Annotated in this window: 48 protein-coding genes and 2 tRNA genes; 34 read left to right on the top strand and 16 right to left on the bottom strand. The window is 67.1% G+C overall.

The features are described 5' to 3' along the window. Window positions 1-404: 404 nt before the first annotated feature. The 9 genes from ACLD02_RS11550 to ACLD02_RS11510 all read left to right on the top strand — a co-directional run bounded on the left by ACLD02_RS11550 (window position 405) and on the right by ACLD02_RS11510 (window position 11,437). The gene (locus ACLD02_RS11550) at window positions 405-1,376 is read left to right on the top strand and encodes a YbgA family protein (protein WP_410298763.1); all 972 of its coding nucleotides are present in this window, start codon (window positions 405-407) and stop codon (window positions 1,374-1,376) included. Next, entirely contained in the window at window positions 1,373-2,242 is an 870-nt protein-coding gene (locus tag ACLD02_RS11545) for a MerR family transcriptional regulator (RefSeq protein WP_203101950.1), read from the top strand. Before ACLD02_RS11550 ends, ACLD02_RS11545 begins: the two co-directional genes overlap by 4 nt. Beyond that, window positions 2,193-3,662 carry a cryptochrome/photolyase family protein gene (locus ACLD02_RS11540; RefSeq protein WP_410298762.1) on the top strand — a complete coding sequence of 490 codons (1,470 nt, stop codon included), beginning with the start codon at window positions 2,193-2,195 and terminating at the stop codon, window positions 3,660-3,662. The genes ACLD02_RS11545 and ACLD02_RS11540 overlap by 50 nt, the downstream gene beginning before the upstream one ends. Then, window positions 3,659-4,909, top strand: coding sequence for an NAD(P)/FAD-dependent oxidoreductase (locus ACLD02_RS11535; RefSeq protein ID WP_203101952.1), 1,251 nt, complete (start codon window positions 3,659-3,661; stop codon window positions 4,907-4,909). Before ACLD02_RS11540 ends, ACLD02_RS11535 begins: the two co-directional genes overlap by 4 nt. Further along, window positions 4,906-5,688, top strand: coding sequence for a DUF1365 domain-containing protein (locus ACLD02_RS11530; RefSeq protein ID WP_203101954.1), 783 nt, complete (start codon window positions 4,906-4,908; stop codon window positions 5,686-5,688). Before ACLD02_RS11535 ends, ACLD02_RS11530 begins: the two co-directional genes overlap by 4 nt. Then, complete coding sequence (locus ACLD02_RS11525) at window positions 5,675-6,913, top strand: class I SAM-dependent methyltransferase (protein ID WP_410298761.1); 1,239 nt, start codon at window positions 5,675-5,677, stop codon at window positions 6,911-6,913. Before ACLD02_RS11530 ends, ACLD02_RS11525 begins: the two co-directional genes overlap by 14 nt. A 108-nt stretch (window positions 6,914-7,021) precedes the next feature. Then, window positions 7,022-8,071 carry a quinolinate synthase NadA gene (nadA, locus tag ACLD02_RS11520; protein ID WP_203101958.1) on the top strand — a complete coding sequence of 350 codons (1,050 nt, stop codon included), beginning with the start codon at window positions 7,022-7,024 and terminating at the stop codon, window positions 8,069-8,071. 101 nt (window positions 8,072-8,172) lie between these two features. Then, window positions 8,173-9,144 carry a helix-turn-helix transcriptional regulator gene (locus ACLD02_RS11515; protein WP_203101960.1) on the top strand — a complete coding sequence of 324 codons (972 nt, stop codon included), beginning with the start codon at window positions 8,173-8,175 and terminating at the stop codon, window positions 9,142-9,144. Between the two features lie 121 nt (window positions 9,145-9,265). Then, a complete protein-coding gene (locus ACLD02_RS11510) occupies window positions 9,266-11,437 on the top strand; it encodes a TonB-dependent siderophore receptor (protein ID WP_410298760.1) in 2,172 nt (723 codons plus the stop codon). Window positions 11,438-11,468: 31 nt separating this feature from the next. Here ACLD02_RS11510 and ACLD02_RS11505 read toward each other — a convergent pair whose 3' ends face one another. Continuing rightward, complete coding sequence (locus ACLD02_RS11505; protein WP_410298759.1) at window positions 11,469-12,905, bottom strand: M48 family metalloprotease; 1,437 nt, start codon at window positions 12,903-12,905, stop codon at window positions 11,469-11,471. A 67-nt stretch (window positions 12,906-12,972) separates the two neighbouring features. On the opposite strand from ACLD02_RS11505, the gene ACLD02_RS11500 reads away from it, so the two are divergent. Together ACLD02_RS11500 and ACLD02_RS11495 are read left to right on the top strand one after the other, a co-directional pair. Continuing rightward, window positions 12,973-13,212: a sulfurtransferase TusA family protein gene (locus ACLD02_RS11500; RefSeq protein ID WP_203101964.1), complete on the top strand. Its 240-nt coding sequence runs from the start codon at window positions 12,973-12,975 to the stop codon at window positions 13,210-13,212. Then, complete coding sequence (locus ACLD02_RS11495) at window positions 13,212-14,291, top strand: AI-2E family transporter (protein WP_203101965.1); 1,080 nt, start codon at window positions 13,212-13,214, stop codon at window positions 14,289-14,291. Before ACLD02_RS11500 ends, ACLD02_RS11495 begins: the two co-directional genes overlap by 1 nt. A 100-nt stretch (window positions 14,292-14,391) precedes the next feature. Here ACLD02_RS11495 and bcp read toward each other — a convergent pair whose 3' ends face one another. Beyond that, on the bottom strand, window positions 14,392-14,856 hold the full coding sequence (bcp, locus tag ACLD02_RS11490) for a thioredoxin-dependent thiol peroxidase (protein WP_203101966.1): 465 nt from the start codon (window positions 14,854-14,856) through the stop codon (window positions 14,392-14,394). Between the two features lie 178 nt (window positions 14,857-15,034). Between bcp and dapA the strand changes: the two genes are divergently transcribed. The 5 genes from dapA (at window position 15,035) to ACLD02_RS11465 (ending at window position 19,385) form a co-directional block, all read left to right on the top strand. After that, window positions 15,035-15,916, top strand: a complete 882-nt coding sequence (dapA, locus tag ACLD02_RS11485) for a 4-hydroxy-tetrahydrodipicolinate synthase (RefSeq protein ID WP_203101967.1) — start codon at window positions 15,035-15,037, stop codon at window positions 15,914-15,916. Beyond that, window positions 15,916-16,533, top strand: a complete 618-nt coding sequence (bamC, locus tag ACLD02_RS11480; protein WP_203101968.1) for an outer membrane protein assembly factor BamC — start codon at window positions 15,916-15,918, stop codon at window positions 16,531-16,533. Before dapA ends, bamC begins: the two co-directional genes overlap by 1 nt. A 24-nt stretch (window positions 16,534-16,557) precedes the next feature. Further along, entirely contained in the window at window positions 16,558-17,331 is a 774-nt protein-coding gene (locus ACLD02_RS11475) for an MBL fold metallo-hydrolase (protein ID WP_410298758.1), read from the top strand. Window positions 17,332-17,393: 62 nt separating this feature from the next. After that, window positions 17,394-18,110 carry a phosphoribosylaminoimidazolesuccinocarboxamide synthase gene (purC, locus tag ACLD02_RS11470; RefSeq protein ID WP_203101975.1) on the top strand — a complete coding sequence of 239 codons (717 nt, stop codon included), beginning with the start codon at window positions 17,394-17,396 and terminating at the stop codon, window positions 18,108-18,110. Window positions 18,111-18,197: 87 nt separating this feature from the next. Next, on the top strand, window positions 18,198-19,385 hold the full coding sequence (locus tag ACLD02_RS11465) for a phosphoglycerate dehydrogenase (protein WP_203101977.1): 1,188 nt from the start codon (window positions 18,198-18,200) through the stop codon (window positions 19,383-19,385). A 283-nt stretch (window positions 19,386-19,668) separates the two neighbouring features. Here the strand turns inward: ACLD02_RS11465 and ACLD02_RS11460 are convergent, their stop codons facing one another. From ACLD02_RS11460 to ACLD02_RS11445, 4 genes are all read right to left on the bottom strand, one after another. Then, window positions 19,669-19,818 carry a DUF2474 domain-containing protein gene (locus ACLD02_RS11460; RefSeq protein WP_203101979.1) on the bottom strand — a complete coding sequence of 50 codons (150 nt, stop codon included), beginning with the start codon at window positions 19,816-19,818 and terminating at the stop codon, window positions 19,669-19,671. A gap of 15 nt (window positions 19,819-19,833) precedes the next feature. Then, window positions 19,834-20,844 (bottom strand): cytochrome d ubiquinol oxidase subunit II, encoded by a 1,011-nt coding sequence (gene cydB / locus ACLD02_RS11455; protein WP_410298757.1) that lies wholly within the window; start codon window positions 20,842-20,844, stop codon window positions 19,834-19,836. A 2-nt stretch (window positions 20,845-20,846) separates the two neighbouring features. Continuing rightward, entirely contained in the window at window positions 20,847-22,256 is a 1,410-nt protein-coding gene (locus ACLD02_RS11450; protein WP_410298756.1) for a cytochrome ubiquinol oxidase subunit I, read from the bottom strand. Window positions 22,257-22,375: 119 nt separating this feature from the next. Further along, entirely contained in the window at window positions 22,376-22,918 is a 543-nt protein-coding gene (locus tag ACLD02_RS11445) for a hypothetical protein (protein ID WP_203101993.1), read from the bottom strand. A 194-nt stretch (window positions 22,919-23,112) separates the two neighbouring features. On the opposite strand from ACLD02_RS11445, the gene ACLD02_RS11440 reads away from it, so the two are divergent. Continuing rightward, window positions 23,113-23,808, top strand: a complete 696-nt coding sequence (locus ACLD02_RS11440) for a GntR family transcriptional regulator (protein WP_203101995.1) — start codon at window positions 23,113-23,115, stop codon at window positions 23,806-23,808. A gap of 30 nt (window positions 23,809-23,838) precedes the next feature. Here ACLD02_RS11440 and ACLD02_RS11435 read toward each other — a convergent pair whose 3' ends face one another. Beyond that, window positions 23,839-25,119 (bottom strand): MgtC/SapB family protein, encoded by a 1,281-nt coding sequence (locus ACLD02_RS11435; protein ID WP_410298755.1) that lies wholly within the window; start codon window positions 25,117-25,119, stop codon window positions 23,839-23,841. Window positions 25,120-25,275: 156 nt separating this feature from the next. Between ACLD02_RS11435 and ACLD02_RS11430 the strand changes: the two genes are divergently transcribed. From ACLD02_RS11430 to ACLD02_RS11375, 12 genes are all read left to right on the top strand, one after another. Continuing rightward, window positions 25,276-25,352, top strand: a tRNA-Val gene (locus ACLD02_RS11430). 150 nt (window positions 25,353-25,502) lie between these two features. Then, complete coding sequence (infC, locus tag ACLD02_RS11425) at window positions 25,503-26,045, top strand: translation initiation factor IF-3 (RefSeq protein WP_338015181.1); 543 nt, start codon at window positions 25,503-25,505, stop codon at window positions 26,043-26,045. A gap of 53 nt (window positions 26,046-26,098) precedes the next feature. After that, window positions 26,099-26,293: a 50S ribosomal protein L35 gene (rpmI, locus tag ACLD02_RS11420; RefSeq protein ID WP_161384493.1), complete on the top strand. Its 195-nt coding sequence runs from the start codon at window positions 26,099-26,101 to the stop codon at window positions 26,291-26,293. Between the two features lie 26 nt (window positions 26,294-26,319). Continuing rightward, the gene (rplT, locus tag ACLD02_RS11415) at window positions 26,320-26,679 is read left to right on the top strand and encodes a 50S ribosomal protein L20 (RefSeq protein WP_203101999.1); all 360 of its coding nucleotides are present in this window, start codon (window positions 26,320-26,322) and stop codon (window positions 26,677-26,679) included. 125 nt (window positions 26,680-26,804) lie between these two features. After that, the gene (pheS, locus tag ACLD02_RS11410; RefSeq protein WP_274380666.1) at window positions 26,805-27,824 is read left to right on the top strand and encodes a phenylalanine--tRNA ligase subunit alpha; all 1,020 of its coding nucleotides are present in this window, start codon (window positions 26,805-26,807) and stop codon (window positions 27,822-27,824) included. A 35-nt stretch (window positions 27,825-27,859) separates the two neighbouring features. Then, complete coding sequence (pheT, locus tag ACLD02_RS11405; protein ID WP_203102003.1) at window positions 27,860-30,235, top strand: phenylalanine--tRNA ligase subunit beta; 2,376 nt, start codon at window positions 27,860-27,862, stop codon at window positions 30,233-30,235. Window positions 30,236-30,263: 28 nt separating this feature from the next. Beyond that, window positions 30,264-30,563, top strand: coding sequence for an integration host factor subunit alpha (gene ihfA, locus ACLD02_RS11400; protein WP_203102005.1), 300 nt, complete (start codon window positions 30,264-30,266; stop codon window positions 30,561-30,563). After that, a complete protein-coding gene (locus ACLD02_RS11395; RefSeq protein ID WP_203102007.1) occupies window positions 30,544-30,900 on the top strand; it encodes a MerR family transcriptional regulator in 357 nt (118 codons plus the stop codon). The genes ihfA and ACLD02_RS11395 overlap by 20 nt, the downstream gene beginning before the upstream one ends. A gap of 92 nt (window positions 30,901-30,992) precedes the next feature. Beyond that, a tRNA-Pro gene (locus ACLD02_RS11390) sits at window positions 30,993-31,069 on the top strand. Between the two features lie 384 nt (window positions 31,070-31,453). Further along, window positions 31,454-34,048 (top strand): YdbH domain-containing protein, encoded by a 2,595-nt coding sequence (locus ACLD02_RS11385; RefSeq protein WP_410298754.1) that lies wholly within the window; start codon window positions 31,454-31,456, stop codon window positions 34,046-34,048. Continuing rightward, complete coding sequence (locus ACLD02_RS11380; protein ID WP_203102013.1) at window positions 34,045-34,227, top strand: YnbE family lipoprotein; 183 nt, start codon at window positions 34,045-34,047, stop codon at window positions 34,225-34,227. The genes ACLD02_RS11385 and ACLD02_RS11380 overlap by 4 nt, the downstream gene beginning before the upstream one ends. A gap of 23 nt (window positions 34,228-34,250) precedes the next feature. Further along, window positions 34,251-34,574 carry a YdbL family protein gene (locus ACLD02_RS11375; RefSeq protein ID WP_410298753.1) on the top strand — a complete coding sequence of 108 codons (324 nt, stop codon included), beginning with the start codon at window positions 34,251-34,253 and terminating at the stop codon, window positions 34,572-34,574. 122 nt (window positions 34,575-34,696) lie between these two features. Here ACLD02_RS11375 and ACLD02_RS11370 read toward each other — a convergent pair whose 3' ends face one another. Then, window positions 34,697-36,625: a sigma-54-dependent Fis family transcriptional regulator gene (locus ACLD02_RS11370; protein WP_410298752.1), complete on the bottom strand. Its 1,929-nt coding sequence runs from the start codon at window positions 36,623-36,625 to the stop codon at window positions 34,697-34,699. A 311-nt stretch (window positions 36,626-36,936) separates the two neighbouring features. Between ACLD02_RS11370 and ACLD02_RS11365 the strand changes: the two genes are divergently transcribed. Together ACLD02_RS11365 and ACLD02_RS11360 are read left to right on the top strand one after the other, a co-directional pair. After that, window positions 36,937-38,730: a flavin-containing monooxygenase gene (locus tag ACLD02_RS11365; protein ID WP_410298751.1), complete on the top strand. Its 1,794-nt coding sequence runs from the start codon at window positions 36,937-36,939 to the stop codon at window positions 38,728-38,730. A gap of 90 nt (window positions 38,731-38,820) precedes the next feature. Continuing rightward, window positions 38,821-39,597 (top strand): SDR family NAD(P)-dependent oxidoreductase, encoded by a 777-nt coding sequence (locus ACLD02_RS11360; protein ID WP_203102029.1) that lies wholly within the window; start codon window positions 38,821-38,823, stop codon window positions 39,595-39,597. 72 nt (window positions 39,598-39,669) lie between these two features. On the opposite strand, the gene ACLD02_RS11355 is transcribed toward ACLD02_RS11360, so the two are convergent. The 5 genes from ACLD02_RS11355 to ACLD02_RS11335 form a co-directional block, all read right to left on the bottom strand. Next, on the bottom strand, window positions 39,670-40,749 hold the full coding sequence (locus tag ACLD02_RS11355; protein ID WP_410298750.1) for an OmpA family protein: 1,080 nt from the start codon (window positions 40,747-40,749) through the stop codon (window positions 39,670-39,672). Window positions 40,750-41,009: 260 nt separating this feature from the next. Beyond that, complete coding sequence (gene recD, locus ACLD02_RS11350; RefSeq protein WP_410298749.1) at window positions 41,010-42,929, bottom strand: exodeoxyribonuclease V subunit alpha; 1,920 nt, start codon at window positions 42,927-42,929, stop codon at window positions 41,010-41,012. Further along, window positions 42,919-46,530: an exodeoxyribonuclease V subunit beta gene (gene recB, locus ACLD02_RS11345; RefSeq protein ID WP_410298748.1), complete on the bottom strand. Its 3,612-nt coding sequence runs from the start codon at window positions 46,528-46,530 to the stop codon at window positions 42,919-42,921. The genes recD and recB overlap by 11 nt, the downstream gene beginning before the upstream one ends. Then, window positions 46,527-49,955, bottom strand: a complete 3,429-nt coding sequence (recC, locus tag ACLD02_RS11340) for an exodeoxyribonuclease V subunit gamma (RefSeq protein ID WP_410298747.1) — start codon at window positions 49,953-49,955, stop codon at window positions 46,527-46,529. The genes recB and recC overlap by 4 nt, the downstream gene beginning before the upstream one ends. A gap of 113 nt (window positions 49,956-50,068) precedes the next feature. Next, a complete protein-coding gene (locus ACLD02_RS11335; RefSeq protein ID WP_410298746.1) occupies window positions 50,069-50,752 on the bottom strand; it encodes a LysE family translocator in 684 nt (227 codons plus the stop codon). Between the two features lie 156 nt (window positions 50,753-50,908). On the opposite strand from ACLD02_RS11335, the gene ACLD02_RS11330 reads away from it, so the two are divergent. Next, window positions 50,909-52,318, top strand: a complete 1,410-nt coding sequence (locus ACLD02_RS11330) for a PLP-dependent aminotransferase family protein (protein ID WP_203102047.1) — start codon at window positions 50,909-50,911, stop codon at window positions 52,316-52,318. Window positions 52,319-52,334: 16 nt separating this feature from the next. Here the strand turns inward: ACLD02_RS11330 and ACLD02_RS11325 are convergent, their stop codons facing one another. After that, entirely contained in the window at window positions 52,335-53,690 is a 1,356-nt protein-coding gene (locus ACLD02_RS11325; protein WP_410298745.1) for a KamA family radical SAM protein, read from the bottom strand. Window positions 53,691-54,056: 366 nt separating this feature from the next. Between ACLD02_RS11325 and ACLD02_RS11320 the strand changes: the two genes are divergently transcribed. Together ACLD02_RS11320 and ACLD02_RS11315 are read left to right on the top strand one after the other, a co-directional pair. Beyond that, window positions 54,057-55,508, top strand: coding sequence for a phospholipase D-like domain-containing protein (locus ACLD02_RS11320; RefSeq protein WP_410298744.1), 1,452 nt, complete (start codon window positions 54,057-54,059; stop codon window positions 55,506-55,508). Window positions 55,509-55,537: 29 nt separating this feature from the next. Next, complete coding sequence (locus tag ACLD02_RS11315) at window positions 55,538-56,026, top strand: hypothetical protein (RefSeq protein WP_203102053.1); 489 nt, start codon at window positions 55,538-55,540, stop codon at window positions 56,024-56,026. Window positions 56,027-56,117: 91 nt separating this feature from the next. Here the strand turns inward: ACLD02_RS11315 and ACLD02_RS11310 are convergent, their stop codons facing one another. Together ACLD02_RS11310 and ACLD02_RS11305 are read right to left on the bottom strand one after the other, a co-directional pair. Continuing rightward, on the bottom strand, window positions 56,118-56,297 hold the full coding sequence (locus ACLD02_RS11310) for a PLDc N-terminal domain-containing protein (RefSeq protein ID WP_203102057.1): 180 nt from the start codon (window positions 56,295-56,297) through the stop codon (window positions 56,118-56,120). A 172-nt stretch (window positions 56,298-56,469) separates the two neighbouring features. After that, on the bottom strand, window positions 56,470-56,844 hold a 375-nt coding region (locus tag ACLD02_RS11305), incomplete at its 5' end, for a hypothetical protein (RefSeq protein ID WP_410298743.1).

Here is a 56,844-nt window from a genome sequence, read left to right as displayed (position 1 = left end):
ACACAGCTCCGCTTCGAGGTGGCGGCACCGTTCCGAGTGCGAACAACGATGAACCAGGGTGGGTTGAGGGGCGGCTTCGTAGAGCCGGTGGCGTCGCGCCCTGAGTCGCGCCCGGCTGGAGCGAGATTTCCCGCCAAAGCGCGATGAACAAAAAAAAGGCCACCTGGGGGGAGGTGGCCTTGGGGGTTCCTTCATTGCCTGAAGGAAGGGGGATTACGTCGCTTGACGCTCTGGGGGAAGCGTTGACCTTCCGTGGCCGGCGACGTGGGAATACTGTCTCACGATTCCCGGTGGCTGTGTGTAAAACAGCTTTAAATGTGCCCCCGCCCCAAGCTTCACAATCCGTTCATCGGTACGCCGGCAAACTTGTACAACATCAAACATTTGTACAGGTTGTGTAACCGATGACCGAGTCCTCCCCAACGCGCCCCGACGACCGCATCCCGGTGGGTATCAGCGCTTGCCTGCTGGGCCGGGAAGTGCGCCACGACGGCGGCCATAAGCATTCGCGTTACTGCACCGAGGTGCTGGCGCGTCACTTTCAGTTCCGCTCCCTGTGCCCGGAAATGGGCGCCGGCCTGGGCGCGCCCCGGCAGGCCATGCACCTGGTCGACACCGACCAGGGCATGCGGTTGCGCGCCACCCGGGGGGAACAGGACTTCACGGCTCCGATGCAGGGGTTCGTCGCCGACACCCTGGAAGGGCTGGCGGACCTGCGCGGCTACATCCTGATGGCCAAGTCGCCCAGTTGCGGCATGGAGCGAATCCGCGTTTACCGGGAGGATGGCGAGGTGGTCCGCCGCGACGCCAGTGGCCTGTTCGCCGCCGCCCTGATGGAGCGCTATCCGCTGCTGCCGGTGGAAGAAGAAGGCCGCCTCAATGATGACCGCCTGCGCGAGAACTTCGTCGAGCGGGTGTTCATCCACGACGACTGGTGCCGGCTGCGCGAGGCCGGCCTGACGCCGGGCGGGCTGATCGGCTTCCACAGCCGCCACAAGTTCCAGTTGCTGGCCCACTGCGAGGCCACCTACCGGCGTCTGGGGCCGATGCTGGCCGACCTGAAGCGTCGTCCCCTGGAGGAGATCGCCGACGATTACATCGCCGACTTCATGACGGCCATGGCCAAGCGCATCAGCCCTGGCGCCCACGTCAACACCATGCTGCATCTGGTCGGTTTTCTGCGCGACGGGCTGGAGGCGGCGGATCTGGCGCTGATCCATGAGCAAATCCAGGCCTACCAGCGTGGCGAGGTGCCCCTGGTGGTGCCCATGACCCTGCTGCGCGGCGCGCAAAGCAAGGTGGGCCAGCCCTATCTGGCGGAACAGCGCTACCTGACCCCCTATCCGGATGCGCTGGGTCTGAGGAACCGGGTATGAACCGCGGCACCTTGAGCATTCAGACCGTCAGCGAACGCTGTGGCATCAACCCGGTGACCCTGCGTGCCTGGGAGCGGCGCTATGGCCTGATCCGCCCGGCGCGTACCGAGCGCGGCCACCGCCGCTACAGCGAAGCGGACGTGGCCCGCATCCGGCGCATTCTCGCCTGGCTGGATCGTGGCCTGCCGATCGGTCAGGTGCGCGCGGTGCTGGATGGCCAGACACCGACGGCTCTGCCTGGAGACCCCTGGCGTGAAGCCGGTGACGAGGGTCTGGCCGCCCTGGCGGAACTGAATACCCGGCGGTTGGAGCAATGGTTTCAGCGGCTGACCGGTGATTACCCCCTGGAGGCGGTGATCGGCCAATGCTGCGATCCGCTGCGTGAACACCTGCGCGCGCGGCCGGACGGGGCCGCGTCGCGCACTCTGCTGGATACCTTTCTGCGCCAGAAACTGGCCGGTCGCCTGTTGGCCCGGGCACCTTCGCGCCGCGAGCGCGGCTGGTTACTGATGGCGGTGGGCGATCCGTTGCCGGCCCTGACCCGGGCGGTGTTGGCGGGCACGCCGGTGTGGTGTCTGGAAACAGCGCTGCCCTGGTCGGCGCTGGCGGCCTGGCTGGCCGGCGATCGGGTGATCGGCGTGGCCTGGGTCCTTGGCGAGCACCCGGGTCGTCGCCGCGCCGAGCAATTGTGGCCTTTAACGGCGGCGCCGGACCGGCCCGCCCTGTGCGCCGGACCGGCGCTCACCGAGAAGCTGATCACGCCGCCCTGGTTGCGACGCGTGGTCGGTGACCGGGCCGCGTTCGTGGCGGCCCTGGATGAACACCAGCAACGAGGAGAACGCGGTGCGACTGGTCTGGTTTCGTAACGATCTGCGCTGTCACGGACACACGCCGCTGACCCAGGCCCTGGCCGGCGGCGGCCCGGTGCGGGCGGTCCATGTGTTGTGCCCGGATCAGTGGGAGGTCCATGACGTGGCGCCGTTGCGCCGCTGGTACGTGCTGGAAAGCCTGATCGAGCTGGGCGAGGCACTGGCCGCCAAGGGCGTCGACCTGCACGTGCTGGACGGCGGCGACTTCGGCGGCGCCGTGGACGCCCTGGAGGCATTCGTCGCCGAGCACGGCATCACCGAGATTTTCTGCAACCGGGAATACCCGCTCAACGAAATGAATCGTGACCGGGCCGTGGCCCGGCGTCTGGAAGGGCAGGGCGTGCGCCTGCACGGCTTCGATGACGGCATGCTGGTGCCGCCACGTACCCTGAGCACCGGCAAGGGCACCCCCTACACGGTGTTCACCGCCTACAAAAAACGTTGGGATGCCTGGATCGAGGAATGGGACCCGGGGGCGGTACCGGCGCCGGCCTGGCCCGGTGGCGAGGGCCGTTTCCACGGCCGCGACCGGGTCGAGGCGCTGCGTGACGGTCTTGGGCTGGACAGCGCGCTGACCCGGCCGTGGCGTCCCGGGGAGTCCGCCGCCTACAAGCAGCTCTATGATTTCGTCGAGCACCAGCTGGGTGACTACAAGGCGTACCGGGACTTCCCCGCCGAACCGGCCACCAGCATTCTGTCCACGGCGCTGTCGGCGGGCACCCTGGCACCCATGGACGCATACCTGGCGGCCCGCCGGGCGATGGCGGATGCCGCCGTGCGCGAGGGCGCGGTCACCTGGATCGGTGAACTGGCCTGGCGCGACTTTTATCGCCAGATCATGCATCGTTTTCCTGAGTTGGCGAAGGGCGCGCCCTTCCGCCCGGAAACCCGGTTGCTGGAGTGGAACGACAACGACGAGCATTTCCAGGCCTGGTGCGAGGGCCGTACCGGTTACCCGCTGGTGGACGCGGCCATGCGCCAGCTGGTCACCACCGGCTGGATGCACAACCGGCTTCGCATGCTCACCGCCATGTTCCTCACCAAGCATCTGTTCATTGACTGGCGCAAGGGAGAGCGCTTCTTCATGCGGCATCTGATCGATGGCGACTTCGCCAGCAACAATGGCGGCTGGCAGTGGAGCGCCTCCACCGGCACCGACGCGGCGCCGTATTTCCGGGTGTTCAGCCCGCTGCGCCAGAGCCAGCGCTTCGATCCCCATGGCCGCTTTATCGCCCGTTACCTGCCGGAACTGGCGGAGCTGGATGACAAGACCATCCACGAACCCGGCAAGCAGCCGTTGCTATGCCCGGAGTACCCGGCGCCGATCGTCGCTCATCAGGGTGTCAAACAGCGCGTGGAAAAGGCCTTCCGCCAGGCCCGCGATGCCTGGGATCAGCAGCGGGAGGGCGACCAATGAGCCAGCGTATCGCCGTGGTCGGCGGCGGCATCAGCGGGCTGACCGCCGCCTGGTATCTGAGCCGCCACCATGAAGTGACGGTGTTCGAGGCGGAACCGGAGCTGGGCGGCCATACCTATACCCGGGATGTGTGCCGTGAGCACGGTGATTACGCCGTGGACATGGGCTTCATCGTGTTCAACGACCGCACCTACCCCCACTTCGAAGCACTGCTGGGGGAGCTGGGCATCGGTCGTCAGCCCACCGCCATGGGCTTCGCGGTGAGTGATGCCGCCAGCGGTCTGGAATACTGCGGCGACGGCCTGACCGGCTTTTTCGGCCAGCGCCGTAACTGGGCGAGCCGTCGCCACTGGCGCCTGCTTGCCGACATCCTGCGCTTCAACCGGGAAGCGCCGGCGCTGTTGGAACGGCGGGAGGGCGAGCAGCCCCTGGGCGATTACCTGCGTGCCCACGGTTATGGCGAGGCGTTCAAACGCCATTACATCCTGCCCATGGGGGGCGCCATCTGGTCCTGTTCCCTGGCGCGGATGGAGGCGTTTCCGGCCCGTTTTTTCGTGCGCTTCTTTATCAATCATGGCCTGCTGGCGCTGCGTAACCGCCCGCAGTGGTATGTGGTACCCGGCGGCTCGCGGAGCTATGTGCGAGCCCTGCGCGCGCGCTGCGCGGCACGCTTCGTCACCGCCACGGCGGTGACCTCGGTGCGGCGCCGGGACGACGGCGTCACCGTCAGCGCTGGCGGTGCCGACCAGGATTTCGACCAGGTGATCCTGGCCTGCCACAGTGATCAGGCCCTGGCGTTGCTGGCCGACCCGGACCGCCGCGAGCGCGATTGTCTGGCACGGCTGCCTTACCAGAGCAACGAGGTGGTGCTGCACACCGATACCCGCCTGCTGCCGCGCCATCGCCGGGTGTGGTCGAGCTGGAACGCCCTGCTCGGCGCCGGCCGGGACGATGAACCGGTGCAGGTTACCTACAACATGAACATCCTGCAGGGCCTGCGGGCGCCGGAAACCTTCTGCGTGACCCTGAACGCCGGCGAACGCATCGACCCGGCCCATGTTCTGCACCGGGTCCGTTTCGACCACCCTCTGTTCACCCTGGATGGTCTCGCCGCCCGCGACACCCTGCTTGCCGATAACGGCGCCCGCCGCACCTGGTTCTGTGGCGCCTGGTGCCGCAACGGCTTCCATGAGGATGGCGTGGCCTCGGCGCTGGACGTGGTCCAGGCCCTGGGAGTCCGGCCATGATCCCCGATTTCGCTCTCGCCCGGGGCCACGTCTGGCACCACCGTTATACACCGGTGGAGCACCGCTTCCGGGTGCCATTGTGGTTGGTCTGGAGCGACCTGGATGGGCCCGACCGGCTGCTCGCCCGGCACCCGCTGTGGGGACGCCGCTGGCGACCGGTGACCTTCCGCGACCGGGACTTCGTGGACACCTCCGAACGTCCGCTGGCCGACAAGGTGCGCGAGCGCGCCGCGGCCCAGGGCCTGGACTGGTCCGCCGGGCGCCTGTACATGCTCGGCCAGTGGCGCACCTTCGGCGTGCTGTTCAATCCCCTGGTGCTGTACTTCCATTTTCCGGAGGGCGCCGAGCGGCCGGATTCGGCCCTGGCGGAGGTGCGCAACACCCCCTGGCGGGAGCGTCATTTCTACCCCCTGCGGCTGCGCCAGGAGGGCGACGAGCAGGTCGTGGAACATGACAAGACCTTCCATGTGTCGCCGTTCCTGCCGCTGGCGCTGCGTTACCACTGGACCCTTCACGCCTTATTTCCCGAGCTGCGCCTAACGTTGCGGGACCGGGATGGCACGGAGACGGTATTCGCCGCCGGCCTCAAGCTGGCCATGGTCGAGCCCCGCGTGGCGGCCATGGGCGCGGTGATCGGGCGCTTCGGCGCCCAGGGTGCGCGCACCCTGGCGGGCATCTACTGGCAGGCGTGGAAATTGTGGCGCAAGGGCGTCCGGTTTTACCCGCATCCGGGTCGTGACAAGCATGAACAAGGGGAGAAGACGAATGATGGACGGTGAAAAAGCACTGGCGGCTCCGCGCCCGTCCTGGATTCAGAACCTGGCGCGGAATCGGGTGCATGCCCACTTGTCGCGGCTGCCCCATGGCGGGGTGGTGCTGCGCGAGCCGGACGGGACAACGGTGACCCTGGGCGACGCCGGGGTATTCGACGCGCGCATCGATATTCATGACTGGGACAGCTACCGGATGATGATGACCGGCGGTGCTCTGGGGGCGGCGGAAGCCTACCTGGACAAGAGCTGGGACAGCCCGGATCTGGTCGCCGTGATCCGCTACTTCGCCGCCAACGTGGACGCCATGCGCGCTCTGGAAGGCGGGGCCGTCACCCTGGCCAAGCCGGCCCTGAAGCTGCTGCACCTGGCCAACCGCAACACCCGCGCCGGTTCGCGCCGCAACATCGCCGCCCATTACGACCTGGGCAACGATTTTTTCGCGCTGTTCCTGGATCGGGCCATGATGTACTCCAGCGCCATCTATCCCAGCCCGGACACCGACCTGGAAACCGCCGCCACTCACAAGCTGGACGTGATCTGCCAGCGGCTGGAGCTGGCTCCCGGCCAGCATCTGCTGGAAATCGGCACCGGCTGGGGCGGTCTCGCCCTGCACGCCGCCCGCCACTACGGCGTGCGCGTGACCACCACCACCATCTCCCGGGAGCAGGCCCGCCATGCCCGCGAGCAGGTCCGCCAGGCCGGCCTGGAAGATCGCATCGAGGTGCTCGAAAAGGACTACCGGGAGCTCACCGGTCGCTACGACCGGGTGGTGTCGGTGGAAATGATCGAGGCGGTGGGGCACCAGTTCCTGGGTGGCTACTTCACGATGCTGGGCGAACGGCTCAAACCCGATGGCCTGCTGCTGCTGCAGGCGATCACGGTGCCGGACCATCGCTACCAGTACGCCCGCGACAACGTGGACTTCATCAAGCGTTATATCTTCCCCGGTGGCTTCCTGCCGTCGGTGTCGGTGATGTGCGACGGTCTGCGCCGCCACACCCGCCTCTCGCCCCTGGCCCTGGACGACATCGGCACTGATTATGGCCGCACCCTGGCCGACTGGCGCGAGCGCTTCCTGGGTGCGCTGCCGCGCATCCGCGAGCTCGGCTTCGACGAGCGTTTCTGCCGCATGTGGGACTATTACCTGTGCTATTGCCAGGGCGCCTTCATGGAGCGGGCCATCAGCACCGTCCATCTGCTCGCCGCCGGCCCCGACTACCGGCGCGCCTGAGGTCCGTCCCGATCCATTGTGGTATAGTTGCCGGTCCACGCCCCGGCGGTCACCGTCGCCGGCGGTGTCCGAGGATTCAGAAAAGGCCCTTACCCGGGGTGATGCCTTATGACCGTACAGGCTCAAGAGATCGTGCGCGCCCACCTGGCGGGCACCGGGGAACAACCCGAACTGACCGATGACCAGCGTTCACTGTACCGCCAGCGCATTAAGCAACGGTTACAGGAACGCGACGCCGTGATGGTGGCGCACTATTACACCGACCCGGAAATCCAGGCCCTGGCCGAGGAAACCGGCGGCTGCGTGGCCGACTCCCTGGAAATGGCCCGCTTCGGCCGTGACCACCCGGCCAGCACCCTGATCGTCGCCGGCGTGCGCTTCATGGGCGAGACCGCCAAGATTCTCAGCCCCGAGAAACGCGTCTTCATGCCCACCCTGGAAGCGACCTGCTCCCTGGACATCGGTTGCCCGGAAGACCAGTTCGCCGCCTTTTGCGACCAGCACCCGGATCGCACCGTGGTGGTCTACGCCAACACCTCGGCGGCGGTGAAAGCCCGTGCCGACTGGGTGGTGACCTCATCCATCGCCGTGGAGCTGATCGAGTACCTGGATCAGCGCGGCGAAAAAATCCTGTGGGCTCCGGACAAGCACCTGGGCGGCTATGTGCGCGACAAAACCGGCGCCGACGTGCTGTGCTGGGATGGCGCCTGCATCGTCCACGAGGAATTCAAGGCCCAGGGCCTGCTCGACCTCAAGGCCGCTCACCCTGGCGCGGCGGTGCTGGTGCACCCGGAATCACCGGCGGCGGTGGTGGAGATCGCCGACGTGGTCGGCTCCACCTCCCAACTGATCAAGGCGGCCACGGAGATGGACAACGACACCTTCATCGTCGCCACCGACAAGGGCATCTTCTACAAGATGCAGCAGCTGGCCCCGCACAAGACCTTCGTGGAAGCGCCCACCGGCGGCAGCGGCGCCCAGTGCCGCAGCTGCGCCCATTGCCCGTGGATGGCCATGAACGGCCTGGAGAACACCCTGGCGGTGCTGCAGGACGAAAACGGCTGCGGGCAGGAAATCTTCGTCGATCCGGCCCTGGCCGAAAAAGCGATGAAGCCCCTGGACCGCATGCTCGACTTCGGCGCCCGCCTGAAGGGCTGAAGTCGTCGCCCGGTTGTTTTTTTGAAAATGATTCTCACTGACGCTAAGGTGGCGACCGTTCCGCCCCGTCCGGGGCCCGCCAATAACCCAGTGGGGCCGTTTTGCAACCGCACGCCGAGCGCTATTCCCTGTCCACTCTCAACCGCCTGGGCGCCCCCCACGGCGCCGACTACCGCCTGCTGAGCGCCGACGGCGGCGACCGGGACGTGCTCGAAGGCCGCGTCGAGCAGCGATCGCTGGCGTTCGGTGGCTTGCTGGTGCTGTCCCGGGTACGTGCCCTGCACGCCTATGAGGCGCGCTCACGACCGGACTTCTGCCTGTCCCTGGCCTGGCTGGATGCAGGCGAGGCCCATCTGCGCACCCGCCGGGACGGCCCGCTGCGCATGACCGGTACCACCGCCGTGACCATGCTGGAAACCGGTGACACGCCATTGCTCGCCTCCCACCCGGCGGGCCCGTTGCTGCATGGCTTGAACCTGTCGGTGCGTGACATCCAGGGACTCGGCGATGAGCGCCTCCAGAGCCGGCTCAGTGCCCTGCGACGGGCCGGACGCTCGCGGCTGGCGCCCTGGCGGGTGCCGCCAGCGCTGCGCGAAAGCCTGGGCTCGCTGCTGGAGGACCAGTGGGACGGGGATCTGGCGACCCTGCTTTGGGAGGGCACCGCCCTGCAATTGCTGGCCCATGCCCTGCATGCCCTGGACAATAGCCCGGCCCCGGAGCCGGTGTCCGAGCGTGACCGCCGTCTATTGCGCCGCGTCCGCGAGCGCCTGGCGGAAGAGCCGGAGGCGGCCCACACCCTGGCATCCCTGGCGGCGCTCGCGTGCATGAGCCCCAGCACCCTGCGCGCCAAATTCCCCCGTGTTTATGGCCAAAGCGTGTTCGACTGTCTGCGCGAACAGCGACTGGAACGGGCCGGGCGTTATCTGCGCGAAGGGGCCACGGTGCAACAGGCCGCCCATTTTGTCGGTTACCGCCATGCCAGCAACTTCACCACCGCCTTCCGTGCCCACTTCGGCATGCCGCCTGGAGAGTGGCGGCGGGGCCGGGTTCCCGTGCCGACGCGTCGCCCATAATCTTCCTGGCGTTCCCCATAACCGGAACCACCCTCAATAAAGAACAATTCTCATTCCTGTTCATTGTCGAGGAGTAAGGGGTATGGGGCGTGGTTGCCACCGTTTTGCATGGAAACCGGGTGTGGTCGGCCTGGCGCTGGCCGGGGGATTGAGCATGGCGCCCTGGGTGGCGGCGGATGACGACGGTGACGGCACGGGTAACGCCGGCCAGCGGCGGACGCTGGCGCCGGTCACCGTGTCCGCCGGGGATCTGGCCCGGGAAAACAGCAGCGAGGAGCGTGGCGGCTATACCCTGGGCGCCACTCAGAGCGCCACCGGGCTGCTGCTGGCGCCCCGGGAAACGCCCCAGTCCATGAGCATCATCACCCGCCAGCAGATCGAGGACGAAGGCCTGGAGGATACCCGCGAGATTCTGCGTCGCGCCCCCGGCGTGTCACTGACTCGCAGCGACAGCAACCGCTATTCATTTTCGTCCCGGGGTTTCACCATTCGCCAGTTCCAGTTCGACGGCCTGCTTACGCCGATTTCCAACTATTGGAACTTCGGCGCCACCGATATGGACGCCGCCATCTATGATCGGGTCGAGGTGATTCGTGGCTCCACCGGCCTGATGAGCGGTGCCGGCGAACCCTCCGCCCTGGTCAACTTCGTACGCAAGCGTCCGGGGCGGGAGTTCGCCGCCAGCGGCGCGCTCTCCGTGGGCTCCTGGGATGCACGCCGTGCCGAGCTGGATCTGACCATGCCGCTCACCGAGGATGGCCGGGTGTCATCCCGGGTGGTGGCGGTACGTGATGACAGCGAGAGCTATATGCGGCTGTTCGACGATGACCGGCGCACCCTGTACGGCGTGGTCAGCGCCGAGCTGACACCGCGCACCCTGCTGGTCGCCGGGGTCGAGCACCAGAACAACCAGAGCAACGGCATGGGCGCCGGCTTTCCCATGTTTTACAGCGACGGTACCCGCACCGACTTTCCGCGCTCGGTGGTCAACAGCACCGATTGGGCCGGCTTCGAAACCACCTCCACCACCGCCTTCCTGGACCTGACCCAGGCTCTGGGCAACGGCTGGCAACTGCGTGGTGCTTTCAGCTACAACGAGGGCGACTACTTCATGGAGTACCTGTTCCGGGGTGGCTATCCGGACCCGGACACCGGCGAGGGCATGAGCGGTTCGTTCATCAAGTACGAGGGCGACCGCCGCTATCACCAGATGCACCTTACCGCCAGCGGGCCGGTGGAGGCCTTCGGCCGTTTCCATGAGGTATCGCTGGGCTGGATGAACATCAAGGATGACTACCTGATGCGCGCCGCCTACCCGGTCACCGCGCCGGACATCGGCAGCTTCTTTGACTGGCGGCACGGCGACGTGCCGCGCCCGGAGTGGGGGCCCCTGGGCGATGTGGATGACAGCGTGATCCGCCAGAGCGGCGGCTACGCGGTGGCGCGGTTGTCCCTGGCGGACCCGCTGCACGCCATCGTCGGTGCCCGCGTCAGTCAGTGGGAAATCGACCAGATGTATTTCGGCTCGCCCACGGACTACCGGGTCAGTGACGAAGTCACCCCCTATGCCGGCCTGATTTATGATTTCAGTCCGGTGTATTCGGGCTATCTGAGCTACACCCGGATCTTCCAGCCGCAAAGCAACCGGGACCCGCGCGGCGATCTGCTTGATCCGGTGCGCGGCACCAGCCAGGAGGTGGGCCTCAAGGCGGAATGGCTGGCCGGACGGCTCACCGGCGCGGTGGCCGCTTACCGCATGGAACAGGACAACCTGGCCGAGGAAATCCCCGGTGCCTCCCAGCCGGGCCGACCGGACACCGCCGCCTACCGGGCTGTGGACGGCGCCACCGTGGAGGGCTTCGACATGGAACTGACCGGCGAGCTGACCCGCCATTGGCAGGTTTCCACCAGCTACACCCACTTCACCGCCAAGGACGCCGATGGCAGGACGCTTAACCGCACCCACCCGCGCAGCCAGTTCAAGCTGTTCACCCGCTACCAGCCGCCGGCACCACGACGGCGCCTGACCCTGGGGGCCGGCGTGACCTGGCAGAGCGGGTTTTCCCGTTATACTTCCGCGCGGGTGCCGGTGCACGGCCGGACCAAGGTGGGGCAGGGCAGCTATGCCCTGGTGGACCTGATGGTCCGCTACCAGATCACGCCGTCGCTGAGCGCCACCGCCCGGGTCAACAACGTGCTGGATCGGGAGTACTACACCCAGGCCGGTTTCTATGATCAGGCCTGGTGGGGGGAGCCGCGCAGCGCCACCCTGAGCCTGCGCCTGGATCTCTAGACGGTGGACCGCCCCTAGAACTCTTCTTTGGCTAGAACTCTTCCTTGGAGAGCCGCTCCATTTCGTCCCGACGGGCGCCCAGCTTGCTGCGCAGTGCGAACTGGTCGCCGGCTTCCTTGAGGGCGAAGTCCATCTGCCGCAGGGCCGGCTGGTCCTGGCCGCGCAGGAACAGCACCTCGGCCCGGGCCCGGTGGGCGCGGGCCTGGTCGCCGCCGTTGCCCCAGGCGTCCGCGGCCAGCGACCAGACGGCCGGGTCGTCGGGCCGCTTGAGCACCAGCGGTTCGAGCAGTGGCGCGGCTTTCTCCGGCTGCTTGGCGAGCAGGTAGGCCCGGCTCATCAGCATGGAGGTGGCGTAATCCCCGGGGTTGATGTCGAGCAGGTGCTCGCCGCGCTCGATCACCGCCGGGTAGCGTCCCTGGTCCATGTCCACTTCCATCAAGCCGAGCTGGTACCAGGGCTGGTAGCCGCCGCCGTCGTCCACCAGTGCCTGGAAGCGCTGCCGGGCCACGTCGTAGCGGTCGTCGCGCAGGGCGATCAGCGCCAGACCGTAGCGGGCCGCCTGGGCCTGGATGCCGGCTCCTTTCTCCTGCTGGCCCTGAAAGTATTCCCGTGCCTTGTCGGTGTTTTCGAAGTAGCGGGCCTGGACGCGGGCGCGTACCAGTTGGAAGGGCAGGTTCGGTTTGCTGTCCGGGTGCGGTAGATTGCGCGCCCGGGCCCGGGAATCCGCCACCCGCTCCTCGGTGAGGGGGTGGGTGAGCAGGAACTCCGGGGGATCACCGGCGTAACGTTGCTGTTCGAGCATGCGCTCGAAGAAACGCGGCATGGCGGTGGGGTCCATGCCGGCGCGGGACAGGGTCTGCATGCCGACCCGGTCGGCCTCGTATTCATTCTGCCGTGAGTAGGCCAGTTGCGCCTGGATCGAGGCCGCCTGGGTGGCGGCCATGCCCGCCATGCCGGCGTCGCCGGCGCCGGCCACCGCCAGGGCGATGCTCGCCAGCATGGCGGCCAGCACCGCCGGGCCGCGCCGCTTGGAATCCATGTAGCGGCGGGTAAAGTGGCGCTGGCTGACGTGGGCGATTTCGTGGGCCACCACGCTGGCCACCTCGTCCTCGCTGGCGGCGTTGAGGAACAGGCCGGCGTTGAGACCGATGACCCCGCCCGGTACCGCGAAGGCGTTGATGGCCGGGCTGTTGATCACCACGATGGCCAGATTCGGTTCATTGAGATCGCTGAACGAGGCCAGCCGGTAGACCAGGTTCTCCACGTATTCCTGAACCAGGGCGTCTTCCATGATCGGCGTCTGGCCGCGCAGGTCGCGCAGCCAGGAGCGCCCCAGGCGGTGCTCCTGGTCCGCGGACAGGACCGCCACCGTGGGGTCGCCCAGCTCGGGGAGATCGTTGGTCTGGGCCCGGCCGGCGGCGGCCAGCAGGCACAACAGGCCAATGAACAGAAGGCGGACCGCGGTCAAAAGTGAACTCCTCTGAAGAATACGCATGGCTGCCCTATAATGACGGCCCCGGCGAAAGGATCACACCATGGACACGACATTTTTGGATGCCCGCGGGCTCAATTGCCCGCTGCCGTTGCTCAAGACCCGCCAGGCACTGCGTGGTCTGGCGCCCGGCGCGCTACTGGAAGTGGCCGCCACGGATGCCGGCTCGGCCCGGGACATTCCCAACTATCTCGGACAATCTCCTCATGAGCTGGTTCGCCGGGACGAAAACGAACAGGAATTCCGTTTCCTGATCCGCCGTGGCAAAGAGGAAAGCGACTGATGCTGGACGTGCTCAAGGGCTGGTTTCATACCTGGTTCTCCGACGAGGAGGCGGTTTATCTGCTGTTCGTGCTGCTGCTCGGTTTCGCCGTGGTGGTGTTGTTCGGCGGCATGCTGGCGCCGGTGCTTACCGCCCTGGTGCTGGCCTATCTGATGCAGGGGCTGGTGGCCCAACTCAACCGTCTGGGGCTGTCGTCGGGCTGGTCGGTGAACCTGGTGTTTCTGCTGTTTCTGGCCGCCCTGGTGGCGGTGCTGGTGGTGGTGATGCCGCTGGTGTGGCGCCAGACCGTGCTGCTGGTCCGTGATCAGTTGCCCAATATCCTGCACAGTTCGGAGAACTGGCTGCGCGGCCTGCCGGAGCGTTATCCGGAGATGATCTCCATGGAGCAGGTCAACACCCTGGTCAACGTGACCCAGCGGGAGCTGGCCCAGTTCGGCCAATCGGTGCTGACCCTGTCGCTGTCGTCGATTCCCAGCCTGCTGGAGATCCTGGTGTTTCTGGTGCTGGTGCCGGTACTGGTGTTTTTCTTCCTCAAGGACCGGGCGGCGCTCACCGACTGGGCGTTGAGTTTCCTGCCGGCGCGGCGGCGAATCCTGTCCCACGTCTGGGAGGAGATGGACCAGCAGATCGCCAACTATGTGCGTGGCAAGGCGGTGGAAATCCTGCTGGTGGGTTGTGTCACCTTCCTGGCGTTTCTGGTGCTGGGGCTCAACTATACGGTGTTGCTGGCGGTGCTGGTGGGGTTGTCGGTGTTGATTCCCTATATCGGCGCGACCATCGTCACCCTGCCGGTGGCGGCGGTGGCCTATCTGCAATTTGGCTGGAGCGGCGACTTTGCCCTGGTGATGGTGGTCTACGGGGTGATTCAGTTCATCGATGGCAACATCCTGGTGCCATTGCTGTTTTCCGAGGCGGTCAATCTGCATCCGGTGGTGATCATTACCGCGATTCTGTTTTTTGGCGGGATCTGGGGGCTGTGGGGCGTGTTCTTCGCGATCCCCCTGGCGACCCTGCTGAAGGCGGTGATCAACGCCTGGCCCCGTCGTCAGGGTCGTCCCGAGCAAATACCCGAGAGCTGATTGTTCTCTTTGGCTGGCGCCGGGCCCTCCAGCAGGGACGCGTCTCGGTGTGGCCCCCTTTCCGGGAACGCCGTCCGGTCGCCCCCACCGCGGGCGTGGCTCAGAGGCCGTGGACGGCTTCCAGCACTTCCTCGGCGTGGCCCTTGACCTTCACCTTGCGCCAGATTTCGCGCACCACGCCTTCCTGGTCGATCAGGAAGGTGCTGCGCTCGATGCCCTCGAATTCGCGGCCATACATCTTCTTGAGCTTGATCACGTCGAACAGCCGGCACACGGTTTCGTCCTCGTCGCTGATCAGCTCGAACGGGAATTCCTGCTTGGCCTTGAAGTTTTCGTGGCGGCGCAGGGAGTCCTTGGAGACGCCGAGGATCTCGCAGCCTTCTTCCTGGAAGTTGGGGTAGAGGTCGCGGAAATTCTGGCCCTCGGTGGTGCAACCCGGAGTGCTGTCCTTGGGGTAGAAATACAGCACTACCTTGCGGCCGCGCAGTTCGGACAGGGTAACGGTGGTGTCGCCGGTGGCCGGCGCGGTGAAGTCCGGGGCCGGCTGGCCCGTTTTGATGGTCATCGATGAATCCTTGTTCACGGCTCGGTCGGGGCGGGGATTATCGCCGCGGGGTCGGGGAGGCGTCCAGGCCGGCAAGGCACGAATCAGCCCGCCGGAGGCGCCGGTGGGCCGGTAGAGGTTCCCTTGCCCCCGGCGCCGGGTTTACCATAGCGCCCTTTGCACGCAGAGAGATAACGGCATGATTCGTGGCAGCATCGTGGCTCTGGTCACCCCCATGCGCGAGGACGGTTCCGTGGACTGGGAACGCCTGCGCGCGCTGGTGAACTGGCATGTGGAGCAAGGCACCCACGGGATCGTGGCGGTGGGCACCACCGGTGAATCCGCTACCCTGGGTTTCGAGGAACACGACAGCGTGATCCGTGAGGTGGTGGCGATCGCCGATAAACGCATTCCGGTGATCGCCGGTACCGGCGCCAACAGTACCGAGGAAGCAATTCGCCTCACCCGCGACGCCAAGCGCGACGGCGCCGATGCCTGTCTGCTGGTCACGCCGTACTACAACAAGCCGCCCCAGGAAGGCCTCTACCAGCACTTTCTGAAGGTGGCCCGGGCGGTGGATATTCCGCAGATTCTCTACAACGTGCCCGGTCGCACCGCTTGCGATCTGTTGCCCGAGACCGTGGAGCGCCTCAGCAAGGTGCCGAACATCGTCGGCATCAAGGAAGCCACCGGCAATCTGGAGCGGGCACGGGAAATCCGTGAGCGCTGCGGCGACGACTTCCTGATCTACTCCGGTGACGATGCCACCGCCCTGGAACTGATGCTGGGTGGCGGCGATGGCGATATCTCGGTGACCGCCAACGTGGCGCCGGCCAAGATGGCGGCCATGTGCCAGGCGGCTCTGGACGGCGATGTGGAGAAGGCCCGTGAACTGAATGCGGAACTTGAACCCCTGCATCGTGATCTGTTCATCGAGCCCAGCCCCATTCCCACGAAGTGGGCGCTGTACGAAATGGGCCTGATCGACAATGGTATCCGGCTGCCGCTGGTGCCGTTGTCCAAGGCCGCCCAGCCGCGGCTGCGCGAAACGCTGCGTGGCTGTGGACTTCTGGAGGGATAATGCATCGCAGTATTGCTGTATTCGCCGCCGCCCTGGCCCTGACCGGCTGCGGCCTGCTCCCCGACAACAGCCTGCGCTATCGCGAGGCCAAGGTCCTGGAGCCGATGACCCCGCCCGATGACATGGTGTTCATCGGCGAGGAACCACTCTACGCGGTGCCGGAAATGGACCGCCGCCTGACCGGTGAAGAGGAGGGCGAGAAGGGCTTCAAGGCACCACGCCCGCCGCAACTGGTGGCCGCCGCCCCGGACGCCGGCGACGAGGACGACGCCGAGGCGCCGGCCCCGCCGCCGGGCCAGCAGGGTCGGCCGGTGCTGGGCAAGGACGGCAGTGGTTATCCGATCATCATGATGCCGACCAGCTTCGCCTGGGCCTGGGAACGGGTCGGCCAGGCGCTTACCCAGACCGACCTGCGCGTTACCGACCGCAACCGGGATCAGGGCGTGTTTTTCCTGACCGCGCCGGAGCGCTACCAGCTCCAGCCGCCGCAGGCTCAGCTCAAGCTCAGCCATACCACCAACGGTATCCAGGTGGCGGTGCTGAACGGCGAAGGCACGGCGTTGGCGGCCAAGGACTCCGGCCTGGCGATTCTGGAAAGCATTCACGACGAACTGTAAGCGCGCCGCGACGGAGGGCGGGTATTGCGACTGGCATCCCTGGGCAGTGGCAGTAAAGGCAACGGCACCCTGGTGCGCGCCGGCGATACCCTGGTTCTGGTGGACTGCGGCTTCACGCTGCGCGAAACCACCCAGCGGCTGGCCAGCCTGGGCCTGGCTCCGGAGGATCTGAGCGCGGTGCTGATCACCCATGAACACGGTGATCATGTGCGTGGCGCCGGGGCCCTGGCCCGCAAGCACGGCACACCGCTGTACAGCACCTTTGGCACCGCCCGGGCGGTGTCCGGCAAGGCGGCCGGATTCCACGGCGCCGACTGGCGCGAGGTGCGGCCCGGGCGGGGGTTCCCGCTGGCGGACCTGATGGTGACGCCGGTGACCGTGCCCCACGACGCCCTGGAACCCTGCCAGTACCGGTTTGGCTGGCGAGGCCGTGAGCTGGGCGTGCTCACCGACCTGGGTTCGGTGACCCCCCACGTGGTGGCGGCCTACCAGGACTGCGACGCCCTGGTGCTGGAGTGCAACCATGAACCGGAGCTGCTCGCCGTCGGTCCCTATCCGGCCTCGCTGAAGCGGCGCGTGGGCGGCAATCTGGGGCATCTGAGCAATCAACAGGCGGCGACGCTGCTGGCGCAATGCAATCTGGACCGCCTGCAGCATCTCGTGCTTTCTCATCTGAGCGAGCAGAATAATACTCCGGCGCACGCCCTTGATCAGGTGCACCGGGTCATGGACATCGGGCAGGAACGAATCCGCGTCGCCAGCCAGCGGCACGGCTTCGACTGGCTGGAGATTCACTGAGGCGCCCGCCGGCGCCCGGATCAGCGACACCACACTCAGCGACACCACAATACGGGTATTTCATGGAAAAGCGCGACGAACTCTACGCGGGCAAGGCCAAGTCCGTTTTCACCACCGACGATCCGGACCGGCTGGTGATCGTCTTCCGCGACGACACCTCCGCCTTCGACGGCAAGAAAAAGGAGGCGCTGGATCGCAAGGGCGCGGTGAACAACCAGTTCAACGCCGCCATCATGGAGAAACTGCAGGCCGCCGGCATCCCCACCCATTTCGAGAAGCGGCTGTCCAGCAATGAATCCCTGGTCAAGAAGCTGGAGATGATTCCGGTGGAGTGCGTGGTGCGCAATATCGCCGCCGGTTCCATCGTGCGTCGCCTGGGCGTGGAGGAGGGCAAGGCGCTGAATCCGCCCACCTTCGAGATGTTCCTCAAGGACGATGCCCTCGGCGACCCGATGATCAACGAATACCACGTGCGCAGTTTCGGCTGGGCCACGGATGAGCAGATCGCCACCATGAAGGACCTGACCTTCAAGGTGAACGACGTGCTCAAGAAGCTGTTCCTGGACGGCGACATGCTGCTGGTGGACTACAAGCTGGAGTTTGGCCTGTTCCACGGCGAGGTGGTGCTCGGCGACGAGTTTTCCCCGGACGGCTGCCGGCTGTGGGACAAGGACACCCGCGAGAAGATGGACAAGGACCGCTTCCGTCAGGATCTGGGCGGTGTCATCGAGGCCTACGAGGAAGTGGGCCGCCGCCTGGGCATCACCTTCGAGCACTGAAGCCGCCGGTCGGCACGGGCTGGCCAAAGCGGCGGTTTTCCGGGAGGCTGTGGGAAAACAACAACCACGGCCGATCGGAGAATCGCCATGTTCCGCATCCGCACCCATAACCGGATCGCCCTGCGCGGTCTGGAGCGCTTCCCCCGCGACCGCTTCGAGGTCGCCAGCGAGCTGTCCGATCCGGACGCCATTCTGCTGCGCAGTCACCCCCTGGACGCCGACGGCCTGCCCGTCACGGTGAAGGCGGTGGCGCGTGCCGGCGCCGGCGTCAACAACATCGATGTGGGCCAGTGCAGTGATCGGGGCATTCCGGTGTTCAACACCCCGGGGGCCAATGCCAACGCGGTCAAGGAGCTGGTGCTGGCCGGTTTGCTGCTGGCCTCGCGGCACCTGCGCCAGGGCATGGACTGGGTGGCGGGCTTGAGTGCCACCGACGAGGCCGATCTGCACCGTCAGGTGGAGGCCGGCAAGAAACACTTCCTGGGCCGTGAATTGCAGGGCCGTACCCTGGGCGTGGTGGGGCTCGGCGCCATCGGCTCGCGGGTGGCGCGCACCGCTCTGGATCTGGGCATGCAGGTGCTCGGCTACGATCCGGCGCTGAGTGTCGATGCGGCCTGGCGGTTGCCCAGCCAGGTGCGTCCCATGGCCAGCCTGGAAGCGCTGCTGGCGCGGGCCGATTACGTCACCCTGCACCTGCCGCTGCTGGACGCCACCCGGGATTTGATCGGTGCTCAACAACTGGCGGTGATGAACCCGGACGCGGTGCTGTTGAATTTCGCCCGCCAGGGCATCGTCGACGACCGCGCGGTGGCCGCGGCCCTGGGCGCGGAGCAACTGCGCGGCTTCGTCACCGACTTCCCGAGCCTGGCCCTGAGCGGTGTGCCCGGGGTGCTGGCCCTGCCGCACCTGGGTGCCAGCACCGGTGAATCCGAGGAGAACTGCGCCATGATGGCCGCCGATGCCCTGGTGGATTTTCTGGAAAACGGCAACATCCGTCACTCGGTGAATTTTCCGGACCTGATACTGGAGCCGGGCCCGGGCGCGCGGCTGGCGGTGACCAACCGCAACGTGCCGCGCATGCTCGGGCCGGTGCTCTCGGAACTGGCCGAGGCCAACCTCAACGTGCTCGACATGCTCAACAAGAGCCGCGACGACCTGGCCTACAATCTGCTGGACCTGGCACAGCAGCCGGAACCGGCGGTGCTGGAGCGGATCGCCGCCCTGCAGGGGGTGATCAATGTGCGCCTGGTGCGCGGGCTTCCCGCGGACGGCTGAGCCGGCCCCCGAACGGTGCATGAAGCGCACCAAGGGTCAAGAGTTTTGCACAGTGAATGTGCACTTTTCATTTCACTTTTAGCTAGTCGACGTAACCGATTGATTTTTCCTGGACAATATTTTAAGTCGTTGATTTTATTGGCTTTTAACAGGATGGATATTTTTTCGTCATTTAGGGGTCATCGCCGTCATCTCGGGGGCTCGACGGATTTCCTGACAGAAAGTTCACAGACTTATCCACAGATTCTGTGAGTAACTTTCCCTGAAGCTTGTCAGCTTGTCGCTAGGTGGTCTGTAAGCCGATCGCGTTCATCAGCAGGCGCATGGCCCCGGCGGCAAGGGCCAGGGTCAACACGCTTGCACTCCAGATCAGCAACAGCCAGCCCAGCCGACGCAGCCGGGAAGGGGGTGGGGTGCTCGTCGGTTGCCGCATGGCCTTCTCCTCCCATCAGTGATAGCCGGCGTCGCCGGGGCGCACCTTGCCCCGGAACACATAGTAGGAAAACGCCGTGTACATGAGGATGAACGGCACGATGAACAGCGCTCCCACCAGCGCGAAGCCCAGGCTCTGGGGCGGGGCCGCCGCCTGCCAGATATCGATGTTCGGGGGCAGGATGCGCGGCCAGCCGCTGATCGCCAGCCCGGCGTAGCCGAGAAACATCAGCAGCAGGGTCAATACGAACGGCGTCACTTGGGCGCCCCGGCGCAGCGCCCGCTGCATCAGCACCATGGCCACCACCACCAGCGCCGGCACCGGCGCGAACCAGGGCAGATGGGGCAGGCTGAACCAGCGCTCGGCGATGGCCGGGTCGCGCAGCGGGGTCCACACGCTGACCACCACGATCGCCGCCAGCAGCCCCCAGGACAGCGGGCGCGCCAGCCGAGCCATGCGCGCCTGCAGCACGCCGTCGGTTTTCATGATCAGCCAGGTGCAGCCCAGCAGGGCGTAGGCGCACACCAGGCCCAGGCCGGTGAACAGTGGGAAGGGGGCGAGCCAGTCCAGCGGCCCGCCCAGGTAAACGCCGTTCTCCACCGGCAGGCCGCTGATGAAGGCGCCCAGCACCACGCCCTGGAAAAAAGTGGCGGTGAAGGAGCCGCCGATGAAGGCCTTGTCCCAGATCGGGCGTTCCCGTTCCCGGGCCTTGAAGCGGAACTCAAAGGCGATACCCCGGAAGATCAGTCCCAGCAGCATCAACACCAGGGGAATATAAAGAGCGGTCAGCACCACCGAGTAGACCACCGGGAAGGCCGCCAGCAGACCGGCGCCGCCCAGTACCAGCCAGGTTTCGTTGCCGTCCCACACCGGCGCCACCGTGTTCATGGCCACATCACGATGGTGTTTGTCCGGCAACCAGGGATAGAGGATGCCGATGCCGAGATCAAAGCCGTCCATCAGCACGTACATCATGACCCCGAAACCGATGATCAGGGCCCAAAGCAACGGCAGATCGATACCCATGTTCACTGCTCCTCCGCCACCGCGGACAGCGGCCGCATGGCATGTCGTTGTTGGCCCGGCCCGCCGGGCGTCGTGCCGGTGCCTTCCTCGGCCACCGGTCCCTTGCGCACCAGCCGCAGCACATAGGCGATGCCGGCGCCGAACACGAACAGATAGACCACCACGAACAGAGCCAGTGACAACGCCAGAGTGGCCGGCGCGTGCGGCGAAACCGCGTCACCGGTGCGCAGCAGCCCCTGTACCACCCAGGGCTGGCGACCGATCTCGGTGGTGTACCAGCCGGCCAGGATCGCCACCAGCCCGGCCGGGCCCATGGCCAGGGCGAAGCGCAGGAACGCCCGCGACCGATAGAGCCGGCCCCGCCGGCGCAGCAGCAGACCGAGCCCGCCGAGCAGGATCATCAGCAGCCCCAGCCCGACCATCACCCGGAACGACCAGAACACCACGGTGGCGTTGGGCCGGTCCTCGGCGGGAAAGTCCTTCAGGCCGGGGATGGTGCCATCCCAACTGTGGGTCAGGATGAGGCTGCCCAGGCGCGGCACGCCGACCGCGAAGCGGGTGGTCTCCGCCGCCATGTCCGGCCAGCCGAACAGCAGCAGCGGAAAGCCCTCGCCGGGCTCGCTTTTACCGCCCCAATGGCCCTCCATGGCCGCCACCTTGGCGGGCTGGTGCTTCAGGGTGTTGAGGCCGTGCAGATCGCCGATCAGGGCCTGCACCGGTGCCACCACCAGCACCATCCACAGGGCCATGGAGAACATCTTGCGGACCGCCGGCGCGTCATTGCCGCGCAGCAGATGCCAGGCCGCCGACGCGCCCACGAACAGAGCCGTGGCCAGGAACGCCGCCACCGACATGTGCAACAGGCGGTAGGGGAAGGAGGGATTGAAGATCACCGCCAGCCAGTCGGTGGGCACCACCCGACCGTCGATGATCTCGAAGCCCTGGGGCGTCTGCATCCAGCTGTTGGAGGCCAGAATCCAGAACGCGGAGATCAGGGTGCCCACCGCCACCGCCAGGGTGGACAGGAAATGCAGCCCCGGGCCCACCCGGTTCCAACCGAACAGCATCACGCCGAGAAAGCCGGCTTCCAGGAAAAAGGCGGTGAGCACCTCGTAGGCCAGTAACGGGCCGGTAATGCCGCCGGCGAACTCCGAGAAAAAGCTCCAGTTGGTGCCGAACTGGTAGGCCATCACCAGGCCGGAGACCACGCCCATGCCGAAATTCACCGCGAAGATACGGGCCCAGAAATGGTAGAGATCCCGATACAGGGGCTTGCGGGTATACAGCCACAGCCCCTCGAGCACCGCCAGATAGCTCGCCAGGCCAATGGTGATGGCGGGAAAAATGATGTGGAAGGAGATGGTGAACCCGAACTGGACGCGGGCCAGATCAAGGGCCAGTGAGTCCGGCATGGCTGCCTCCCGGCGTGGTTGGTGGCGAACACCATGCTAGGCGGCGCGGCGGTGCCGCCGCGATTAGGCAAATCGCCCTTGGGCGGTTTGTCCTTGGGCGAAATGTCCCGGGGCGCGGGTCAGAGGCGCAGCATCGGCAGGGGCCGCCAGGGCCGGGTAAACAACTGTCGGGCGGTCAGGGAGGCGAGCAGGGCGTGGAAGCCGGCGTTGGGGAAGCGGCGGTGGATCTCGCGCAGCCGTTCCCGGGATACGCCAAACCGCACCAGCCCCAGGGAAACATCGATCCAGTCGGCGCGGCGGAAGGCTTCCACCAGGCTGTCCCGGCCCTGGCCGGAGGTGGTGATTTTGTGGTGATCAAGCACCATGGCGTGGATTTCGTCGCGCCACGCCTCCAGACCGTGCTCGGTGAGGTAGTGGCAGGCCAGCCGGGCGGAAGGCGCCAGGTAGTCGAAGGTGCCCGCCAGCCAGATGCCGGCGTCGTGGAAAAAGCCGGCCAGCTCCACCTTGCGCAGATCGTCGCCGCTCAGCGGGCGCTGGGCGGCCACCAGGTTGATCACCCGGTAAACGTGGTTGCGGTAGGGCGTCTGGTCGCGACCGAAACGCTCCGCGTACTGATCGAACAGGCCGTCCAGTTCCGGCAGTTCGGTGATCAACCTTCTCATTGTTGTCCTTGGCGGCCCGGCCGCCCGACTGCATTCCTTTATTACCCGCAATTAACCACGCCCGGCTTTGGATGTCATTGGGCGCGTCGGCAAATTTCGCACCATGGTACCCGCCGGCGGTGCCCCGCCGGTCCCTTGGTGGGCCGGGTGGATTGTTTTATAGTCGGACAATCGTGGAAATTGTTGGACAAAGCATGACGTTCAAAGCCAGGGAAAGCCTCTCCGAACAGATCGCCGGTCACCTGGCCGGGCAGATCATCCGTGGTGAGATGCTGGCCGGAGACCGGATTCAGGAGCTGCGCGTGGCCGGTGAGCTGGAGGTCAGCCGGGGCTCGGTGCGCGAAGCGCTGCTGATTCTTCAACGCCGCCACCTGATCGATATCCTGCCGCGCCGGGGCGCGGTGGTGAAGGACATGTCCGAGTCCCATGTACGCGGGCTCTACGAACTGATCCAGGTGCTGCTCGGCCTGGTCATCCGCAAGGCCATCAAGAACGTGCGCGAGGAGGATCTGGACCCGATTATCGCGCTGATCCACGAGCTTCAGGTGGCCGCCTCCGACCGTGATGTGGAGCGCTTCTTCGACCTCAGCTTCCAGTTCCTGGAGCACGCCTACCCGTTCGCCCGCAATGCCTTCGTGGAGGAGGTGCTCACCGACCTGCACCCGGCCCTGCAGCGCACCTACTTCATGGCCCTGCATCTGGACGGCGACGAAATGAAGGAATGTCTGTCCTTCTTCAAGGCGTTGGTGGAAACCATCTTCCGGCGCGACGTGCGCTCGGCCCTGGAAATCATCCGTGAATTCGCCGAACGGCAGTCCGAGCTGGTGCAGGAATCCATCACCCGGGCCCGCCAGATCGAGGCCGCCTGGCGCGGTCGCCGCAACCGCTAGTGGCGCTTCCCCGCGACAGCCGCGCCCGCCCTATAGCAGCCACGCCAGTGCCAGCCCGGTGCCCAGGGCCGCGCCCATGGGCAGCAAGATCGAGCGTCCCAGGCGCCCGCCGCCGATGAACAGCGCCATGCCGGTCTTGACCAGGTTATTGACCACCGCCGCCAGCACGATGGCGGTGACGGCGGTTGAGGTACTCAGCCCCTGTCGGGACAGCCGGGTCAGCGACAGGGTGATGGCGTCCACGTCGGTGATCCCGGAGGTGGCGGCAAGCAGATAGACCCCGGCATCGCCCAGCCAATCCTGCAGCAGCGCGCCCAGCGACAGGATCGCCAGCAGCAGCAGGCCGAAGAACAACGCCGATTTCAGTTCCAGAGGGTTCTGTTTGAGCGCCGGCTGGCCAACGCTGATGTCGTCGCGATGACGCAGCGTGATGACCAGCGCCGAGCCATACAGCAGCGCGGCCATGGCCAGGATCGGCGCGGCCAGCGCCGGCAGCAGCTCGCGGTTGAGCAGCAGGCAGTAAACCAGGATGCGAGGGAACATGGTGCCGCAGGCCAGCAGGATGCCGGCGGCCAGCAGTGGTGACAGCGCCGGGGTGCGCCGCGCCAGGCGGGCGAAATGCAAGGTCAGCGCGGTGGAGGAACTGAGCCCGGCGAACACGCTGGTGAACAGCAATCCCCGGCGGGTGCCGCCCACCTTCACCGCGAAATACCCCAGGAAGGAGATCGAGGCGATCAGCACCACCATCCACCAGATCTCGTAGGGGTTGACCATGCCGCCCGGGCCGTAGCCCTGGTTCGGCAGTAGCGGCAGCACCACCACCGAGATCAACAGCAGTTTGAGGGCCGCGTCCAGTTCCCGCTCTTCCAGCTTGCGCAGCAGATCGTGCGCCTCTTTCTTGTTGTCCAGCACGATGGTGGTGACCACCGCCACCGCGGCCGCCACCGTCGGGCTCCCCAGTACCGCCAGGGCACCCACCAGGAAGGTCAGCAGCAGGCCGATCAGGCCGGTGATGCTGTAATCATCGACCCGGTAGGCGCGCAGGCCGGAGGCCAGGGTGGCGATGGCGGCCAGGGTGGCGAAGGCGACCGGCAGCAGGGGCTTTCCGGTATACGGCACCAGCACCGCGCAAACGCCGCCGAGCAGCCCCACCAGGGCATGGGTGCGCACCCCGGCCACCCGCTGGCCGGCGGTCTGCTCCCGGTCCCGCCAGCCGCGTTGAATCCCCACCAGCAGCCCGAGAATGAGCGCCAGCCCGAGCCGAATCAGCAGGGTGGTCTCGGCGGGCAGATCGTTGACGAATTGGTCCATGGGGGTCCCGTATGGCCGGCGGTGACAAGGGCTCACTATAACCGCCGGGCGGCCATCATGGGCGTCCGGTCGTCATCGCCGCCGGGCCGGGGTCAATAAAGCCGCCGCCGGGGCTTGCCAGGGGCGCCCTGTCTGCCTAGAATTGCGCCCCTCTGCAGGCACGTAGCTCAGTTGGTTAGAGCACCACCTTGACATGGTGGGGGTCGGTGGTTCGAATCCACTCGTGCCTACCAGTTCTTTTCGCGCCATTCTCCAGGTTTGCACTGCTCCGTGCCCCGGTGGGTTTACGGCTGGCGGGGCGTGACCTAGAATATCCGGCTATCCATAAGGATGGCGCGGGCCCGGAAGGGCCATGTTCGAATAACTAACCGGAGGTTCACGACATTAAGCGTGGAGGCAAGGGCCGCGAGCAGCGGGCCAGAATCAATCAGCAAATCCAGGCGTCCCAGGTTCGTCTGATCGACCCTGACGGCGAACAAGTCGGCATCGTGCCCCTCGAGGAAGCCCTCGAGCAGGCCAGTGGCAAGCAGCTGGATCTGGTGGAAATCTCTCCCGACGCGGAACCGCCGGTGTGCCGGATCATGGATTACGGCAAGCATCTGTTCGAACAGAAGCAGAAGGCGAGGGAGTCGCGTAAGAAAACGCGTCAGACTCAGCTTAAGGAAATCAAATTCCGTCCCGGCACCGATTCCGGCGACTATGAGGTGAAACTGCGTAACCTCAAGCGCTTTCTGGAAGCCGGCGACAAGACCAAGGTCACCGTGCGTTTCCGCGGTCGCGAAATGGCTCACCAGGAGCTGGGTCGCGAACTGCTGGAACGGGTGGAGGCCGATCTCGCGGAGCATGGCTCCGTGGAGCAACGCCCGAACATGGAAGGGCGCCAGATGATCATGGTGCTCAGCCCGGGCAGCAAGAAGAAGAAATAACCGGCTCGCCGGTTGTTTCCGTTTCAATCACACACGAACTTGAGATAGGTACCATGCCCAAGATCAAGACAAACCGCGGGGCCGCAAAGCGTTTCAAGAAAACCGCCTCCGGTTTCAAGCGTAAGCAGGCATTCAAAAACCACATCCTGACGAAGAAGTCGGCCAAGACCATTCGTCATCTGCGTCCGCGCACCCAGGTCCACGAAGCTGACGTGGCACTGGTCAAGCGCATGATGCCCTACACCTGATATACCGGTTTTTGGAGGTCTGAATAATGGCTCGAGTAAAGCGTGGTGTGCAGGCGCGTCGCCGGCACAAGAAAGTTCTCAAGCAAGCCAAGGGTTACTACGGTGCCCGCAGTCGCGTTTACCGCGTGGCGATTCAGGCGGTCATCAAGGCCGGCCAGTACGCCTACCGGGACCGCAAGGTACGCAAGCGTCAGTTCCGTCGTCTCTGGATCGTGCGGATCAACGCGGCGGCGCGTCTCAACGGCCTGTCCTACAGCCGTATGATCGACGGCCTGAAAAAGGCGTCCATCGAGATCGACCGTAAGGTACTGGCGGACCTGGCGGTTCGTGATCAGGTGGCTTTTGGCGCTTTGGCGGAAAAAGCCAAAGCGAGTCTCGCCGCCTGAGCCGACTGTCGGTCAGTCCGTAACAAGACGACAGTACTCATGAAACGGGGGAAGAGCTCGCGCTCTTCCCCCGTTTTCGTTGGGAAGTCCCAATACAGATAACACGGGAACGGGTAAATCGTATGATGGACAACCTGGAAAGCCTGGTGGAAGCGGCGCTGGCCGAGGTGGCCGCGGCGGCGGACGCCCGTGCGCTGGACGAGGCACGGGTCCGTTATCTGGGCAAAAAAGGCGAAATCAGCGCGCTGCTGAAAGGCCTGGGGGGCCTGAGCGCGGAAGAGCGGCCCAAGGCCGGGGCGCTGATCAACGAAGGCAAGCAGCGCGTGCAGACGGCTATCGACGAACGCCGGGCCGCCCTTGAGGAAGCGGCGCTCAACGAGCAATTGGGCGCGGAATCCCTGGACGTGACCCTGCCCGGTCGTGGCGAGCGCCCCGGTGCCTTGCACCCGGTGACCCGCATGCGCCGGCGCATGGAAGACTTTTTCCAGCGCCTCGGCTTCGACATCGCCGAGGGCCCGGAAGTGGAAGACGACTTCCACAACTTCGAAGCCCTTAATATCCCGGCCCACCACCCGGCCCGGGCCATGCACGACACCTTCTACTTCGGTGACGGCCGGCTGCTGCGCACCCACACCTCTCCGGTGCAGGTGCGGGTGATGCAGAAAGGCGAGCCGCCGTTCCGCATCATCGCCCCGGGCCGCGTCTATCGCTGCGACTCGGACCTGACCCACACGCCCATGTTCCACCAGGTGGAAGGGCTGCTGGTGGATGAGAACATCACCTTCGCCGATCTCAAGGGCACGGTGGCGGCGTTCCTGAAGTTCATCTTCGAAGTGGATGATCTGCCAGTGCGGTTCCGGCCCAGCTATTTCCCGTTCACCGAGCCCAGCGCCGAAGTGGACGTGGGCTGCGTGAGCTGTGCAGGCGAGGGCTGCCGGGTGTGCTCGCACAGCGGCTGGATCGAGATCATGGGCTGCGGCATGGTGCACCCCAAGGTGCTCGAGCATGGCGGCGTGGACCCGACGCGCTACAGCGGCTTCGCCTTCGGCATGGGCATCGAACGGCTGGCCATGCTGCGTTACGGCGTCAACGACCTGCGTCTGTTCTTCGAGAACGACGCCCGTTTCCTGTCGCAATTCGCCTGAGTCCACCACGCCACGGAATCCGAGGATAACCAAGAATGCGTTTCAACGAAGCCTGGTTGCGGGAATGGGTCAATCCCGACATCGACACCGACACCCTGGTCCACCAACTGACCATGGCCGGCCTGGAAGTGGACGCCGTGGAACCGGCGGCCGCCCCCTTCACCGGCGTGGTGGTGGGCGAGATCGTCAGTTGCCAGCCACACCCGGACGCCGACAAACTGCGTCTGTGCCAGGTCAGCGATGGCGAAACCACCTTTCCGGTGGTATGCGGCGCGCCCAATGCCCGCGAGGGCCTCAAGGCGCCGTTCGCCAAGGTCGGCGCGCAACTGCCCGGCGACCTCAAGATCAAGAAAGCCAAGCTGCGCGGTCAGCCCTCCGAGGGCATGCTCTGCGGCGGTTCGGAACTGGGCCTGGAAGACCTGATCGACGGCCTGCTGGAGCTGCCGGCGGACGCGCCGGTGGGCGCCGACATCCGCGCCTGGCTGAACCTGGATGACACCGTCATCGAGGTGGACCTGACCCCCAACCGGGCGGATTGCCTGAGCCTGCGCGGCATCGCCCGGGAAGTGGGCGTGCTCAACCGGGCCGCGGTGAGCGAGCCCGCCGCCGAGACCCTGGCCGCCGCCGTGGACGCCACCTTCCCGGTCACCGTGGAAGACGTGGAAGGCTGCCCGCGCTACCTGGGCCGGGTGATCCGGGGCATCGACCCGGCCGCCGCCACGCCACTGTGGATGGTGGAGCGGTTGCGCCGCGCCGGGCTGCGTTCCATCGACCCGATCGTCGACGTGACCAACTATGTGCTGCTGGAGCTGGGCCAGCCCCTGCACGCCTTCGATCTGAATAAACTGGACGGTGGCATCGTGGTGCGCAAGGCCCGCGCCGGCGAGCAACTGCATACCCTGGACGACCAGACTCTGGAACTGCGCGACGACACCCTGGTGATCGCCGACGGCAGTGGCCCGGTGGCCCTGGCCGGCATCATGGGCGGGCGGCCCAGCGCCGTGTCCGAAGGCACCACGGATCTGTTCCTGGAATGCGCTTTCTTCAACCCGCTGACCATCGTCGGCAAGGCCCGCGGCTATGGTCTGCACACGGACTCCTCGCACCGCTACGAGCGTGGCGTGGACCCGGCCCTGCAGCAGCGCGCCATCGAGCGTGCCAGCGCCCTGATCGTCGCCATCGCCGGCGGTGAAGCCGGCCCGGTCACCGAGCAGGGTGATCCGGCCCGGCTGCCGGTGGCGGCACCGATCCCGCTGCGCGCGGCCAGGGTAACCGCGCTGCTCGGCGCCGCCCTGGCGGACGCCGACATCGAGGACATCCTCGCCCGCCTGGGCATGGACATGGCCGCCGAGGGCGAAGGGCACTGGTCGGTGACCCCGCCGAGCTGGCGCTTCGACATGGCCATCGAGGAAGACCTGATCGAGGAACTGGCCCGGGTGCACGGCTACGAGAACCTGCCCAGCCGGGTACCGGCGGGCACCCCCGCCGGTGAGCCCGAAGGCGAGCATGTTCTGCCCGTGCGCCGGCTGGCGGATACCCTGCGCGACCGGGGTTATCTGGAAGCCATCACCTACAGCTTCGTGGCCCCGGACCTGCTTGCCAAGGTCGATCCGGAGCATCCGCCCCTGCCGCTGCTCAACCCGATCTCCGCCGACCTGGGCGTGATGCGCACCAATCTGTTCGCCGGTCTGCTCAACGCCGCCGGCCGCAACCTGAACCGTCAGATCGACCGGTTGCGCTTGTTCGAGACCGGCTTGCGCTTCGTGCCCGGCGCCGACGGCCTGAATCAGGAACCGATGATCGCCGGCCTGCTGTACGGCAGCGCCCAACCGGCCCACTGGCAGGCGAAACCCCGCCAGGTGGATTTCTACGACCTCAAGGGGGACGTGGAAGCCCTGTTGGCCCTGTCCGACGCCGATGCCTTCGATTTCCGGCCCGGCCAGCATCCGGCCCTGCACCCGGGCCAGTGCGCCGAGCTGGTTCGCGACGGCGCCGTGGTGGGCTATCTGGGCAAGCTGCACCCGCGCCTGGCCAAGGCGCTGGACCTGCCCAAGGACCTGTACCTGTTCGAACTGGCCCTGGCGCCCCTGCGTGACGGCCTGCTGCCCCGTTTCGAGCCGGTCTCCGATCAGCCCCGGGTCCAGCGTGACCTGGCCTTCGTCATGGATGACCAGGTGGCCGCCGGCGATCTGGTGGCGGCGGTGCGCGCCGCCTGCGACGAGCGTCTGCGGGACGTGCGCATCTTCGATGTCTATCAAGGCGAGCACATTGAGGCCGGCCGCAAAAGCCTGGCCCTGACCTTGACCTTCCAGGATCCTTCGCGCACTCTTAGAGACACCCAGGTCAACGACCTGGTTGATCAGGTTGTAACCCAGTTAAAACAACAGTTTAACGCAACCCTCAGGGACTGATTGCGGGGGCTGATTCGAGGCATTTTCCATGGCGCTGACCAAGGCAGACATGGCCGACCGGCTGCATGAGGAGCTCGGTCTCAATAAGCGTGAAGCCAAGGAACTGGTGGAAGCCTTCTTCGAGGAAATCCGGGATTCACTGGCCGAGAACCGGCCGGTGAAGCTCTCCGGTTTCGGCAATTTCGATCTGCGTGACAAAAGCGAGCGCCCCGGTCGCAACCCCAAGACCGGCGAGGAAATCCCGATCTCCGCGCGGCGCGTGGTGACCTTCCGGCCCGGTCAGAAACTCAAGCAGCGGGTGGAAGACTATGCTCGAACCCAGTCATAACGACGAATTGCCGGCGATCCCCGGCAAGCGTTACTTCACCATTGGTGAGGTCAGTGAGCTGTGCGACGTGAAGCCGCACGTGCTGCGTTACTGGGAGCAGGAGTTTCCCCAGCTCAAACCGGTGAAGCGGCGCGGCAACCGCCGTTACTACCAGCGCCAGGACGTGCTCACCATCCGCCAGATCCGCAGCCTGCTCTACGAGCAGGGCTTCACCATCGGCGGCGCCCGCCAGCAGCTCTCCGGTGATGCCAACGCCGAGCACGCCACTCGCTACCATCAAATGATCCGACAGATGATCGTGGAGCTGGAAGACGTGCTTGAAGTGCTCAACACCTGATCAAACAGACGAGATCCGGGTTCCATCCCCCGCCCTGATCCGTTATGATTCACGCCGCTTCGCCACGGTGCCCGTGACGAAGCCAGACGATTCGGGGCGTAGCGCAGCCTGGTAGCGCACTTGCATGGGGTGCAAGGGGTCGAAGGTTCAAATCCTTCCGTCCCGACCAAATCGAAAGAAAAAGGCCCGGCGTAACTGCCGGGCCTTTTTTTGTTTCCGCGAGGCGTGGGGCGGATTGCCGGCCCTCGGCCTGCATGCCTCGGGCGTTCGCCAGGGCGCAAGCGGTGCTTGCACCGGGAACCTGGCGAACCCTTCCGTCCCGACCAAATCGAAAGAAAAAGGCCCGGCGTGACTGCCGGGCCTTTTTCGTTTCCGGCATTTTTGCCCCACTTTTTGCCCCACCGATAATGGCTCGGCCTCGGCGGCGACCCTGACCCGGGAGCCGGGTGGAGCCTCCCGCCGCCGGAAGCGGTCGCCCTTGCCATGACTGTATTCTTGGCGCCGAAAGCGCCATGCTTGGGGCACCCGACCAGGGAATAAGGTCCCAGGCTTGATGGCGCAGAAACGCTTCCGCAAAACACACTTTTTCTGGCTGCTCCCCCTGCTCGTGCTGTTGGTGCCGGTGCTGGCGCTGCTGGCGGCGCCGCTGTTCGGCGTGCACTGGCAGGGCCTCGGCTGGCGCCAGGGGCCGAGCCTGGATGCGCTCTGGTACGAGAGCGATGGCTGCCGCCAGGTGGACGTGCACGGGGCGCGGCTGAGCGGCCTGTGGCCGCTCACCCTGACCCTGGATACGGTGGGGGTTCACGATTGCCCCGATGACGGCACGCCGTTCCGGCTGCCGTCTCTGCCGCCCGTGGATATCACCGTCTGGGCTCTGCAGTACCAGGATTACCCGCCGCTGATGGCGCACCTGAGCCAGGCCGGCGGCCGCTGGCGGGGGCGGACGGAATTCCGTGGCAGTGAGCTGGAGGCGGAATACCGCCGCGATCGGGGCCGCTGGCGGTTCACCGGAGACCTGCAGGCGGCGCCGTTCGCCGCCGTGCTGGGCAGCGGCCCGCTCACCGGCGGGGTGCGCTTGCAGGGCGATGGCCAGTGGCTTCCCGGGCAGCGCTTCCAGGGCAAGCTGGTGGCCCTGGGCCGGGATCTGGGCGTGTCCGGGCAGGGCCCACGCGGCGACCTGACCGTGCGGGCGCGTTGGCACAATGACTATTGGCGCGTGCGCGCCGCCCTGGATGAGCCCCTGGCCCTGGGAGGTGGCTGGGTGGTCAGCCCGGGGCGGGATCTGATCGCCGAAGGCCGTGGCCTGGCACTGAGCCAGGCGGATGGCCGGCTGGTGGTGAACGGGCCTTGGGGTCGGGCCGCTCTGGCGTTGAGCAGCGACGCCGAGCGGTTCGGGGAGGGGCAGGGTCGGTTGCTGCTCAGCGAGGGCTGGCGGGGCCGGCTCGACGTTGACTGGCGCGATGGCCAGCTGCGGCTGGCCCCCTTTCAGGTGAACCTGCCGGAGCCCGCCGTCACCCTGCGCCTGCGTGAGCCGGCGACGCTGCCCCTGGCCCTGGAGGGCGAGGCGGTACTGCCTCTGGAGGCGGTTTATCAGGGCCTGACGCTGACCACCTCCGGCAGCCGGGTCTACTGGCGGCCCAACGACGTGCAGTGGCGGGGCGGTTTGAACCTGACCGGCCAGTGGGGCGGCTATCGGCTCACGGGCCAATGGCAGGGCGACGCCGGCCCCACCGGCGTGCACGGTGAGCCCGCCCGGGTGCGGCTGAGCGACGCCGACCTGGATGTCACAGCCACCTTGCCGCTGGACGGGGTAACGCCACCCCATTGGCCGCTGGCCGCCACCCTGGAAGGCCGTTATCAATCGATTCCCTTCCGCGCCCGGGCCGACGCCCGCCTGGACGGCGACACCTGGAGCGGCGCGCTGAACGGGCGGGGCGGGCCGCTCCCGGAGCTGGACGGCGGGGTGCTCACCCTGGACGGTCGCTGGGACTACGCCGACCGGCCACGCCTGCTGGCCGGCGCCACCGTGAAGCTGTCGCGGGCGGTACGCGAGCGCTTGCTGATCCGACCGATCAACGCCCGTCTGACCACGCCGCTGGTGTTGGACGATGATGGGCCCCATGGCCATCTGTCACTCGACGGGGAAGGCCTGGTGGCGGAGCGCTGGACCCTGCCGCCGGTGACCGGAGACGCGCACCTGGATGGCGATACCTTCGGCGCCGAACTGCGGGTGCCGGCCTGGCAAACCCAAATCAACCTGAGTGGCCGTGCCCGCACACGGGGGTACGCCGGTACCCTGAGCGGCGTCACGCCCCTGGCGCCGGCCATGAGCCGGGGGTTGCCGTTCACCTTTCAGGGGGGAGACCTGAACCTGGAGGGAAACTGGCGCTGGGCCGGCAGCGCGCACCTGGATGGCCGGCTCACCGGCCACGGCCTGGATCTGGACTGGGGCAGCGTTCAGGCCCGGGGGCTGGACGCGGAGCTGGCCCTCGGCTGGGACGACGGCGCCGCCGCCCTGGCCACGGTAACGCCGCTGACCCTGGCGTCCCTGGACGTGGGCGTGCCGATCACCGATTTGCGCCTGGATCTGGACAGCGACCTGAACACCTGGACGGTCCGCCGCGCCCACGCCCGGGTACTGGGCGGCGAGATCCGTACCCCCGGGCTTAGCTGGCCGTCGCCGGCCTGGCAGCCGGTGGTGGTCACGCAAATCGAGCTGTCGCGACTGGCCGCCCTGCAGGGTGAGCCGGCCGTGGCCCTGTCCGGCCGGGTGGGCGGTTACGTGCCCCTGCGGCTGCTGCGCGACAGCATCGCCGTGCGCCAGGGCCGGCTCGCCAACGAGACGCCGCTGTCGCTGTCGATCCTGCCGTCCAGCGGCGCCCAGGCCATGGCGCAATCCAATCGCGCCGTGTCGATCGCCCTGGAGGCCCTCAACCCGCTGCGCATCCAGCAATTCCAGGCCGGCGTGGACATGGCGGCGGACGGTTGGCTGGATGCCGCCGTGCGCATCCAGGGCGTCAACCCGCAACGAAACGGTCTGCCGGTGGTCTTTAATTACACTCACCGGGAAAATGTGCTGGAATTGTTGCGCAGTCTGCGCATCGGTGACCGCATCACCGATCAGGTCATGACGGAGTCGAAACGATGAAACCATTCTGGCTGGTGCTTGCGTTCCTGCCTCTTGCCGCCTGTACCCCACGGGTGGCGCTGGAGGCGCCCAAGGAGCCGATCACCATCAATTTGAACGTGAAGATCGACCATGAAATCCGCCTCAAGGTGGAGAAGGACATCGATCAGCTCTTCGACGAAGACAGCGAGCTGTTCTGATCAGGGCATTGAGGAGAGGACCCATGACATTGATACGATACCTGGTGCTGGCCGCGGCCCTGCTGCTGTCGGTGACCGCCGCCGCTCTGGATCTCAACCAGGCCAAGGCGGAGGGCTTGGTGGGCGAGCAGCCGAACGGTTATCTGGGAGTGGTGAAGGCCACGCCGGCGGCGGTGGAGCTGGTCTCCGACATCAACGAAAAGCGGCGCGCCGCCTACGAGCGCATCGCCAAGCAGAATGGCATCACTCTGGATCAGGTGGCCAATCTGGCCGGCCAGAAAGCCATCGAGAAAACGCCGACCGGTGAGTACATCAAAACTCCCACCGGCCAGTGGGTGGAAAAATAGGTTCACCGCGCCCGGCCCCTGTAGCAGCGACTGGGCGGCACCCACGCAGATCCGCGTCCCGGATAGAGACCGCCCGCATCGATTTTCCGCCAAAGCGCGATGAACCAAAAAACAGCCGTTTGCTAGCCGTCCCGCTGGTTGGGTGGCGTTAGCCGGTAGCGGCGCATGCGCCGGTACACGGTGGGCCGGGAAATGCCCAGGGCACGGGCTACCGGGCTGATGCGCCAGTGGTGTTGTTTGAGCAGGCGCTCCAGGGCGTTGCGGCGCGGATCGCCGGCGTCCTGGTCGGCACTGGCCGTCGGCGCGCTGGGCCCGATCACCCGCTCCAGGCATTCCTCCGGCAGGTCGGCGACGGTGATTTCCTGGCCGTCGCAGGTGGCCTCGGCGAAGCCGAGGGCGTTGGCCAGCTGGCGGATATTACCGGGCCAGGGGCAGGCGAGCAGGGCGCTCATGGCGTCGGCGCGCAGACGCGGCGCCGGTCGGCCCAGTTGTTTTTCCAGTTCGGCCAGGGTGGCACCGATCACATGCTGCTTGTCGGCCCGTTCGCGCAATGGAGGCAGCCGCAGGGTGGCGCCGTTGAGGCGATAGTAGAGATCCTCGCGGAAGCGGCCCTCGGCGATCAGCCGGGCCGGGTCCCGGTGGGTGGCGGCGATCACCCGGCAGTTCACCTTCACCGGCTGTTCCGCCCCCAGGGGCAGTACCTCGCCCTCCGCCAGTACTCTTAGCAGGCGGGTTTGCAGGGGCAACGGCATGTCGCCGATTTCATCCAGAAACAGGGTGCCGCCATCGGCCAGTTGAATCAGGCCCCGGGCGCCTTTGGCCCGTGCCCCGGTGAAGGTGCCGGGCCGGTAACCGAACAGCTCGCTTTCGATCAGGGATTCCGGGATCGCGGCGCAGTTCACCGCCACGAACGGTCGCCGATGGCGGCGGCCACTGTCGTGGATGGCGCGGGCCAGGACTTCCTTGCCGGTGCCGGTGTCGCCCAGGATCAGCAGGCTCACGTCGCGGTGACGCAGGCGCTTGGCCAGCCCCAGGGTGCGGCGCATGGCCGGGTCGTCGGCGGCCAGGCGATCCAGGGCCGGCACCCGCTCCTGGTTCGCGGCGGCCGGTGGCCGGGGCGGGCGGCGCGGTTCGATGAGGGTACCGAACAGGGTGGTGCCCAGGGCGGAGACCCGGAAGGCGCGCACCTGGTCGTCGCACTGCTGGGGAATGCTCCACAGATCCGCCGGGTCGCAATCGAACAGCTCCGGCAGGGTCGCCCGTTCCGGATCGGGCAGGGTGCGGCGCAGCAGCGCCCGGCCGGCGCCATTGGCGGCCAGCACCGTGCCGTCGCCGTCCACCGCGAACAGATGCTGGCCGTTGACCTGCACGAACTCCCGGGAGGCATCGCAGCGGAACACGGTGTGATGGCGGTAGTGACGCAGGAAATAGGCGTCCTCGATCATGCGCGCGTAGAGGCGGATCAAATGCAGCGCGAAGTTCTGGCTGTCCCGGCCCGGGGCCGAATCCAGCGCGGAAATATCCAGCACCGCCAGCAGGCGTCCCTGGGGGTCGGTGATCGGCGCCGAGGTGCAGGTCAGGCCGATGTGGGTCGCGTCGAAGTGGTCCTGGCGGTGGCAGGTCAGCGCCCGCCCTTCCAGGATGCAGGTGCCCACCGCGCAGGTGCCGGCATGGTGTTCGTTCCAGTCCGCGCCCAGGTACAGGCCGGCCTGGCGCAGGCGCTGGTCGTGCCGACGGTCGCCGAGGAACTGCACGGTGATGCCGCGCTGGTCGGTGAGCAGCAGCACATAGCCGAGCCGGGCGATCTGCCCGTAGAGCTGCTCGACCCCGGCGCGCGCCACGTTGAGGAACTCATCGGCGCTTTCCTGATGCTCGCGCAGAATCCGCTGGGTGACGATGCGCGCCGGCCGGGGCCTGGCCGGGTCGAGGCCGTATTCCTCGATGCAGCGCTTCCAGGAACGGCCGATCGGGTTATCCGGCAGCGGGCCGCCGGTCGCGTAGCGCAGAACCCGGTCGATATGGTGGCGTTGCTGCTGCTCCAGGGCACTCATGGCACCTCCGCCTTTCTTTTTGGTATCCGGCACGATCCAGGCTAGCGCGCCCCGGGCGGGCCCACCATGCGACTTGAGTACCAGTTACACCTGTAACGCCGGCCCGTTACAGGGCGTTACGGGTGTTCGCCCGAAACCGCCGGGCCAGGGCGTCTTTCCGGGCCGTGGCTCAACCGGTTTTTCCTTGCACTTCAGCCGGTTGCGGCGCCCGCCGAGCGGCCGGCGGCGCCTTGGCACGGGTTCTGCTCAACAGCGGACGAGCCCCGTTCCGTGATGGGGCCGGAAAACAACAACGCAGCGAGGAGAACATCATGACCCCGACCCCCACCGCGCAAGCGCGGCAATGGCTCGACGCCTGGAACCATGCCCTGCGGGGCGATAACCCCGCGGACGCCGCCGGGCTGTTCGAGGACAACGGCTTCTGGCGAGACCTGGTGGCCTTCACCTGGAACCTGAAAACCGCCGAGGGCGTCGACCAACTGCGCGCCATGCTCGACGCCACGGTGGCCTCCACGGTGCCTTCCGACTGGGCCGTGGACGGCGAGGCCAGCGAGGCTGACGGCGTGGTCGAAGCCTGGATCACCTTTGAAACCCGGCTCGGTCGTGGCGAGGGCCATCTGCGCCTGCGCGATGGCAAGGCCTGGACCCTGCTCACCACGTTGAAGGAGCTGCGCGATTACCCGGAACCACGGGGCAGCAACCGGCCCAAGGGCGCCCGCCATGGCGTGTTCAAGGAACGCCGCAGCTGGCTGGAGGAGCGCCAGGCGGAGCAGACGGAGCTGGGCTACAGTCGCCAGCCCTACTGCGTGATCATCGGCGGCGGCCAGGGCGGCATCGGCCTGGCGGCGCGGCTGCGGCAACTGAACGTGCCCACCATCGTGGTGGAGAAGAACCCGCGCCCGGGGGATTCCTGGCGCAATCGCTACAAATCCCTGTGCCTGCATGACCCGGTCTGGTACGACCATCTGCCCTATCTGCCGTTTCCCGATAACTGGCCGGTGTTTTCGCCCAAGGACAAGATCGGCGACTGGCTGGAGATGTACACCCGGATCATGGAGATCAACTACTGGGGCAGCAGCGAATGCACCGGCGCCCACTATGACGAGCAGGCCGGCGAATGGCGGGTGGAGGTGCGCCGCGACGGTGAAACCGTGACCCTGCGGCCCAAACAGCTGGTGCTGGCTACCGGGATGTCCGGCATGCCCAATGTGCCGGACATCCCGGGCATGGACAGCTTTGAAGGCGAGCAGCACCACTCCAGCCAGCACCCCGGCGGCGAAGGCTACGCCGGCAAGCGTTGCGTGGTGCTGGGCGCCAACAACTCCGCCCACGACATCTGCGCGGCGCTCTGGGAGCATGGCGCCGACGTCACCATGGTCCAGCGCTCCTCCACCCATGTGATCAAGTCCGCCACCCTGATGGATCTGGTGCTTGGCCCGCTGTATTCCGAGGAAGCGGTGGCCAGTGGCGTCACCACCGAACGGGCTGATCTGACCTTCGCGTCCATGCCCTACCGGGTGATGCCCGAGTTCCACATCCCGGTGTACCGCCAGGTGGCCGAGCGGGACGCGGATTTTTACCAGCGCTTGCGCGACGCCGGCTTCATGCTCGATTTCGGCGAGGACGGCTCCGGCCTGTTCATGAAGTATCTGCGCCGGGGCTCCGGTTACTACATTGACGTGGGCGCCTGTGACCTGGTGGCCAGCGGCGATATCAAGCTGCGCAGCGGCGTCGGCATCGAGCAAATCAACCCGCGCTCGGTGACCCTCACCGACGGCGTCGAGCTGCCCGCCGACCTGATCGTTTACGCCACCGGCTTCGGCTCCATGAACGGCTGGGCGGCCCGCATCATCTCCCAGGAGGTGGCCGACAAGGTGGGCAAGTGCTGGGGCATGGGTTCCGGCACCACCAAGGACCCGGGGCCCTGGGAGGGCGAGCTGCGCAACATGTGGAAGCCCACCGCCCAGCAGGGGCTCTGGTTTCACGGCGGCAATCTGCATCAGTCCCGGTTCTATTCCCACTTCCTGGCCCTGCAGCTCAAGGCGCGGATGGAAGGCCTGGAAACGCCGGTGTACGGGCGCCAGGAAGTACACCACCTGGCCTGATGGCGCGACGCCAACTTCTTGACCTGGTGCAATGGCGGGCCGCGACGGCCCGCCTAGACTGGGTTCGGTATGTGCAAAAAGGAGAGCATCATGGAACTGAAAGGACGAGTCGCTCTGGTCACCGGCGGTGGCCGGGGCATCGGGCAGGGCATAGCCCTGGCACTGGCGCGTGCCGGCGCTGACGTGGCGGTGGCCGATCTGGACGCCGACATCGCCGCGCAAACCGCCGCCGAGGTGGAGGCCCTGGGCCGCCGCTCGCTGGCATTGCGGGTGGACGTCACCGACCCGGATTCCGTGGCCGCCATGGTGGCCGGCGTGCAGGATAAGCTGGGGCGCCTGGATATCGCGGTGAACAACGCCGGCATCATCAAGATCCAGTCCATCGAGGAGATAAGCGCGGAGGACTTCGACGCCATTCTGGCGGTGAACACCAAGGGGGTGTTTTTGTGCACCCAGGCGGCGGTACGCGCCATGCGGCCCAATGGCTGGGGGCGCATCATCAATGTGGCCTCGATCGCCGGCAAGACCGGCTTCCCGGATTTGTCCCATTATTCCGCCTCCAAGTTCGCGGTGATCGGTTTCACCAACGCGGTGGCCAAGGAAGTGGCTCAGGAAGGCATCACCGTCAACGCCCTGTGTCCGGGCATCGTCGGTACCGGCATGTGGCGCGGCGACAACGGCCTGGCCGGTCGCTGGCGGGAAGAAGGGGAGAGCGAGGAAGCATCCTGGGAACGCCATCAGAAGACGCTGTTGCCCCAGGGCGTGGCGCAGACCCCGGAGGACATGGGGCAGCTGGTGGTCTATCTGGCTTGCGCGGAGCACGTCACCGGGCAGGCAATCGCCGTGGACGGCGGCTGTACTCTGTAACCCTGCCTGGAAACGAACTGTTGTAGGGCGGTGGTAGGAGCGGCTTCAGCCGCTCCTACCGTCTCTGCAAGGTCAGTCCTTGAACTGCGGTTCCTTGTTTTCGCCCTCGACGATAATGTCGGCGCGGCGGTTTTTCTCGCGGCCTTCGGCGGTGTCATTGGGCGCCACCGGGCGGCTCTCGCCATAGCCCCGGGTTTCCACTTTATCCGGGTCGATGCGGTACTCCTCGATCAACTGTTTCTTCACCGAGTCGGCGCGGCGTTCGGAGAGCCCCTGGTTGTACTGCTCGCTACCGATGCTGTCGGTGTGACCCTCGATGCGAATCTGGCCCTTGGCGCCTTCGCGGGATTGCTGCGCCGCGTCGCGGACTTCATCGCTGAACTGGCCACGCACGTCGGACTGGTCGAACTCGAAGTAAATGGTCTTGATGGTCTGCTCGTTCACCATCTTGTAGATCTGGCAGCCGTTGGCATCGACGCGGGCGTTGGGCGCGGTGCCAGGGCAGTCGTCGCGATCGTCCGGCACGCCGTCGTTATCGCTGTCCGCCATGGAGATCACTTCCTCGGGCTGGTCATCCGCCTCGCGTTGTGCGTTTTCGCCCTCGCGCCCGCTGACCGCGAACATCAGATTCAGGCCGGCGTACACCTGGCCTTGCCAGAATTCCCGGTCGAGGCTGTAGGCATGGCGGGTGCCCAGGTCCAGCAGCACATGCTTGAACAGGGCACGTTGAATGCCCAGCTCCACGCCGGCCAGGGTTTCGTCGTTGTCGTTGACTTCCTGCACGCCGGCGTTGATGCCGGTGTAGGGCTCGAAGCCCAGGAAGCTGGTGCCGTCGAAGTGGTGGCGCAGGCTGGCGTAGTAATCGATGACCTCCGATTCCCGGTCGGTGTACTTGTGGTCAACGTCGTCGTTTTTTTCGTACCAGGCTTGAACCGACCATTTCGGGCTGAAGCGCCAGCCGATCTGGCCGCCAGGGAATGCGGAGTCATCCAGGCCGTCGACGTCGCCGGTCACCTGATTGTCGTAGAAGAAATACTCGCTGACGTGGCCGCCGATGTAACCGTAGCGATCGGGGACGTTTTCCCCCGCCTGGGCGGACACCGCGATGAACAACGGCGAAAGCACGGCGGCGGTCATTATGGACTTCTTCATGGCAAGCTCCTTTGCAAAAACCGAATGCGGAATAGCCCTATATTAAAAGGGAAAACAGGAGCAATTGGGTTGAAGAAACGTAAACAACGGGAAAATGTTGGTTTGTCTTTTTTTTATAAAATTATTTTTTTTTGTAAAAAAAGAAGGGTTTTTTATAAAAGTCGAAGGAGTGGCGGCCCCATCGGCGGCCATTTCGCGACTGAAGTCGCTCCTACAAGACGCGGTAGGAGCGACTTCAGTCGCGATAACGGCTGGCCGCTTCAGTCGAGCTTGCCGGCCAGGCCGGAAGCGCGCCAGGTGCGCCGGCGCACGGCCTGGTCGAGCACCGTGGGCGGGCCGTATTCCACCAGGGTGAAAGCACGCCGGGCACGGGTGGCGGCGGTGTAGATGAGCTCCCGGGTGAGCAGCGGGTGGGGCCGGTCCGGCAGCGCCAGCAGCACATGGTCGAACTCAGAGCCCTGGGATTTGTGCACCGTCATGGCGTAGACCGTGTCCACCGCGTCCAGACGGCTGGGCAGCACCCAGCGTACCCGACCGTCCGGCAGTTGGAAGGCTACCCGCAGACCGTCCGGGTGGGGCAGGGTCAGACCCACGTCGCCGTTCATCAGGCCCAGTTGATAGTCGTTGCGGGTCATCATCACCGGTCGGCCCGGGTACCAGTCGTGGTCGCCGGCCAGGCCGTCGCGGCGCAGATGGTCGGTGATCAGCCGGTTGAGCCGGTCGACGCCGAACGGGCCGCCGCGCAGGCCGCTGAGCAGTTGCTGGCCGGTGAGCCGTGCGAGCAGATCCCGGGCCCGCTGGTCGGCCGCTTCCGGGTCGGCGACCGGGTCGGCGGCGTCGGTCACCAGCGCCCTCAGGCCTTCGCCGTGGGCACCGCCGTGCAGCAGAAGGGTGGCGAGTTCGCCGGGATCGTCGCCATGGCGGCGCTCCAGGGTGGCGTGGCCGTGGTCGAACACCCGCTTTACCGCCGGCGCGTCGCCGGCGTTGATGGCGGTGGCCAGATCGCCGATGCCGGCGGCGTCCTGGAAGCGCCAGTTGCGGCGCAGCATGGCGGTCTGCTGGGCCAGGGCGCCGCCGTCGCCGGCCCAGGGCGACAGGTCGGCGCCGCTGGTGGCGCGGGCGTATTCCAGCGTCTCGGGGCGGTAGCGGCCCTGTTCGGCGTGGCGGCACAGATCCCCCATCACGGCGCCGGCCTCGACGCTGGCGAGCTGATCCTTGTCACCGAGCAGGATCAACTTGCAGGCCGGTGGCAGGGCGTCCAGCAAGCTGGCCATCATGTCCATGTCGATCATGCTGGCCTCATCCACCACCACCAGGTCGGCATGCACCGGGTTGTGGCGGTGATGGCGGAAGTGGCGACTGTCCGGACGGGTGCCGAGCAGGCGGTGCAGGGTACTGACTTCGGTGGGGATGGCGTCGCGCACCGCCGGGTCCACGTCCAGGGCACGTACCTGGCGCCCGATGGATTCGGTGAGCCGGGCGGCGGCCTTGCCGGTGGGGGCCGCCAGCCGGATGCGCAGGCGCCTGCCCTGGTCCATGGCGAGCCCCTGGAGCAGGCCCAGCAGGCGTACCACGGTGGTGGTCTTGCCGGTGCCGGGGCCGCCGGTGATCAGGGTCAGGCCGGCGCGGGCCGCCAGAGCGCAGGCCACTTGTTGCCAGTCCGGCTCGCCATCGGTGGGCGGCTCCGGGAACAGCGCGCGCACTCGCGGTGCCAACAGGTCTGGCGGCGGCGCGTTGTCGTCCAGGCGCGCGCGGATGCGCTCCGCCACGGCGTTTTCCTGGGCCCAGTGGCGGCGCAGGTAGAGGCGGCGACCGTCGAACACCAGCGGCGCGCAGGCACGCTCCGTGTCCTGTTCGGCGCCGCTGACCAGCGGGCTGGCGTCGAGCGGGAGGGCCCAGTCGGTTACCGCGTCGGGGAGCAGCCCGGCCAGTTCCGGGGGGCGGCCCTGGGGCCACAGCCGCGCTTCCAGTTCCGGTTCATGCAGGTCCAGGCACAGATGGCCGGCGGCCAGCTGGCCGCTGGTGAGCGCCGCCAGCAGCAGGGCCGCCGGTTCCGCCTCCGGTGCCTGGCGGTGCAGGAATTCCGCCACCGCCAGGTCCAGGTCGCGCAGCAGGCCCTGGTCACGGAGCGCCGCCAGGGCGTCGCGCCAGGCGGGCGCGGTAAACAGATCAGCCTGCATCATGGCCTCCGGGTACGAACAGTTCGTCCAGGGCGGTGATCAGCCCGGTGGCCGGGCGCTCGAACACGGCACCGGCGTCCGGGCCGTGGAGACCGCGCAGGAACACATAGACGGCGCCGCCCAGGTGCCGGTCCGGATGGTAGTGGTCGCCGAGCCGGCCACGCAATAAACGGTGCAGGGCCAGCAGGTAGAGGGCGTACTGCACCTCGTAGCGGCTCTCCAGGATCGCCGTGGTCATGGTGGCGCGGGTATAGGCGCGTTCGTCCGGGCCCAGCCAGTTGGATTTGTAATCCAGCACGTAATAGCGGCCATCGTGCTCGAACACCAGGTCGATGAACCCCTTGAGCATGCCGTTCAGGGTGTCCGCTTCCAGGCGCGGGCGCGGCACACCCGGGGCGATGTGCTCGCGGATCAGCCGGTCCAGGGCTTCCACCGAGACCCGGCGGGCCGGGAACAGGAACTCCATTTCCGGCACCGCCGTGGGCAGATCCGCGAGCGCCGCCCGGTCACCGCCCAGCTCGAAGGGCGTGCGCAATGCCGCCCGCCACCAGTCCTGGAGCATGTTCTGGTGATCCTGCCAATGGCGCGCCGCCAGACTTTCCTCCACGCGCCGGTCCAGTTCCTCCGGCGCCGCCAGGGTGGCGGCGAAGCCGTCGCGGCCGGCCTGTTCCAGCAGGTCGTGGAGCAGCAGGCCGGGCAGCGGACCGCGCGGGAAGGCATGGATGCCCCGGGGCTCGATGTCGTCCGCCGCCGGCGCCGCCTCGCCATCGTGTTCCGCCAGCCGGTCGCCGCGCGGGTCCGAGGGTGCCAGGGTGTCGTCCTCCACCTGTTTGAGGGCGCTGTAACTGGCGATCCACCAGGTCTCCGCACGCCGGCCAGGGAAGCGGGCGGCGCCGCGCCAGGGCCGTTCCTGGTCGGCGGGGCGGTGCACGGTGTCGTTGTCCCGCGGCGGGGCGGTGACGCGCACGGCCTCGTCGGCCAGCGGCGCCAGGGCGGCGCTCAGGCGGTTGTTGGCGACGCCGTCCGGGCCGAACAGCAGCCGGCCGATGGCGCTGCCTTCCAGTTGGTTGCGCTTGCCGTTGCCGCGCGCGTAGGGCGACAGCCCCAGCCAACAGGCGTGGCGCGCCCGGGTCAGGGCCACGTAGAGCAGCCGCATGTCCTCGGCCAGGCGTTCCCGGTCCGCCAGGGCGCCGGCGGCCTCGTCCGGCTCCAGGTTGACCACCAGCTTGCCGTCCTGGTGATAGCGCAGCGGCGGCTTGCTGGTTTCCGCCGGGCGGAAGCCGCAGATGAAGGGCAGGAACACCAGCGGGTACTCCAGGCCCTTGGATTTATGAATGGTGATCACCCGCACCCGGTCGTCGTCGCTTTCCAGGCGCAGGATGCTGTCGTCGCCGCCGCGACCACCGTCTTCCACCGCCTCGCGCAGGTGGCGGATCAGCGCCTGCTCGCCGTCCAACTGGCTGGCGGCCTGCTGCAGCAGTTCCGCCAGATGGAGCAGGTTGGTGAGCGACCGCTCGCCGTCCAGGGTCCGGCTGAGCCGCTCCGGCACCTGAAAATCCAGCAGCAAGCTGCGCAGCATGGGCAGCACGCCCTGGCGTTGCCACTGGTGCTTGTAGCCGTGGAAGCGATCGACCATGGCTTCCCAGGCCCGTTCGTCCCGGTTGAGATGATCCAGAACCGGGTAAGGCTGGTCCAGGGTGGCGCAGGCCAGGGCGCCACGCACCCGGGCGTCCGCCTCCGGCGCCGCGCAGGCACTCAGCAGGCGCAGCAGGTCGGTGGCCTCCGGGGTGGCGAACACCGAGTCCTGATCGGACATATAGACGCTGCGCACCCGGCGCGCGGCCAAAGCCTGGCGGATCGCCGCCGCCTCGTTGCGGTCGCGCACCAGCACGGCGATGTCCCGGGAGCGCAGCGCGGTGAGTTCGCGATCGCCCCGGCGGAAGCCGGTGCGGCCGGCCTCGGCGCCGTTGAGCAGCCGCGCGATTTCGCCGGCGGCGCGCTGCGCCTGGCGGTGCCGGTAGGCGCCGCTGCTGACCGCCTTGTCGTCGTCTTCCACCCACAGGGTGAGGCCGGCCCGGGGCTCGCCATCGATTTCCAGATGCTCCTCGCGGCCCTTGGCGGTGACCGGCTGGAACGGAATCCGGCCGTCCATCAGGAACACATCCCCGGACAGCCGCTCGCCGTGTTCGAACAGGTTGTTCACTGCCGTGACCATGGCCTTGGTGGAGCGGTAGTTGCGATCCAGTGTGTGCTGGCTCTCGGTGTCGGCCCGGGCCGCCAGATAGGTGTGCACGTCGGCGCCCCGGAACGCGTAGATGGCCTGTTTGGGATCACCGATCATGAACCAGCCGATGTCCGCCTGGCCGGCGTACAGGGTCGAGAAGATGCCGTACTGCACCGGGTCGGTGTCCTGGAATTCGTCGATCAGGGCCACCGGAAACTGGGCGCGGATCACCCGCGCCAGGCGTGGGCCGTTGGCCGGGTCCGCCAGAGCGTCGCGCAGCCGGGTGAGCATGTCATCGAAGCCCATGGTGGCGGTCTGGCGGCGCATGGTCGCCACCCGGTCCTCGATCCAGGCGGCGGCGTGCTCCAGCAGCGCGGCCCGGGGCAGGGCATTGTCCTGGCGGCTTTCCAGCACCCGCTGCAGGGCCTCGAAGCAGGCCAGCTCCGGCACCTGGTCCTGGCCGGCCTTGGTCACTTTCAGGCCGTCCAGGGAAAAGCGCTCCAGGGCCTTGAGATCGTCCCGGTGGGTGCCGGGGAAACCCTCCGCGTAACGGGCCAGGGCGTCGAGCATGGCGGGTACGGAGCCGGCCCGGTAGCTGTTGCCGTTGAGCCACTTGTTGTCCAGGGCTTCGCCGACCCAGGCGCGCAGAGCCGGCAACTCGGCGGCCAGGGTGGCGCGGGCCTGGTCCTCAAGCCGGCGCTGCGGCGCCACCGTGTCCAGCCAGTGGCGTACCGTGTCCGGCAGGCCGGCTTCGCCACGGGCATGCCCGAACAGGGGCCGGGCGGCGGCCAGCAGCGCCTCCGGGCCGTCCAGGCCGGCGCCGCGCAGCGCCGGCGCCGCGGCTGCCGGGAAGCGGGCGATCACCGTGCGCCAGTAATCGCAGGCGGCGCGGAACTGCTCCTCGCTGGCATCCTCGTTGAGTTCCAGATTGAACAGGCTGCCGGAATCGAAGGCATGCTGTTTGAGCATGCGGTTGCAGAAGCCGTGGATGGTGTAAATGGCGGCTTCGTCCATCCATTGGGCGGCGGCGTCCAGGCGCCGGGCGGCGGCGGCGCGCTGCTCCGGGTCCGGGTAGTCGGCCAACAGCTCGTCGAGGATCGGGTCGGTGGCGACCGGGTCGTCGGCGAAGGCGCGGGCGGCCTCGGCGAGCCGGTCGCGGATGCGTTCGCGCAGCTCCTCCGTGGCTGCCTCGGTAAAGGTCACCACCAGGATTTCCGGTGGCAACAGCGGGCGCGGGAACGCCGCCTCGCCGCCGTGGCCGAGTACCAGCCTCAGATACAGGGCGGCCAGGGTGAAGGTCTTGCCGGTGCCGGCGCTGGCCTCGATCAGGCGGGTGCCGTGCAGCGGGAAGGTCAGCGGCAGGGGGCGTTCGCTCATTGGGCGTCCTCCCCGGGCCGGCGCCATTGCACCTGGTCGAACAGGGGCCGGTAGAGCCGTTCCGCCCAGGCCGCCAGGGCCGGGCCGCCGTCTTCCTCGGCGGCCAGCAGGCTGTCGAAATCCGGCCAGGCGCGGCGCAGGGCGGCGTCCCGGTCCGCTTCGCCCACATGGCTGAAGCCGGACTCGAAGGCGGCGCGGGCGTCCAGTTCCTCGCGTTCCTTTTCCAGGCCGCCCAGCCAGGCGAAGGCGGTGTCGCAGGCCACTGGCAGGGGCCGGCACAAGCCTTCGGTCCAGCCCCGCGCCAGCGTCACCAGATGGTCCCGGGCCGCATCCGCGCCCAGCGGTGGCAGCACCGCGCCGCCGTCCTGGGCCACCAGCTCGGTGGTCAGCGCCAGGCCCTCGGCGCAGGCCAGCAGGTGCACCGCCCAGGGCGTGCACAGCTTGCGCCAGCGGCCCTGCAGGCCGCCGGTGATCAGCAGCAGCCGGCGCGGGCCCTGGTCGCCGTCCAGCAGATCGGTGAGCCAGTCTTCCACGGTCAGGGTGCCCAGGGTCAGGCTCACTTCCTGCTGCGGCAGGGAGCCCCGGGTTTGTGCCAGGCTCTGGAAATAGGCGCGCAGGGGCCGGTTCAGCGGCAGGCTGAGGGACTCCCGGCTGGCCTCGGTGAACGGCGCCAGGGGCAGGGCGCCGCCGCCGGCCAGATGGTCCAGGGCGTCGGCCAGCGCTGCCTCGAAGCCGTCACCGCCGGCACGGCGCGCCGCTTCCAGCAGGCGGTCCTGGAGCTGCCAGCGGTCCAGGCCGTCCAGGGTGAACGGCTCGGTGTCTTCCAGGGTCTGGTGGTCCTGTTCCAGGCCCGCCTTGAGCCGCTCGCGGAAGAAATGCGCCACCGGCTGCTTGAGGAAGCGGCCCAGAGCCTCGGCGGCCAGCGGCTCGCTGTCGGCGGGGGGCGGCAGATCGCCGGCGTCGGCGGCGTCCGGCGCCGGCCGGTGTAGGGGTTCCCATTCGCCGGCGTAGGTGGGCGGCGGCGCCGGCTCGCCGTCGGCGGGCCCGTGAAAATAGCGGGCGCTGAACGGCTGCAACGGGTGTTCCTCGGTAAGCCGTGCGCTGAGCGGCGTGCCATCCGCGCTGGCCCAGCGCTGGTCCAGGTGGTCGCGCAATTGCGCCACCAGCACCGAGGGCGGGCGCTCGCTATTGTCGCGGGCGTGGCGACCGCTCCAGCTTATGTAGAGGCTGTCGCGGGCGCTCAGCAGGGCTTCCAGGAACAGGTAGCGGTCGTCTTCCCGGCGCGAACGATCGCCGGGGCGGTACAGGCTGCGCCGCCGGCCATCGTCGCCGGGTGGGCCCCAGTGGCGCATCAGGTCGAAATCCATGGGCTGTTGCTGACGCGGGTAGTCGCCGTCCTTCATGCCCAGCAGGCAGACATGGCGGAACGGAATGGCGCGCATCGGCATCAGGGTGCAGAAATTGATGCGCCCGGCCATGAAGCGTTGCGCCAGGCTTTCCGCGTTGAGCGCGTCGAGCAGTGGCCGGCGCGCCACCGTGATCGGCAGCGGGGTATGGAAATCCGCCTGCTCGCAGGCCGCCAGCCAGTCGTTGAGGGCATCGCGCAGGCCGGCGTCCAGGGCCTGATCGTCGGTCTCTTCCGGCTCGAACAGATCGTCCAGCAGGGCGCCGAAGCGCTGTCGCCAGGCGGGTGGCGGCGCCGGTTCACGGAACGCCCGCCAATGGTGGTCCAGGGTGTCCAGCAGCCGCGCCAGGCGACCGGCCAGCTCGGCGCCCAGGCCGGCCACTTCGTCCAGAGGTTCGATGCCGCGCCACGCCGGGCCATCGCCGATCAGGTAACCGGCCAGCATGCGGCGCAGACCGAATGCCCAACTGTTTTGCTCGAAGCCGGGCAGGTCCAGGCTGGCGCGTTGACGCTCGTGCAGGCCCCAGCGAATGTTGGCCTGCTCGATCCAGCGGCTCAGTTGCGGCAGGGCGCTTTCCGGGATGCCGAAGCGTTGGCGCAGGGCGGGCACGTCCAGCAGGTCGAGGATGTCGGCGGCGGTGAAGCGCCATTGCGGCAGATGCAGCAGTGCTTCCACCGCGTTGGCCAGGGGCGAGGCGGCGCCGGCGCTGCGGTCGCTGAGCGTGTACGGCAGGTGGCGCGGGTCATCCCGTTCCAGGCGGCCGAACACGGCGTCGATGTGCGGCGCGTAGGTTTCGATGTCCGGCACCATCACGATCACGTCCCGGGGGCGCAGCTCCGGGTCGGCGGCGAAGCGCGCCAGCAGGGCGTCCTGAAGGATCTCCACTTCCCGCTGCGGGCCGTGGGCGATGCTGAATCGCAGGGAGCCGTCGGCGTGCGCCGGTGGGCGCTCCGCCGGCGGCGGGTTGGGCGCCAGCTCCAGCACGTCCTGCTGGAGTTGTCGCAGCAGGGTGAGCGGGCCGTCCTGGTCCAGGAACAGGTCGATCTGGTTCTGGAACGCAGCCTGGTAGTGGTCCGGGTCGTCGTGGCCGTACAGCAGGCCGATGAAATCGCGGCCCTGTTTGCCCCAGGCGGCCAGCAGCGGGTGTACCGGGTTGTCCGGCGGCACGCTCAGGTGGCGCCGCCGGCTGTCCAACTGGGCGCGCAGCAGGTGGCGGTCCTCGACGATGTCCGCCCAATAATGCTTGCAGGGATTCTGCACCAGCATCAGCACCTGGGCGTGGCGGCTGATCGCCGCCAGCGCGTCCAGGGCCTGCTGGGGCAGGGCGCTGATGCCGAACACCAGCACCCGGGGTGGCAGCCCCGGCGGCGGCGTATCGGTGTCCAGGCGCTTGATGAAGGCGTCGTGGATGGCGGCCCGGCTCAGGTGTCGCTGGCCCTCGGGCAAATCGGCGAGCAGCGCCCGCCACAGGGCCGGCTGCCAGTGCTGGCCCGGTGGCAAGTCGTCGGCGTCGCGGCGGTCCGGTGCCCGGCGCAGGCGATCGTCGCCGGCCTCCCAATCCGCCAGCCAGTCCGCCCGGTACACCTGGTAGGCGTCGAACAGATCGGCCAGCCGTTCCGCCAGCTGGTGGCGCTTGCGACCGTCGCCGTCGTCGTCGAGGAAATGACGCAAGGGCTCGAAGGCATCTTCATGGAGCAGGGTGGGCAGCAGCCGGTACAGACGCCACAGCAGGCGCGACTTGTCGAACGGCGAGGTGCGTGGCACCTGGTCCTCGCCGAGCACCATGCGGTAGGCGCTCCACAGAAAGCGGGCCGGCATTTGGAAGCTGAAACCGGCGGCGATGCCCAGGGCCTCCGGCTCGGCCAGGTTGAGCTTGAGCCACTGGGCCATGCCGTTGGACTGCACCAGCACGGTCTCTTCCGCCAGCGGCGGCAGCGGATGGCGCTTGAGCCAGTCGGCGACCACGCCGGTGAGTGCTTCCAGACGGTTGCTGTGCAGCACCATCAGCCCGTTTTGCATGATATTCCCTGGGACGGCTTTTCAAGGGAGTAAGCCTAAGGGAGACGGCGGGGCGGAGGAAGGTCCGGCGCCGGCGCCCGGCGATTATTTCAGCGGGACGGAGCCGGCGCGGCCTACATTACGCTCATCCACCAGGGCGGACGTCCCGGCTCCGGCGCTGGCGCGGGGCTCGTTTGTTCACGCTCGTCGGCGTGGCCCGGCTGAATGCCGAAGGTGGGGTAGAGCGACGCCACCAGCAAAAGCGCCATGGCCCGGTTGAACACCGCCAGGCGGTGCCCCTGGTGCAGCCGGCTTTTCAACGCCGCGCCGAACAGGTTCCAGGCGCTGATCAGTGGCAGGCCGATGATCAGGAAGGCGCCGGCCACCAGCGTCACGCTGGCGGTGAAGTGGGCCGGCTGGGTGAAAGTGGCCATGCCGGTAAGGATCATCATCCAGGCCTTGGGATTGACCCACTGGAACAGCGCCGCCTGGGCGAAAGTCAGCGGTCGCGCATCCCGATGGTCCTGCTTCAGGTGGCGGGTACGCGCCAGTCGCCAGGCCAGATAGAGCAGATACAGGGCGCCGCCGATACGCAGCGCGGTCACCGCCTCTGGAAAGCGGCTCAGTAACGAGCCAAGGCCCAGGGCCACGCACAACAGCATTACCTGACAGCCGAAGGCGATGCCGAGAATGTGCGGCAGCGAGCGCCGGAAACCGGCGTTGGCGCCGCTCGCCATCAGCATCAGATTGTTGGGGCCCGGGGTGCCGGTCATTACGGCGACGAAGCCGATCAAAGCGACGAACTGTTCGGCGGGCATGGGCGTCTCCGTAAGTCTGTTGATTGGCACAGCCTAGGTGGACAGCGGGGGTTAATACAGATATAAAAATACGAAATTGAACCGGTACAGTTTGTCATTGTGGAAAACTGTACCGATGCTTTGGGCGGCAACTGTATGCACCGCCATGGAGAGGGCATGACCTACGCGGACAAACGCTATGAACAACTGGCGGATCAGTTGCAAACGCTGATCGGTGATCAGGTCTATCCGGTGGGCAGCCGTCTGCCCGGGGTGCGTAAGCTCAGCGAGCAGCACGGCGTCAGCGTGGCCACGGCGGTGAGCGCCTGCCGGGAGCTGGAGCAGCGTGGCGTGCTGGAAGCGCGGCCACGCTCAGGGTTTTTCGTGTGCCCGCCGCCGGCACGGCGGGCGACGCCCAGCCTGCCCAGCGCGGGGCGGCGTCCGCGCCCGGTAACCGGTCAGGAGCGAGTGCTGCGCATGGTGCAGGCGGTCAACGACCCGGCCGTGGTGAACCTGGGGGCGGCGGTGGCCGACCCGGACTTCCTGCCGGTGGCGCGGATGGAGCGGGCTTTCCGCACCGTGCTGCGCGAACAGCGCCGCCGCTGCGTGGGCTACGCGTTCCCGCCCGGGGCCCCGGAGCTGCGCGCCGGCCTGGCCCGGCGGTTGGCGGCGCTGCGCTGCCCGGTATCCCCGGACCAGGTGCTGATCACCAACAGCTGCCAGGAATCCGTGGCCATCGCCCTGCGCATGCTGACCCGTCCCGGCGACACCGTGGCGATTGAATCGCCTACCTATTACGGCCTGCTGCAGGTGATCGAGTCCCTGGGGCTGAAAGCCCTGGAAATCCCCACCGACCCGATTCGTGGGCTGTCCCTGGAAGCGCTCACCCTGGCCCTGGAGCGCTGGCCGGTGGCGGCCTGCGTGGTGGTGCCCAACTTCTCCAACCCGCTGGGCAGCCGTATGCCGGACGACCGCAAACAGGCCCTGCTGAGACTGCTGGGGGAGCATGACGTGCCTCTGGTGGAGGACGATATCTACGGCGATCTGCCGCTCAACGGTCCGCGCCCGCTGCCGATCAAGGCCTGGGACCGGGACGGCCGGGTGTTCTACTGCGCGTCCTGCTCGAAGACGCTGTCGGCGGGTATGCGGGTGGGCTGGCTGGTGCCCGGCCACGATTTCGAACGGGCCCAGTACCTGCAATTCATCAACACCGTGTCGGTGGCCACGCCGTCGCAATTGGCGCTGGCCCACTTTCTGGACCACGGTCATTACGACCGTTATTTGCGGCGGGTGCGGGATCAGCATGTCCGGGCGGTGGCGCGCATGACGGACCGGGTCACCGAGCTGTTCCCGGCGGAAACCAGGGTCAGCCGGCCCGCCGGCGGCTTTGTGCTGTGGCTGGAATTGCCCGGCGCGGTGAACACCACGGAACTGGCGGAACGGGCCCTGGACGCCGGCGTCAGTTTCGCGCCGGGGCCGTTGTTCTCCGCTTCCGGCAAGTTCGATCACTGCCTGCGACTGAACTGCGCGGTGCGCTGGGACAACCGGGTGGAGCGGGCCCTGGCGCGGCTGGCGGCGCTGCTGTAGCGCCTGCTCCCTCCGATCAGCCTTCCATCTCGGCCAATTCGTCGTCGAAGAAAAACCGCTCCTCGCCGAACGCCGGTTCCAGATGGTTGAGCCAGGTGGCATCCGGGTTGTACTTGGCGAAGAACGGACGCTGCACCCAGTCCGCGTTGCGGCCCTGGATCAGGCGCAGCACGAACACCTTCTCGCCATGGATCTCGGTGACGCCCTGGATCTCCACCTTGCCCGGGTGGCTGGACATGCTCGGGCCGCGGGCGGTGCGGGCCAGGCCGGATACCCGCTGCATGGCATCACGATAGATTTCCCAGGCGCGGGCCAGGGGCACCTCGAAGTAATGCCGCGCGCCGGTGTCGCGCTCCACGAACATGTAATAGGGCACGATGCCCAGCTCCACCTGGGTTTGCCACAGGCGCGCCCAATCGTCGGCGTTGTCGTTGATGTGCGCCAGCAGCGGACCCTGGGCACGGATCTGGGCGCCGGTCTCGCGCACCCGGCGGATCGCTTCCCGGGCGATGGCCGGTTCCATTTCCTGCCAGTGGTTGTAATGGGCCATCAGCGCCAGGTGCTTGCCGGCGGCGCGCACTTCACGGAACAGGTCCAGCAGGTCGTCGGCGTCCTTGTCGGAGACGAAGCGGTGGGGCCAGAAGGTGAGCGCCTTGGAACCGATGCGGATGGTGCGCACCTGCTCCAGTTCCAGCAGCGGCTCGATGTGGGCGCGCAGGTTCTTGGTCTTCATCACCAGCGGGTCGCCGCCGGTGATCAGGATATCGGTGATCTCGGGATGGGCCTGCACATAGCGCTTAAGCTGGCCGGCTTCCTTGGCGGCGATCTTGAGATCGTTGTCACCGATGAACTGGGCCCAGCGGAAGCAGAAAGTGCAGTAGCTGTGGCACACCTGCCCCTGGCTGGGGAAGAACAGCACCGTCTCGTTGTACTTGTGCTGGATGCCGTCGATTTTTTCGCCGTCCACCTCGGGAATGTTGTGCTCGATCTGGCCGGCGGGGTGCGGGTTGAGCGCTTCCCGGACTTCCGACACGGCGGCGTCGATCTCGCTCTTGTCACCGCCGCGCATGGCTTCGGCCACCTTTTCGAAGTGCTCCGGCGCGAGCATGTCCTTTTGCGGGAAGGTGAGCTGGTAGATGGGGTCGTCGGGCACCTTGTCCCAGTTGATCAGCTCCTCGATGACGTATTCATTGACCCGGAACGGTAGCACATTGGCCACCACGCGCATGGCGAAACGGGTCTCCTCGTCGAGCCGCGCCAACGGTTCGATCTTGTCCAGTTGGCGGGCGGTGAACACTTTGAAACGGCGCGGTTCCTGATGGGCCGGCTCCTGGTGCTCGCGCAGAGGGATGACCGTGTTGGCTTCTGACATGGTTTTCGCTCCTCATCATGCCGGCGTGCGAGGGGCGCGCGCCGGTGGACTGGCCGCTTAAGGAGGGTGCAAGGCTCCTTCACCAGTGTGATCGAATTATTTCTACTGACAGCCGGTGACACCGGCGCGATTCGGGCTCTATCCAAGAGCCGGGGGAACCCGGGGGTTCCGTGTGTCTCCGGTGGTGCTTGAACCGGAGCAGGGCGCGTGCGGGACGCGGAGGGTCGAGGTGCCGCCCGGCGGCTCCTCAAGGCGCGCTATTCTACGGTCTGGCCCGGCAAAGCGCAAAAGCGCCCCCGGCGCGCCGGGCAGCCGGGTCCGGCGCGGCCATCCGTGTTATGTTTGCCCGGTTTCCAGGAGATCGAAATGCAGGACATGGTCGCCGGGATCGCCGCGCCCGTGGAACGCGGCCTGGCCTGGCTGAACACCTTTTGGCCGGCGATCGCCGCCACCGTCGGCGTGGTGCTGGCGGTGTGGGTGACGCTGCATGTCGCCCAGCACAAGCGCGACGCCCGCGCCGCCGCCGCCTGGACCGGCCTGGTCTGGCTGGTACCGGTGCTGGGCGCGTTGCTCTACCTCATGCTGGGGGTCAACCGCATCCAGCGGCGCGCCCGCCAGCTTACCGGCGGCGGCATCGATGCCGCCCTGCGCGCCGGGGCGGAGCAGGGCACGCCGCTGCAGACCGATCGCTTGCAGGTGCTGGCGCGCCTGGTGGGCCGTCTCACCCGGCTGCCGCTCACCGGCGGCAACCGGGTGGAGTTGATGGAGGCGCCGGCGGCCCTGGCGGCCATGATCGAGGCGGTGGAGCAGGCCCGTGAAAGCGTTTTCCTGGCCACCTACATCTTCGGTAACGATGCCGCCGGCCGCCCCCTGGCGGACGCCCTGGTGCGCGCCCATCGTCGCGGCGTCCAGGTGCGGGTGCTGGTGGACGGTGTCGGTGCCCTCTATTCACTGCCGCCGATCACCGGTTACCTGCGCCGACGGGGCGTGCCGGTGCAACGCTTCCTGCACTCCGTGGCGCCCTGGCGCATGCCCTATATGAACCTGCGCAACCACCGCAAGCTGATGGTGGTGGACCGGGCCCTGGGCTTTACCGGCGGCGCCAACATCCGCGCCGGTTACATCCAGACCCCGGCGCGTATCCAGGACCTGCACGCCCGCCTGGAAGGGCCGGCGGTGGCTCATTTGCTGCACAGTTTCGTGGCCGACTGGGTGTTCACTTGTGGCGAGGTGCTGGACGACAACTATGTCGGCGAGCTGGACGCCGGCACCGTCCAGGCACGGGGTATCAACGCCGGGCCGGATGCGGATTTCGACAAGCGCCGTCTGACCCTGATGGCGGCGATCGGCGCCGCCCAGCGGGAGATCCGCATCGTCACTCCCTATTTCGTGCCCGACCAGACCCTGCTGGCGACCCTGCAGCTGGCGATCCTGCGCGGCGTGCGGCTGGTGATCCTGGTACCGGAAAAGAACAATCTGCGGCTGGTGCAGTGGGCGAGCCTGCACGTGATCAAATGGCTGGCCAAGGAAGGCGCCGAGGTCTATTTCTCGGCGCCGCCGTTCGACCACACCAAGCTGCTCACCGTGGACGGCCACTGGGTGCAGTTCGGCTCCGGTAACTGGGATGCCCGCAGCCTGCGCCTTAATTTCGAGTTCGACCTGGAATGCTATGATGACCCGCTCGCGGACACCGCCAACGCCCTTATCGACCAGCGCCTGGCGTGCGCCCGACCGATGGGCGACGCGGACTTCCGCGCCATGGCCCGCTGGCGCCACATCCGCAACGCCCTGGCCCATTTGCTCGAACCCTATCTCTGACCGTCGCTGAAACCCGATAAGGAGCCCCGATGCGCCTGCCTCGCGCCCCGGAACTGCCCGATACCCTGGTGACCCTGTCTCGCCTGCAATTCGTCCACGGCTTCGTGGTGGTGGCCATGGCCTCCGCCATCTGGCTGCCGGACCCGGTCACCGCCCGGCCCTGGGTGCCGATCGTGCACCTGCTGGTGGCGCTCTACGTGTTGCTTCAGGTGGGGCTTTACTTTGGCGCCGAACTGGCGCGCGAAGGGAGCAGCCTGGCGCCGCTGGCCTCGCTGCTGCTGGTGATGGCCTGCGCCACGCCGTTTCTGCCGTCCTGGCTGGGGGCACCGCTGATGGCGGTGGCGGTAATGCTGCTGTTTGGCGTGGAGAAGGTGGCGGCGGTGCGCGATTACTGGCCGGAAGCCTGGCTGCGTGGCCGCAAGCAGCACATGCAGTTTCTCATGGTGTCCCTGGCCAGCGTGCTGTTCTGGCTGATCAGCCGCGACAATCAGGCCCTGCTCAAGGCCGCCGGCGGCTGACCGACGGCCCGACCGCGTCGCGCGACCGGGCCGCCGCCCTTTCGCCGGGTTCCGGTAGGAGCGGCTTCAGCCGCGATAACCCGGCGGGCCGCTATTTCTTAACCGGTGAACCCGGGCCCAACAGCGCCCAGATAATCAGGCCCAGCAGCGGTAGCACCACCACCAACAGCACCCACAGCACCTTCTCGCCGGTGCTGGCGCCGGACTGGATGATTTTGATGATCGCCAGAATATCCAGCACCAGAATGACCAAACCGATCAGCTTACTCATGATTCCCTCTCCCTAGGTATTGTCGTTAAGGTCTTTCCGACGCTAGCCCGGCTTGTCGCTCCGGTAAAGCCGGTGGAGGTAAAAGCCGGTAAAGCCCGGCACTGGCATCCCCGGCCCGGATCACTACAATAGGCCCCCGTACCGCCGCCGGGCATCGCGGCTGAAGCCGCTCCTACAGGGGCCAGGGCTTCGTCGCAGGAACGGCTTCAGCCGCGAGGCCGGAGCCCGGAGGGCGAGCGGCGCCATAAAAAGCGCGCTCGCTCCATTCCGAGCACTCGGACAGGTGAATGCAAGACAACGGTTTTAGAAAGCCCCGGTAGCTCAGTTGGGTGAACGCGGGGCCTTCCGGCGCATAGCGCCGGCCGCGTTCACGCCTCGCGGATACCGCCGCGAGGCCGGAGCCCGGAGGGCGAGCGGCGCCATAAAAAGTGCGCTCGCTCCATTCCGAGCACTCGGACAGGTGAATGCAGGACAACGGTTTTAGAAAGCCCCGGTAGCTCAGTTGGGTGAACGCGGGGCCTTCCGGCGCATAGCGCCGGCCGCGTTC

Source organism: Alloalcanivorax sp. C16-2, from assembly GCF_046507615.1.
Classification (GTDB): Bacteria; Pseudomonadota; Gammaproteobacteria; order Pseudomonadales; family Alcanivoracaceae; genus Alloalcanivorax; species Alloalcanivorax marinus_A.
This window is presented reverse-complemented; position numbering and strand designations above follow the sequence as displayed.

Coding starts and splice junctions, on each gene's coding strand:
- ACLD02_RS11360 (WP_203102029.1), top strand. CDS start 38,821: ATGGAACTGAAAGGACGAGTCGCTCTGGTCACCGGCGGTGGCCGGGGC.
- purC (WP_203101975.1), top strand. CDS start 17,394: ATGGAAAAGCGCGACGAACTCTACGCGGGCAAGGCCAAGTCCGTTTTC.
- nadA (WP_203101958.1), top strand. CDS start 7,022: ATGACCGTACAGGCTCAAGAGATCGTGCGCGCCCACCTGGCGGGCACC.
- ACLD02_RS11450 (WP_410298756.1), bottom strand. CDS start 22,256: ATGCCGGACTCACTGGCCCTTGATCTGGCCCGCGTCCAGTTCGGGTTC.
- ACLD02_RS11500 (WP_203101964.1), top strand. CDS start 12,973: ATGGACACGACATTTTTGGATGCCCGCGGGCTCAATTGCCCGCTGCCG.
- ACLD02_RS11540 (WP_410298762.1), top strand. CDS start 2,193: ATGAACACCAGCAACGAGGAGAACGCGGTGCGACTGGTCTGGTTTCGT.
- ACLD02_RS11365 (WP_410298751.1), top strand. CDS start 36,937: ATGACCCCGACCCCCACCGCGCAAGCGCGGCAATGGCTCGACGCCTGG.
- ACLD02_RS11440 (WP_203101995.1), top strand. CDS start 23,113: ATGACGTTCAAAGCCAGGGAAAGCCTCTCCGAACAGATCGCCGGTCAC.
- ACLD02_RS11355 (WP_410298750.1), bottom strand. CDS start 40,749: ATGAAGAAGTCCATAATGACCGCCGCCGTGCTTTCGCCGTTGTTCATC.
- ACLD02_RS11335 (WP_410298746.1), bottom strand. CDS start 50,752: ATGCCCGCCGAACAGTTCGTCGCTTTGATCGGCTTCGTCGCCGTAATG.
- bamC (WP_203101968.1), top strand. CDS start 15,916: ATGCATCGCAGTATTGCTGTATTCGCCGCCGCCCTGGCCCTGACCGGC.
- ACLD02_RS11550 (WP_410298763.1), top strand. CDS start 405: ATGACCGAGTCCTCCCCAACGCGCCCCGACGACCGCATCCCGGTGGGT.
- ihfA (WP_203102005.1), top strand. CDS start 30,264: ATGGCGCTGACCAAGGCAGACATGGCCGACCGGCTGCATGAGGAGCTC.
- rpmI (WP_161384493.1), top strand. CDS start 26,099: ATGCCCAAGATCAAGACAAACCGCGGGGCCGCAAAGCGTTTCAAGAAA.
- recC (WP_410298747.1), bottom strand. CDS start 49,955: ATGCAAAACGGGCTGATGGTGCTGCACAGCAACCGTCTGGAAGCACTC.
- recB (WP_410298748.1), bottom strand. CDS start 46,530: ATGAGCGAACGCCCCCTGCCGCTGACCTTCCCGCTGCACGGCACCCGC.
- ACLD02_RS11310 (WP_203102057.1), bottom strand. CDS start 56,297: ATGAGTAAGCTGATCGGTTTGGTCATTCTGGTGCTGGATATTCTGGCG.
- cydB (WP_410298757.1), bottom strand. CDS start 20,844: ATGGGTATCGATCTGCCGTTGCTTTGGGCCCTGATCATCGGTTTCGGG.
- ACLD02_RS11465 (WP_203101977.1), top strand. CDS start 18,198: ATGTTCCGCATCCGCACCCATAACCGGATCGCCCTGCGCGGTCTGGAG.
- ACLD02_RS11530 (WP_203101954.1), top strand. CDS start 4,906: ATGATCCCCGATTTCGCTCTCGCCCGGGGCCACGTCTGGCACCACCGT.
- ACLD02_RS11325 (WP_410298745.1), bottom strand. CDS start 53,690: ATGTCAGAAGCCAACACGGTCATCCCTCTGCGCGAGCACCAGGAGCCG.
- ACLD02_RS11445 (WP_203101993.1), bottom strand. CDS start 22,918: ATGAGAAGGTTGATCACCGAACTGCCGGAACTGGACGGCCTGTTCGAT.
- ACLD02_RS11525 (WP_410298761.1), top strand. CDS start 5,675: ATGATGGACGGTGAAAAAGCACTGGCGGCTCCGCGCCCGTCCTGGATT.
- ACLD02_RS11435 (WP_410298755.1), bottom strand. CDS start 25,119: ATGGACCAATTCGTCAACGATCTGCCCGCCGAGACCACCCTGCTGATT.
- ACLD02_RS11315 (WP_203102053.1), top strand. CDS start 55,538: ATGCGCCTGCCTCGCGCCCCGGAACTGCCCGATACCCTGGTGACCCTG.
- ACLD02_RS11535 (WP_203101952.1), top strand. CDS start 3,659: ATGAGCCAGCGTATCGCCGTGGTCGGCGGCGGCATCAGCGGGCTGACC.
- ACLD02_RS11385 (WP_410298754.1), top strand. CDS start 31,454: ATGGCGCAGAAACGCTTCCGCAAAACACACTTTTTCTGGCTGCTCCCC.
- ACLD02_RS11375 (WP_410298753.1), top strand. CDS start 34,251: ATGACATTGATACGATACCTGGTGCTGGCCGCGGCCCTGCTGCTGTCG.
- rplT (WP_203101999.1), top strand. CDS start 26,320: ATGGCTCGAGTAAAGCGTGGTGTGCAGGCGCGTCGCCGGCACAAGAAA.
- bcp (WP_203101966.1), bottom strand. CDS start 14,856: ATGACCATCAAAACGGGCCAGCCGGCCCCGGACTTCACCGCGCCGGCC.
- ACLD02_RS11395 (WP_203102007.1), top strand. CDS start 30,544: ATGCTCGAACCCAGTCATAACGACGAATTGCCGGCGATCCCCGGCAAG.
- pheT (WP_203102003.1), top strand. CDS start 27,860: ATGCGTTTCAACGAAGCCTGGTTGCGGGAATGGGTCAATCCCGACATC.
- ACLD02_RS11495 (WP_203101965.1), top strand. CDS start 13,212: ATGCTGGACGTGCTCAAGGGCTGGTTTCATACCTGGTTCTCCGACGAG.
- ACLD02_RS11380 (WP_203102013.1), top strand. CDS start 34,045: ATGAAACCATTCTGGCTGGTGCTTGCGTTCCTGCCTCTTGCCGCCTGT.
- recD (WP_410298749.1), bottom strand. CDS start 42,929: ATGCAGGCTGATCTGTTTACCGCGCCCGCCTGGCGCGACGCCCTGGCG.
- dapA (WP_203101967.1), top strand. CDS start 15,035: ATGATTCGTGGCAGCATCGTGGCTCTGGTCACCCCCATGCGCGAGGAC.
- ACLD02_RS11545 (WP_203101950.1), top strand. CDS start 1,373: ATGAACCGCGGCACCTTGAGCATTCAGACCGTCAGCGAACGCTGTGGC.
- ACLD02_RS11320 (WP_410298744.1), top strand. CDS start 54,057: ATGCAGGACATGGTCGCCGGGATCGCCGCGCCCGTGGAACGCGGCCTG.
- ACLD02_RS11330 (WP_203102047.1), top strand. CDS start 50,909: ATGACCTACGCGGACAAACGCTATGAACAACTGGCGGATCAGTTGCAA.
- pheS (WP_274380666.1), top strand. CDS start 26,805: ATGGACAACCTGGAAAGCCTGGTGGAAGCGGCGCTGGCCGAGGTGGCC.
- ACLD02_RS11370 (WP_410298752.1), bottom strand. CDS start 36,625: ATGAGTGCCCTGGAGCAGCAGCAACGCCACCATATCGACCGGGTTCTG.
- ACLD02_RS11460 (WP_203101979.1), bottom strand. CDS start 19,818: ATGCGGCAACCGACGAGCACCCCACCCCCTTCCCGGCTGCGTCGGCTG.